The sequence below is a fragment of the Viridibacterium curvum genome (assembly GCF_039544165.1).
In the GTDB taxonomy this organism is placed as follows: domain Bacteria; phylum Pseudomonadota; class Gammaproteobacteria; order Burkholderiales; family Rhodocyclaceae; genus Viridibacterium; species Viridibacterium curvum.
In genome coordinates this window covers 113186-168761 of record NZ_BAABLD010000015.1, presented here as the reverse complement: position 1 = coordinate 168761, position 55576 = coordinate 113186, and the positions used below count along the sequence as shown (strand labels likewise).

57 protein-coding genes and 1 pseudogene (2 of these 58 cut by a window edge) are annotated in these 55576 nt (G+C 62.8%); 37 read left to right on the top strand and 21 right to left on the bottom strand.

Annotated elements, in window-relative coordinates; genetic code table 11:
* The 12 genes from ABEA02_RS16155 to ABEA02_RS16100 form a co-directional block, all read right to left on the bottom strand.
* Positions 1-270 carry the 5' portion of a hotdog family protein gene (locus ABEA02_RS16155; protein ID WP_345534129.1) on the bottom strand. Its footprint begins 183 nt before the window's first position, so the window shows 270 of its 453 coding nt (coding positions 1-270); the start codon lies at positions 268-270; its stop codon lies beyond the left edge, outside the window.
* Positions 267-1073: a beta-ketoacyl synthase chain length factor gene (locus ABEA02_RS16150; protein WP_345534128.1), complete on the bottom strand. Its 807-nt coding sequence runs from the start codon at positions 1071-1073 to the stop codon at positions 267-269. Before ABEA02_RS16150 ends, ABEA02_RS16155 begins: the two co-directional genes overlap by 4 nt.
* 1 nt (position 1074) lies before the next feature.
* Positions 1075-2289: a beta-ketoacyl-[acyl-carrier-protein] synthase family protein gene (locus ABEA02_RS16145; protein WP_345534127.1), complete on the bottom strand. Its 1215-nt coding sequence runs from the start codon at positions 2287-2289 to the stop codon at positions 1075-1077.
* A gap of 72 nt (positions 2290-2361) precedes the next feature.
* Positions 2362-3147: an alpha/beta fold hydrolase gene (locus tag ABEA02_RS16140; RefSeq protein WP_345534126.1), complete on the bottom strand. Its 786-nt coding sequence runs from the start codon at positions 3145-3147 to the stop codon at positions 2362-2364.
* Positions 3144-5507: an MMPL family transporter gene (locus ABEA02_RS16135; protein WP_345534125.1), complete on the bottom strand. Its 2364-nt coding sequence runs from the start codon at positions 5505-5507 to the stop codon at positions 3144-3146. The genes ABEA02_RS16140 and ABEA02_RS16135 overlap by 4 nt, the downstream gene beginning before the upstream one ends.
* Positions 5504-6088 carry a LolA-related protein gene (locus ABEA02_RS16130; RefSeq protein ID WP_345534124.1) on the bottom strand — a complete coding sequence of 195 codons (585 nt, stop codon included), beginning with the start codon at positions 6086-6088 and terminating at the stop codon, positions 5504-5506. Before ABEA02_RS16130 ends, ABEA02_RS16135 begins: the two co-directional genes overlap by 4 nt.
* A 7-nt stretch (positions 6089-6095) precedes the next feature.
* Positions 6096-7064, bottom strand: coding sequence for a lysophospholipid acyltransferase family protein (locus ABEA02_RS16125; protein ID WP_345534123.1), 969 nt, complete (start codon positions 7062-7064; stop codon positions 6096-6098).
* The gene (locus ABEA02_RS16120) at positions 7061-7354 is read right to left on the bottom strand and encodes an ApeI family dehydratase (protein WP_345534122.1); all 294 of its coding nucleotides are present in this window, start codon (positions 7352-7354) and stop codon (positions 7061-7063) included. The genes ABEA02_RS16125 and ABEA02_RS16120 overlap by 4 nt, the downstream gene beginning before the upstream one ends.
* Positions 7351-8718, bottom strand: a complete 1368-nt coding sequence (locus ABEA02_RS16115; RefSeq protein WP_345534121.1) for an AMP-binding protein — start codon at positions 8716-8718, stop codon at positions 7351-7353. Before ABEA02_RS16115 ends, ABEA02_RS16120 begins: the two co-directional genes overlap by 4 nt.
* The gene (locus tag ABEA02_RS16110) at positions 8715-9374 is read right to left on the bottom strand and encodes a COG4648 family protein (protein ID WP_345534120.1); all 660 of its coding nucleotides are present in this window, start codon (positions 9372-9374) and stop codon (positions 8715-8717) included. Before ABEA02_RS16110 ends, ABEA02_RS16115 begins: the two co-directional genes overlap by 4 nt.
* A 22-nt stretch (positions 9375-9396) precedes the next feature.
* Entirely contained in the window at positions 9397-9660 is a 264-nt protein-coding gene (locus tag ABEA02_RS16105; protein WP_345534119.1) for a phosphopantetheine-binding protein, read from the bottom strand.
* Between the two features lie 54 nt (positions 9661-9714).
* Positions 9715-10398, bottom strand: a complete 684-nt coding sequence (locus ABEA02_RS16100) for a phosphatase PAP2 family protein (RefSeq protein ID WP_345534118.1) — start codon at positions 10396-10398, stop codon at positions 9715-9717.
* Between the two features lie 156 nt (positions 10399-10554).
* Here ABEA02_RS16100 and ABEA02_RS16095 point away from each other — a divergent pair, with 156 nt between their 5' ends.
* Positions 10555-11124 (top strand): hypoxanthine-guanine phosphoribosyltransferase, encoded by a 570-nt coding sequence (locus ABEA02_RS16095; RefSeq protein ID WP_345534117.1) that lies wholly within the window; start codon positions 10555-10557, stop codon positions 11122-11124.
* A 15-nt stretch (positions 11125-11139) separates the two neighbouring features.
* Here ABEA02_RS16095 and ABEA02_RS16090 read toward each other — a convergent pair whose 3' ends face one another.
* The gene (locus ABEA02_RS16090; RefSeq protein WP_345534116.1) at positions 11140-11304 is read right to left on the bottom strand and encodes an oxidoreductase-like domain-containing protein; all 165 of its coding nucleotides are present in this window, start codon (positions 11302-11304) and stop codon (positions 11140-11142) included.
* Positions 11305-11341: 37 nt separating this feature from the next.
* Here ABEA02_RS16090 and ABEA02_RS16085 point away from each other — a divergent pair, with 37 nt between their 5' ends.
* The 7 genes from ABEA02_RS16085 (at position 11342) to ABEA02_RS16055 (ending at position 14922) form a co-directional block, all read left to right on the top strand.
* Positions 11342-11803 (top strand): hypothetical protein, encoded by a 462-nt coding sequence (locus ABEA02_RS16085; RefSeq protein WP_345534115.1) that lies wholly within the window; start codon positions 11342-11344, stop codon positions 11801-11803.
* Between the two features lie 180 nt (positions 11804-11983).
* The gene (thrH, locus tag ABEA02_RS16080; protein WP_345534114.1) at positions 11984-12592 is read left to right on the top strand and encodes a bifunctional phosphoserine phosphatase/homoserine phosphotransferase ThrH; all 609 of its coding nucleotides are present in this window, start codon (positions 11984-11986) and stop codon (positions 12590-12592) included.
* Between the two features lie 45 nt (positions 12593-12637).
* On the top strand, positions 12638-13033 hold the full coding sequence (locus ABEA02_RS16075) for a hypothetical protein (protein WP_345534113.1): 396 nt from the start codon (positions 12638-12640) through the stop codon (positions 13031-13033).
* An 11-nt stretch (positions 13034-13044) separates the two neighbouring features.
* Entirely contained in the window at positions 13045-13413 is a 369-nt protein-coding gene (locus tag ABEA02_RS16070) for a 5-carboxymethyl-2-hydroxymuconate Delta-isomerase (RefSeq protein ID WP_345534112.1), read from the top strand.
* Between the two features lie 25 nt (positions 13414-13438).
* Positions 13439-14299, top strand: coding sequence for a formyltetrahydrofolate deformylase (gene purU, locus ABEA02_RS16065; RefSeq protein ID WP_345534111.1), 861 nt, complete (start codon positions 13439-13441; stop codon positions 14297-14299).
* Between the two features lie 43 nt (positions 14300-14342).
* Positions 14343-14621, top strand: a complete 279-nt coding sequence (locus ABEA02_RS16060) for a BrnT family toxin (protein WP_345534110.1) — start codon at positions 14343-14345, stop codon at positions 14619-14621.
* On the top strand, positions 14581-14922 hold the full coding sequence (locus ABEA02_RS16055; protein ID WP_345534109.1) for a BrnA antitoxin family protein: 342 nt from the start codon (positions 14581-14583) through the stop codon (positions 14920-14922). Before ABEA02_RS16060 ends, ABEA02_RS16055 begins: the two co-directional genes overlap by 41 nt.
* A 14-nt stretch (positions 14923-14936) precedes the next feature.
* On the opposite strand, the gene lnt is transcribed toward ABEA02_RS16055, so the two are convergent.
* On the bottom strand, positions 14937-16433 hold the full coding sequence (gene lnt / locus ABEA02_RS16050; RefSeq protein ID WP_345534108.1) for an apolipoprotein N-acyltransferase: 1497 nt from the start codon (positions 16431-16433) through the stop codon (positions 14937-14939).
* A 258-nt stretch (positions 16434-16691) separates the two neighbouring features.
* On the opposite strand from lnt, the gene ABEA02_RS16045 reads away from it, so the two are divergent.
* Together ABEA02_RS16045 and ABEA02_RS16040 are read left to right on the top strand one after the other, a co-directional pair.
* Positions 16692-16943 carry a hypothetical protein gene (locus tag ABEA02_RS16045; protein ID WP_345534107.1) on the top strand — a complete coding sequence of 84 codons (252 nt, stop codon included), beginning with the start codon at positions 16692-16694 and terminating at the stop codon, positions 16941-16943.
* 1 nt (position 16944) lies between these two features.
* On the top strand, positions 16945-17193 hold the full coding sequence (locus ABEA02_RS16040; RefSeq protein ID WP_345534106.1) for a hypothetical protein: 249 nt from the start codon (positions 16945-16947) through the stop codon (positions 17191-17193).
* 477 nt (positions 17194-17670) lie between these two features.
* On the opposite strand, the pseudogene ABEA02_RS16035 reads toward ABEA02_RS16040, so the two are convergent.
* A pseudogene (locus ABEA02_RS16035) lies at positions 17671-19218 on the bottom strand (MDR family MFS transporter).
* Positions 19219-19320: 102 nt separating this feature from the next.
* Here ABEA02_RS16035 and ABEA02_RS16030 point away from each other — a divergent pair.
* Positions 19321-20247, top strand: a complete 927-nt coding sequence (locus tag ABEA02_RS16030; RefSeq protein ID WP_345534105.1) for an alpha/beta hydrolase family protein — start codon at positions 19321-19323, stop codon at positions 20245-20247.
* 29 nt (positions 20248-20276) lie between these two features.
* On the opposite strand, the gene ABEA02_RS16025 is transcribed toward ABEA02_RS16030, so the two are convergent.
* Positions 20277-20726 (bottom strand): MarR family winged helix-turn-helix transcriptional regulator, encoded by a 450-nt coding sequence (locus tag ABEA02_RS16025; protein WP_345534104.1) that lies wholly within the window; start codon positions 20724-20726, stop codon positions 20277-20279.
* Between the two features lie 174 nt (positions 20727-20900).
* The gene (locus ABEA02_RS16020) at positions 20901-22301 is read right to left on the bottom strand and encodes an undecaprenyl-phosphate glucose phosphotransferase (RefSeq protein WP_345534103.1); all 1401 of its coding nucleotides are present in this window, start codon (positions 22299-22301) and stop codon (positions 20901-20903) included.
* A 261-nt stretch (positions 22302-22562) separates the two neighbouring features.
* Here ABEA02_RS16020 and ABEA02_RS16015 point away from each other — a divergent pair, with 261 nt between their 5' ends.
* The 21 genes from ABEA02_RS16015 (at position 22563) to rfbA (ending at position 47087) form a co-directional block, all read left to right on the top strand.
* Positions 22563-23750 (top strand): hypothetical protein, encoded by a 1188-nt coding sequence (locus ABEA02_RS16015; protein ID WP_345534102.1) that lies wholly within the window; start codon positions 22563-22565, stop codon positions 23748-23750.
* A 157-nt stretch (positions 23751-23907) separates the two neighbouring features.
* Positions 23908-24606 (top strand): PEP-CTERM sorting domain-containing protein, encoded by a 699-nt coding sequence (locus ABEA02_RS16010; RefSeq protein WP_345534101.1) that lies wholly within the window; start codon positions 23908-23910, stop codon positions 24604-24606.
* 432 nt (positions 24607-25038) lie between these two features.
* Entirely contained in the window at positions 25039-25953 is a 915-nt protein-coding gene (locus tag ABEA02_RS16005) for an EpsD family peptidyl-prolyl cis-trans isomerase (protein ID WP_345534100.1), read from the top strand.
* Between the two features lie 29 nt (positions 25954-25982).
* Complete coding sequence (gene epsE / locus ABEA02_RS16000) at positions 25983-26786, top strand: polysaccharide export protein EpsE (protein ID WP_345534099.1); 804 nt, start codon at positions 25983-25985, stop codon at positions 26784-26786.
* 10 nt (positions 26787-26796) lie between these two features.
* Complete coding sequence (epsF, locus tag ABEA02_RS15995) at positions 26797-28194, top strand: chain length determinant protein EpsF (protein WP_345534098.1); 1398 nt, start codon at positions 26797-26799, stop codon at positions 28192-28194.
* A 26-nt stretch (positions 28195-28220) separates the two neighbouring features.
* Positions 28221-29084: a chain length determinant protein tyrosine kinase EpsG gene (gene epsG / locus ABEA02_RS15990; RefSeq protein WP_345534097.1), complete on the top strand. Its 864-nt coding sequence runs from the start codon at positions 28221-28223 to the stop codon at positions 29082-29084.
* A gap of 50 nt (positions 29085-29134) precedes the next feature.
* Positions 29135-30010, top strand: a complete 876-nt coding sequence (gene xrtB / locus ABEA02_RS15985) for an exosortase B (protein WP_345534096.1) — start codon at positions 29135-29137, stop codon at positions 30008-30010.
* Positions 30011-30020: 10 nt separating this feature from the next.
* Positions 30021-30710, top strand: a complete 690-nt coding sequence (epsI, locus tag ABEA02_RS15980; protein ID WP_345534095.1) for an exosortase-associated protein EpsI, B-type — start codon at positions 30021-30023, stop codon at positions 30708-30710.
* A 15-nt stretch (positions 30711-30725) separates the two neighbouring features.
* Positions 30726-32219: a hypothetical protein gene (locus ABEA02_RS15975; protein ID WP_345534094.1), complete on the top strand. Its 1494-nt coding sequence runs from the start codon at positions 30726-30728 to the stop codon at positions 32217-32219.
* A gap of 10 nt (positions 32220-32229) precedes the next feature.
* Complete coding sequence (locus ABEA02_RS15970; RefSeq protein WP_345534093.1) at positions 32230-33825, top strand: hypothetical protein; 1596 nt, start codon at positions 32230-32232, stop codon at positions 33823-33825.
* A gap of 8 nt (positions 33826-33833) precedes the next feature.
* A complete protein-coding gene (locus ABEA02_RS15965) occupies positions 33834-35042 on the top strand; it encodes a glycosyltransferase (RefSeq protein WP_345534092.1) in 1209 nt (402 codons plus the stop codon).
* Positions 35039-37765: a polysaccharide pyruvyl transferase family protein gene (locus tag ABEA02_RS15960; RefSeq protein ID WP_345534091.1), complete on the top strand. Its 2727-nt coding sequence runs from the start codon at positions 35039-35041 to the stop codon at positions 37763-37765. Before ABEA02_RS15965 ends, ABEA02_RS15960 begins: the two co-directional genes overlap by 4 nt.
* Positions 37756-38778: a nitroreductase family protein gene (locus ABEA02_RS15955; RefSeq protein WP_345534090.1), complete on the top strand. Its 1023-nt coding sequence runs from the start codon at positions 37756-37758 to the stop codon at positions 38776-38778. The genes ABEA02_RS15960 and ABEA02_RS15955 overlap by 10 nt, the downstream gene beginning before the upstream one ends.
* Before the next feature lie 19 nt (positions 38779-38797).
* On the top strand, positions 38798-39994 hold the full coding sequence (locus ABEA02_RS15950) for a glycosyltransferase family 4 protein (protein WP_345534089.1): 1197 nt from the start codon (positions 38798-38800) through the stop codon (positions 39992-39994).
* Between the two features lie 37 nt (positions 39995-40031).
* Positions 40032-41165, top strand: a complete 1134-nt coding sequence (locus ABEA02_RS15945; RefSeq protein WP_345534088.1) for a radical SAM protein — start codon at positions 40032-40034, stop codon at positions 41163-41165.
* Between the two features lie 190 nt (positions 41166-41355).
* Complete coding sequence (locus tag ABEA02_RS15940) at positions 41356-42474, top strand: glycosyltransferase family 4 protein (RefSeq protein WP_345534087.1); 1119 nt, start codon at positions 41356-41358, stop codon at positions 42472-42474.
* A complete protein-coding gene (locus ABEA02_RS15935; protein ID WP_345534086.1) occupies positions 42471-43601 on the top strand; it encodes an acyltransferase family protein in 1131 nt (376 codons plus the stop codon). The genes ABEA02_RS15940 and ABEA02_RS15935 overlap by 4 nt, the downstream gene beginning before the upstream one ends.
* Before the next feature lie 121 nt (positions 43602-43722).
* Positions 43723-44787, top strand: coding sequence for a dTDP-glucose 4,6-dehydratase (rfbB, locus tag ABEA02_RS15930; protein ID WP_345534085.1), 1065 nt, complete (start codon positions 43723-43725; stop codon positions 44785-44787).
* Between the two features lie 34 nt (positions 44788-44821).
* Positions 44822-45187, top strand: a complete 366-nt coding sequence (locus tag ABEA02_RS15925; protein WP_345534084.1) for a four helix bundle protein — start codon at positions 44822-44824, stop codon at positions 45185-45187.
* A 5-nt stretch (positions 45188-45192) separates the two neighbouring features.
* Positions 45193-46170, top strand: a complete 978-nt coding sequence (gene rfbD, locus ABEA02_RS15920) for a dTDP-4-dehydrorhamnose reductase (protein WP_345534083.1) — start codon at positions 45193-45195, stop codon at positions 46168-46170.
* Positions 46171-46199: 29 nt separating this feature from the next.
* Positions 46200-47087: a glucose-1-phosphate thymidylyltransferase RfbA gene (gene rfbA / locus ABEA02_RS15915; protein WP_345534082.1), complete on the top strand. Its 888-nt coding sequence runs from the start codon at positions 46200-46202 to the stop codon at positions 47085-47087.
* Positions 47088-47115: 28 nt separating this feature from the next.
* On the opposite strand, the gene ABEA02_RS15910 is transcribed toward rfbA, so the two are convergent.
* The 4 genes from ABEA02_RS15910 to ABEA02_RS15895 form a co-directional block, all read right to left on the bottom strand.
* Complete coding sequence (locus tag ABEA02_RS15910; protein WP_345534081.1) at positions 47116-47691, bottom strand: DUF6817 domain-containing protein; 576 nt, start codon at positions 47689-47691, stop codon at positions 47116-47118.
* Positions 47692-47831: 140 nt separating this feature from the next.
* Entirely contained in the window at positions 47832-48431 is a 600-nt protein-coding gene (locus ABEA02_RS15905) for a 2OG-Fe(II) oxygenase (protein ID WP_345534080.1), read from the bottom strand.
* Between the two features lie 87 nt (positions 48432-48518).
* Positions 48519-49619: a quinolinate synthase NadA gene (gene nadA, locus ABEA02_RS15900; RefSeq protein ID WP_345534079.1), complete on the bottom strand. Its 1101-nt coding sequence runs from the start codon at positions 49617-49619 to the stop codon at positions 48519-48521.
* A gap of 74 nt (positions 49620-49693) precedes the next feature.
* Positions 49694-50146 carry a rhodanese-like domain-containing protein gene (locus tag ABEA02_RS15895; protein ID WP_345534078.1) on the bottom strand — a complete coding sequence of 151 codons (453 nt, stop codon included), beginning with the start codon at positions 50144-50146 and terminating at the stop codon, positions 49694-49696.
* 414 nt (positions 50147-50560) lie between these two features.
* Between ABEA02_RS15895 and glnA the strand changes: the two genes are divergently transcribed.
* The 5 genes from glnA to ABEA02_RS15870 form a co-directional block, all read left to right on the top strand.
* Complete coding sequence (gene glnA, locus ABEA02_RS15890; protein ID WP_345534077.1) at positions 50561-51973, top strand: type I glutamate--ammonia ligase; 1413 nt, start codon at positions 50561-50563, stop codon at positions 51971-51973.
* 156 nt (positions 51974-52129) lie between these two features.
* Positions 52130-52603, top strand: a complete 474-nt coding sequence (locus tag ABEA02_RS15885; protein WP_345534076.1) for a DUF4124 domain-containing protein — start codon at positions 52130-52132, stop codon at positions 52601-52603.
* 51 nt (positions 52604-52654) lie between these two features.
* Positions 52655-53746: a nitrogen regulation protein NR(II) gene (gene glnL, locus ABEA02_RS15880; RefSeq protein WP_345534075.1), complete on the top strand. Its 1092-nt coding sequence runs from the start codon at positions 52655-52657 to the stop codon at positions 53744-53746.
* A gap of 70 nt (positions 53747-53816) precedes the next feature.
* Complete coding sequence (ntrC, locus tag ABEA02_RS15875; protein ID WP_345534074.1) at positions 53817-55238, top strand: nitrogen regulation protein NR(I); 1422 nt, start codon at positions 53817-53819, stop codon at positions 55236-55238.
* 92 nt (positions 55239-55330) lie between these two features.
* A protein-coding gene (locus tag ABEA02_RS15870; RefSeq protein ID WP_345534073.1) for a biotin--[acetyl-CoA-carboxylase] ligase crosses the window boundary here: on the top strand, positions 55331-55576 show its beginning. It continues 555 nt past the right edge of the window; the window shows 246 of its 801 coding nt (coding positions 1-246); the start codon lies at positions 55331-55333; the stop codon falls past the right edge of the window.

Sequence of the window (55576 nt, the reverse complement as noted above, 5' to 3'; positions counted from 1 at the left end):
GCGCAGGCTGGCCAGAAAACCCGCGCGTGGCCGCTCGGCTTCGCTTTGCCCGGCCAGCAGGGCGCCGTGCAGAGCCATGCCCTGTGCGGCGATCTCGACACCACAGGCCACGCCGAGGCGCGCATGACTGAACAATGGCATCTGCGGGTTGCGATGCTGACGGGTCTGCGCCGTCAGTCCCTGCGCATCCCAGTGCGTCACGGATTCCAGCAGACACATGTCGCCGGCGTGCGGCACATGCGCGGCGATGTCGATGGCGAGTGCTGTCATGAGACCTGCAGGGGCTTCACCTGCACGGACAGGGAGAGGGGGGGCAGGTAGTCGAGGTAGACCGCCCCGGCTTCGTTGCGCGCGAGGCGGCTCATGAGATTGAGCCCGCGTGCAGTGGGGATGCCCTTGTAGATTTTTTGCAGTGCCGGCAGCGGCGCCTGTTCGTCGGCGGGGTGGTCGGACAGGTCGATGCTCAGCTCAGCGAGCGAGTGTTCGTTGCGTGTGGCCGACAGCACCAGCGCAATCGCCATGCGGTCGGCGATCGGACGTGCCTTGCCCAGTGCGCCGCCGTAGTGATCGTCACAGGCGATCAGCATGCAGTCCTGCTGCGTGGCTTGCACTTGCGTGACAGCTTCAAGCAGGCCGGCGGCGAACCCCGCGTCGTGTGCGCACAGGCTGGTCGAGCTTGCCATGCTGCCAGTGGCGATGCTCCAGTAGCCCGAGGCGGCATTGTGCACCGAGTTGTGGAAGCGTGTCGGCGAGATGCTGCGGTCCGAGCTGGCAAGGGTTTCGCACAGGACGTGGCAGTTCTCGCCATCACCGCCGGACGCTGAAAACACGGTCGGCAGGCGTGCTGCATCGCTGCCTGCATGTGCGACGGCCTGCGCCCCACTGGTGAGTGCGAGTTTGACCAGCATGCCGACGCGGCGTCGTTCGGCGGGGGGCAGCAGTTGCAGGGTGGGCGGGCGCGTCTCTTCGCCGCTGAAGGGGGTGGCCTCACTTAGCATCCCGGCGAGCTGTGACCAGTCATCGAAGCCGGGCCCGATGGCACCGATGCCTTGCAGAAAAACATTGCAGCGCATGTCAGAGGGCCTCCCGGCGACACAGGGCAAGGCTGCAATTGGTGCCGCCGAAGCCGAACGAGTTGCTCAACACACGGCGCACGGGTGCTTCGCGGTTCGCGATCAGGTAGTTCACAGGAATCGTCGGGTCGAGCTCTTGCGTATTGACACCGCCGGGCATGAATTGGTGGCGCATGGCCAGCGCCGAAATCACGGCCTCGGCACCGCCAGCGGCGCCCAGCGTGTGGCCCGTGGCGCCCTTGGTCGAGCTGCATGGCGTCGCGTTACCGAAGAGGCCAGCGACCGCCTTGCCTTCGGCCGCGTCGTTGCTGGGGGTCGCCGTGCCATGCAGATTGATGTAGTCGACGTCGCTCGTTTGCCAGCCGGCCTGGGTCAGTGCGCCCTGCATGGCGAGGCGTGCGCCCAGCCCTTCGGGGTGTGGTGCCGACATGTGATGCGCATCAGCCGATTCACCGACGCCGGCGAGCATGATGTCGTCACCGGCGGCGGCGTTTGCATCGGCGCGTTCGAGCAGGGCAAAGGCGGCCGCTTCCCCGATCGACAGGCCCTGACGTTGCGCGTCGTAGGGACGGCACAGGTCGGTCGACAGCAATTGCAGCGAGTGGAAGCCGTAAAGCGTGGTGAGGCAGAGTGAGTCGACGCCGCCGACGATGGCCGCATCAATGAGGCCGGCCGCGATCAGACGCTGGGCGTTGCCAAACACCTTGGCGCTTGACGAGCATGCCGTCGAGACGGCAACGGCCGGGCCGTGCAGGTCGAAGACTTGACGCACGAAAGCAGCGATCGAATAGGTGTTGTGCGTGCGGGCGTAGTCGAAGTCTGCGGGTAGATGGCCTGAGGCATCAAGGTGGCGGTAGCCGATCTCGGTTTGCAGGATGCCTGAGGTGCTGGTGCCGAGAAAAACGCCGACGCGTTGTGCACCGTAGCGCGCACGGGCGGCGCGCACCTGTTCGACAAAGCCGTCCTGCTGCAGGGCCAGCCAGCCCAGGCGGTTGTTGCGGCAGTCAAAACCGCTCAGGTCGGCCGGCAGGACGACGTCATCGACACCGCTGACCTGACCGATGAACGCGGGCAGATCCACGGTTTCGAACGGTGCGCTGGAAAGTCCGGTGCGTGCGGCTTGCAGCGCGTCACGGGTGGCGGTAAGTCCGTGCCCCAGACATGAACTGAGCGTAAAGCCGGACAGATGCAAGGGTTGGGTTTGCGGTGCAGGCACAGGGAGTCTGGTCAGGTAGCGGGCGTTTTGGGGAGTGGCGCGTGCAGCTTGTCGCCCAGGAACGCAGAGATTTTAGCATCCTGCGCCGGGACTCCCCTTGGCATCGGCCGGGAGTGCGTCGAGCATCTGCAGCCAGATCTTGTGCCAGGTGCGCCAGTCATGGCCGCCTTTTGCATCGAAGCGGGATGTGACAGGCAACAACGAACCCAGGATCTGCTGGTCACTTCGGTAGCGGTCGCTATCGCCCGTGCCAAAGCTGATGAAGGGGGGCGATTGAGGGCCTTTGCTGCGTGATACCAGCCAGTGCCAGAAAGCATAGATGCGTGCATCGGGATCGTCGTTGTCGTAGCCCAGCTGGGCCCAGGGCCCCGGACCGCCGGCATCGCGGATCTTGCGCATGACCTTGTCGGTGCCCGGGTAAGGGCCGATGAGGAAGATCCGCTGCACGAGAGGACGATGCTGCTGGCTGAAGATCAGCGAGCCCAGCCCACCCATCGAGACGCCGACCAGCCAGATTTCGCGTGCCCCGCTGGCGCGGGCAGGGATGATGATGTCCTCGAGGATGCGCTGGTCCACGGTGCGTGATTCGTAGTAGCCGAAATGTGCATCAGGGATCAGGACCCGCGCCTTGATGCCGCGTTCGCGCAAGGCGCTGACGAAGCCGTTCTTGACGAAATCTTCGGGGGTGTCGAACAAGCCTGGCAGCATCACGATGAGTCGTTCGGGCATCTCTGCACCGCAGCTCACGCGCTCATCCAGTGTGCGCATGGGCACGATGCTGGGCCGATTGGGCGGCGCACAGCCTGTCAGCAAGGCCGTGATCACCCAGATGAACTTGCGCAGTTTCAGTTTCATCATGCCGACTCCTGCGTGGATTGGCTATTGTGATGCGTGGCGAAGGCGGCCGCCAGCAATAGGCTCAACAGCGCACCTGGGCCGACAGTACCACCAAGCGCCTGCAGCACCGAGACCGACGATGTGGCAAGCAGACCAAAGCCTACGACGGTGGCGATGTTTGCCATGGCGAGCGAGACCAGGGTGCGCTGGCGCTCGGCAACCGTGTCCTGGCCCGCATCATTTCCCTGGTGGAAGAACAGCGCGTAGTTGGAGCCGATCGCGACCGACAGCAGCAGGCCAATGAGATGCAGGATGGATAGCGCCTGTCCCAGCAGTATCATGCCGGCCATGACCAGCACCACGGTGCCGGCCAGCGGCAACATCAGCTGCAGAACGCGCTTGATGCTGCGCAGGCTGATGACAAACAGCAGCAGGATGCCGGCAAAGCCCCACGCAGAGAGCTTGATGGCTTCGTCGAGGTAAGTGCCGTAGAGCGACTCGGCCTGCCCGCGCAGGTCGACCAGCAGCAGTTCGGGCTGACCGGCCTTGTCGAGCGCTTCGCGCACGGCCTTGGCGTCGATGTCACGGCCGACGCTTGCGCGCAGCGGAATCAGCAGGCTGTAGCCCTCGCTGCGACGGACCAGCATGGCATCCAGTGCCAGCGCACTGGCCGTGCCATTCAGGTCGGCGCGTGTCAGCAAGGGGCGCGTGCGGGCAGCCGCCACGTCGTCAATGAAGGCTTCCAGCTTGTCGGCATTCAATGGGGCGCCCTTCAGCGCGGCGGCCAGTCTTTGCTTCAGCACGTCAGGTGTCGGCAATGCGGCCTGTCGTTGCTGTTGTGTGACATCACTGGGCAGCAGGCGCGCCGGTGAGTCGAATCCACCGAGTGCCTTCCTGTCCGTCAGAGCCTGGAGGGCGGGTGTGATGGCTTCGGCTGCCTGCAGAGCGGTTTGCGCATCCGGTACATTGCGCACCAGCAGGTACCGCGTGTCAGGGGCCCCCAGTTCGCGGCGCAACTCACCGTCCAGCTGCTGGGCTTCTTCCGGCACAGGATTGAGGGCAGAGATGCTGTGGTTCCAGATGCGGTCGTGACGCACGATCAGCAGCACGGCGCAGGCTGCGATCAGAATCAGCAGCACCGGGCGCATGCGTACCAGCCAGTCGACGAAGCGTTGCAGACGCGCACCAAGGGGTTCCACCTTGCGCATGTTGAGGCGTGCCGGCATCAGTTGCGGCATGACGAAGCGTGCAGTGAGCGCAGCGGCGATCAGGCCGGCGATGGAGTAGAGACCCAGCTGGGCCAGCCCTGGAAAGCCCGACACCAGCAGCGCACCGAAGCCGCAGATCGAGGTCAGTACGCCCAGCGTCACGGTGCGCCAGAAGCGCTGCTGCCAGGCCCCGCGCGCATCATTGCTGCCGGTCTGTACGAAGAAGTAGATGCCGTAGTCGACCGCCTCGCCGATGAGGGTGGTGCCGAAGCCCAGCGTGAGTCCGTGCACGTGACCGAAGCCCAGGCTGACTGCCGCCACGCCGATCAGTGCGCCGGTGACGACCGGCAGCATGCCCAGTGCCAGCAGGCGGGGCGAGCGGTAGATCGATAGCAGGAGCACGACAATGAACAGCGTGGACAGGCTGGCCAGTTGCGAGGTCTCCTGCTTGATGCGGTCACGCGACTGCACCGAGAACACGCCAGCGCCGCTCATCACGACACGCTGGTCCGCCTGCTTCACGCTGGCGAAGTGCTGTTCGATGGTGCTGATGGCATGGGCCAGCGCATCGGTGTCGGAGCCCGCCGCACGCGTCTGCAACAGCAACAGCGCGCGCTGGCCGTCGCGTGAGACCCAGACACCCCCAGCCTGACGCGGCCCGCCTTGTTGTTGCAGATCGTCGACCAGGGTAAGGGCTTCGCCCGTCGGGTCGCGTGTCAGCAGGCCCTTGAGCATGAGACCGGCGGAGCCGCTGAGGTTGAGCAGGGTTTCGTCGATGGCGGCACGCAAACCCTCGGTGCTGAAGCGTTCCGGGCTGACCGTGGCGCTCAGCAGGTAGCGGTTGTTGAACCAGAATTCCTGGTCGCGTCGCAGGGTTTCTGCCTCGCCGTTCTGTACGGTGAGGAATTCTTCTTCTTTGCGCAGCGCCGCCGCCAGTTTCTTCGATGCCGTGTGGCGCGCTTCGGGCGTGCCGCCTTCGATGCCGACGATCATCAGGCGGGCGAGGGTGCCGTCACGCAATTGCTCGATCAGCATGCGCTGACCGGCATCGGGCGCGGCGGGCAGGAACGCCGACATGTCGGCCACGAAGCTGGTGCGGGCGATGACGATGAGGCTGCCGATCAGGACAGCCAGCCAGACCAGCAGCGGGGCACGCCGGCGCAGGGAGCTCATGGTTGCGGCAGCCGCGTGATGGTCATGACCGAGCGGTCGCCGTCCTTCTGCTCGATTTCGATCTGCTTGACGTCATTGCGTGTGCCTTGCATGCGGATGCGCGATACATAGGCGTTGGCGTTGATCGGAGTGAGGCGCAGCGTCCAGCGCGCCAGGGTGCCGTCGGCTTCGACACGCCAGACGCTTTCCAGCGCTTTCTGGTCGCCGGCCAGCGTGGCGCGGATGCTCTCGACGAACACTGCAGCATCGGGATAGTCCTGCAATGACACGATCATGCTGCGCTTGCCGCGCTCCAGGGTGATCTCGTTGCCGCGCAGTGTGATGGCCTCCTGCTTGGGCTGCAGGGTGCGCTTTTCCAGTACATCGGGTGCCGTGAAGGCCAGCTCTCCGCTGGACTCGACCGGCTTGTCGAGCACCGCGATGAATTTCTGTTCGACGAAAGTGGCGCGTGCGCTGCGTGTCTGGGCCAGCAGACCCATCAGCTCGGCGAGCTTCAGGTCAGAGGCTTGCGCGCTGGTGGCGAGCAGCAGAAGGGGAAACAGCAGGGGAAGCAGCAGGGATTTCAGGCGGCGGCGTGACATGCGCAACTCATCGGGAAGTATCAGGGGCTGGCGTAGTGGACGGCGGAGCGTCCGGCGGGTTCCAGAAGTCGTAGAAATTGAACCAGTTGTAAGGGGCCTTGCGACAGTAGTTCGACATGCAGTCGGCAAAGGCCTGGCGTGCTTCGGCCATGCGGGCTTCGCGTTCGGCGCGCGGGCAGTCGCTGAAATCGGCAATGCGCTCGATGTGTACGGCATAGCGCCTGCCGCCAAGGAACAGCCCTGTCATGAAGAATACCGGCACCTGCAGGGCTGCTGCGAGCCGGAACGGGCCATCGGGCAGCCACGCCTTGTCGCCGAGCACGTTCACGGGCAGCAGGGTGTCAGTGCCGAAGTTGCGGTCGGCCAGTACGCCAACGACATGCCCATCGGCGATGCGGTCGCGGATGGCGAGCATGGAGTTGAGCTGACCAAGTGGCAGGATTTCGTTGGTGGCGCCTGGGTTGAGGGTCGCCATGACGCTCATCACGCGACGCGCATTTTCGGCGTACATGGCAATCGTGACAGGCCGCACTGTGGTGCGGGCTATCGCGCGGATGGCTTCGAAGCTGCCGACGTGTGCACCGAACAGCATGACGCCACCGCGGGTGTCGTTGAATTCGTGCAGGACTTCGTTGCCTTCAACGTGGAAGTCGAACATCGCGTGCTTGTTGCGCAACAGGAACACGCGGTCATGCACGACGATGGAGAACCAGTGGAAATGCCGCAACACATGCCACCAGCGCACCGGGCCCGGCAGCACGCGCGCCAGATAGCTGCGTGAATGAAGGCGCACGTCGGGCGAGCTGAGAAAGAAGTACAGCGTGATGCCCCACAGGACCGGGCGAGTGAGACGGCGGCCCAGCGCGAGAGATAGCCACAGCATGATGCGCATGGCCAGCACGGAGCCGCGCTCGGGGCGCTCGGTCCAGTGCGGACCGTCCTGCTCCGGCTGCGTCGAGGCGGCGGTATCGCTCATGCTGCTTGCAGGCCGAGGCGCGCGGTGGCGAGGCTGCGTTCGCCGCTGAGGAGGGTCAAGCGCAGGCTGTCGGCCTGTGCTTCGAAGCTCAGCATCACGGGCTCGCCGGGCAGGGCAGGGCTGAGGAACTTGGCCTGCGCTACGCCACTGACCTTGCGCCCGAGTTGCGCTTCGATGGCGACGATGGCCAGATCGAGCAGCAGCGCACCTGGCACTATGGGCTGTCCGGGGAAGTGCCCGGCGAACACCGGGTGGTCGGCCGGGATGTGCAGGGCGAGACGCTCGCTCATGTCGGTTTGTCGCTTTCGCCGAGCAGGTTTTCGAGTACGGCGCGGGGCAGCTTGCCGGTGGTGTTGCGCGGCAGGCTGGTGACGAGGATCAGGGGGCGTGGCAGGAACACGGCGTCGATGCGCTCGCGCAGGGCGGTGAGAATCTGCGATGCGTCGAGCGAGGGCGCCACGGCAAATGCCGCCAGACGCGCAACGCCATCAGCCGGGGCTTCTTCGGGCAGGTGGAAGATGCCGTCTTCAACGCCGGGAATGTTGCACAACACGCTGTTGAGGAAGGCGATCGACGTGCGTTTGCCGGCGATGTTGATCATGTCGCTGAGGCGACCGTGCAGCGTGAAGCGCACGTTGCCGGCCGCACTGGCGGGTTGCAGTTCGATGATGTCGCCGAGCGGCATTGCCGCTTCGAGGTGGCCACCGTCGGCCCAGGTGCGGCCGCCCTGATCGGGGGTGTCTTGTTGCAGTGTCACGTCGTCAAAGCATTCCCACACCGGGCTCCTGGCCGGACGTCGGGTGGCGATCTGACCCGTTTCGGTCGAGCCGTAGATTTCGCCCAGCACGCCACCGGTGGCGAGCTCGACGCGCTCAGCAAGTTCGGTCGACAGCGGCGCCGTGGCGCAGATGACGAGCTGCGTGGCGGGCAGGGCGAGGCCCGACTCGATCAGCGTCCGCAGATGAAAAGGGGTGCTGACCAGGGCGCGTGGTTCAGGGGTGGCAGCAAGCGTTTCCACCACGTCGGCCGGGAAGAAGGGGTGGCGCGGCATGAGGATGCCGCCACCCAGCAGGGGCAGCAGCACCGCAGACTCGAAGCCGTACATGTGCTGCGACGGTACGGTGGACACGATGGCGCAAGGCTGGCCGGCGCGTGCCCATTGCGCACGGGCGGCGAGGCGTACATTGGCCCACAGCTTGCCCCAGCTCTTGTCGTGGGCTTGCGGTTCGCCAGTCGAGCCAGAGGTGTAGAGGCGCGCCACAATCTGATCGGCTGGCACGAGCGGCATGCTGTCGGGCGCCGGCCCGGCCAGGTCGCGTTGCAGCGTCAGTGCCGGCAAGCCACGGGTCTGGCCATCAGGCTCGACCAGGGCTTGCAGCCCGGGGTGGGCGGCCTGCAGGCGCGCCAGGGTCTCGGGCGTCACGCTGTTGGGCAGCAGGCATAGTGCCCGGCGCAGCATGGCGGCGAAGAGGCCGACGGCGAAGAAATAGCGGTCACCGCACAGGTTGAGCACGGGCTGGTCTGGCGTGATGCGCTGTGCGTTGGCCAGCACGTCACGCACGAAAGCGGCTTGTGAGACGGGCTGCCCGGCGTGGAAGGCGATGGGCTGATCGGCTGGCGCAGCGGGCAGCAGAGGCAGGGCATGGGCGCTCATTCGCGGCTCGTCTTCGCGGATCGTTCTGCCGCATGCGCCGCCATCACGCCCTTGATGCTGTTGATCAGGCTCGCACGGTCGCGCGCCGGCACGATCAGCATGCGGATCGGCAGTTCGACGATCAGCAAGGTGACCGTCAGCGGCCAGTTGAGCACATTGGCGAACCAGGACCATTCACGGACGTGGCCCGACAGGAAGAGGACGCTGCCTACGGCTGCGCAGGCGGCGAAGTAGATGGCCCACAGCCAGGTCAGGCGATCGCAGTAGCGTTTGACGGTGTCCGGCATGCCGCCGTTGTGGGCATATCGCGCCATGCGCGTGCACAGGGCTTCTTCACCTTTTCGCAGCGTGCGCGCAAAGAAAGCGCAGCCCAGCAGGTTGCTGCCGGTGTCCTGCAAGTAGTAGAGCCACAACGAGTGCGCAACAAGATCTCGCGCATTGATGACCAGCAGCCAGGCCGCAATGACGATGACGCACAACAGGGGCCAGCGCCAGCGTGTGCCCCACAGGAAGATCAGCGACGCGACCGACAGGGGCATGCAGCCGGTCAGGACGACCAGCCAGGCGGGCTCACCAACCGTGGCGCCGATATGCGCGATGCTCAGGTAGGCAATGCCCAGGAGGGTCAGCAGGACGCCACGTACAACCGGGTTCATGCAGCACTTTGCGGCAAGGTGTTCAGTTGGCGCGGTTTGCGGCGATGTAGGCCGCCAGCGCGGAGAGCGAGCTGAAGGTCTTGGTGTTGTCCTTGTCGTCGGCCTTGAGCTGCACGCCGTACTTCTTGCCGACGACCAGCGAGATTTCCAGCACGTCGATCGAGTCCAGGCCCAGACCGTCGCCGAACAGGGGGGCTGACGGGTCGATTTCTTCGGGCTTGACGTCGAGATTGAGTGCCTCGACGACGAGGGCGGCGACTTCCTGTTCGAATGCTGTGGCGTCCATGTTGGGTCCGGAATATTTCGGGATAGTGGCTGGTTCGGGCAGCCGGCAATTATATCAGCGCGGCTCTTCGGCCAGCAGCCAGGGACCCAGCGGGCGGGAAGCCATCGCGAAGATTCCGCCCAGTGCTGCGCCAGCCAGAGCGTCCAGCGCCACATGCTGGCGGGTTGCCAGCGTGGAATAGACGATGGCCGCACACCACAGCGCATTGCCGATGCGCAGATTGCGGTGGGTGCGCAGGTGGCAAAGCAGCCGGTCTATCCAGACGCCCGAGAAGACTGCCGTGGCGACATGCAGTGAGGGGCAGGCGTTTCCGCCGGCATCCACCCGCTGCAGGAAGGCAAACGCCGGGTAGCTGGCCCAGTCAGCATCTGCGGGCGGGACTGCGGTGGGCCAGAAGTAGAAACATAGCAAGCCGGTCAGGCAGAGCAGGAAGCACAGCGCGCCAAAGGCGACCAGCTGGCGCAAAGTGCAGGTCAGGTGGGCCGGGACGGAGACGTAGAACCAAAGAGAGAGGTAGAACAGCAGTGACCAGGGCTGAAAGGGGATCAGCTCGTCCAGCCAGGTTGTAGGCATCACCGTCACGGGAAAGGCCGGGTGCCGCAGCAGGTGGAAATAGGCCATGAAGAAGACCGTGATGAACAGGGTCAGGCCAATGAACTTGAGAACGCAGTGACGCTTGAATCGACCCCACACGATGGCGGGCAGGCTCCTGGCGGTGCGTGTCGGGGCGGCTGTCATGAAGCGGCGGGGCCTGGGCGTCGGATCGGTCAGGGAGCCGGAATTGTAAAGCAAAGACGCGACGGGGCTTTTCCCTCCGTCGGGCTACAATCGTCGGCACTTGTCGTACCGGCGATGGGCGCCGGGCTTGTTCAACGCGGTAGTAAAGGAATGATCGTGAGCGCCAACCCCAAGGCATTGCTGGAAGAGGTCTGCAAGGTAAGGGACGAGGCCGAATGCCTGGTCACCCCCATCCAGGTCGAGCGTGCGCTCGATAACATGGCCGAAGCGATCACGCAGCGCCTGCAGGACAGCAATCCGCTGGTCTTCACCATCATGACGGGGGGGCTCATCCTGGCGGGCCGCATCCTGCCGCGCCTGCTGTTCCCGCTGGAGCTGGACTACCTGCACGCCACGCGTTACGGCCATGAGCTCAACGGCAACCTGCTGGACTGGCGTGTGCGTCCGGCACGCGATATCAAGGGGCGCAGTGTATTGATCCTCGACGACATCCTTGACGAGGGCTACACGATTGCCGCGGTGATGGACTATCTGCGTGCCGAAGGTGCCAGCGAGGTGCTCGCTGCGGCGCTGGTCAACAAGGTGCATGACCGCAAGGCTTTGCCGGGCATGCGCCCTGACTTCTGTGGGCTGGACCTGCCGGATCGCTTCCTGTTCGGTTGCGGCATGGACTACAAGGGTTACTGGCGCAACGCGCCGGGGATTTATGCCCTCAAGGATCACTGATGGCGTAAATGGGGCTCAGGGCTCGGCAGACAGCTGGGCGATCTGCCAGGCCTCGAGATCCGCCTCGTATTGCTTGCGCGCCGCGTAGTAAAGCGTCCAGACGCAGGCGTCACCACACTCGTTGCCGCAGCAGTCGAGCGGGTCGGGTTCGCGGGGTGGGGTAGGGGCGGAATCAGACATGGTTTGCATTGTACTGACAGCATCAAGAGGAGCAGAGATGAAGCAGTTCCTGGGAGTTCTCCTGGTCGCAGCAGGCCTGTTGGCCGGTTCGGCACAAGCCGGTACGGCGCTTGTTCCCCTGCTGGAAACGGATATCCAGCCTGGTTGCGGCTGCAGCTTCACGCGCTTCAATACGCGCGAAGCGCCCATCGTCCGCTGGTCCAGCGAGGGCAAGAAGAAAGCCCAGCTTCGTGCCGAAGGCAAGGTGCAGACATTGGACCTGCGACAGGAAAAATACATTCCCGAGCGTGATGGCGGACCGCGCCCGAGCGACCGTTTCGTCCTGCACGTGTCAAATGGTGACTGGAACGTACAGGCTGTCATGAATGCCGTCGGCGCCGCCTGCAAGGGCAAGGGCAAGACCTGCAGTCTCACCCGTTACGAGGGCCGCCTGGTTGTGCTGGAAGGCGGACGCCAGCGCAGCGAGATTCCCGCCGTCGGCATCTGCGGTTGCGAGTAAGCACCGCGTGCAGCGTGCTGCGTTGCGCGACGGAGCATCATGCGTCGCATGTAGAATCCCTCTGCTTTACATAGCCGCCATGGCGGCTCACTGAGCTCCCCTCGCCCTGAGGGAGAGGGGCTGGGGGTGAGGGGAAAATCTCCGCCCATTCATGAATTCCAAGAACCAAGGCTTGTAAAAGTGCAGATCGTTTGTCTCGACATGGAAGGCGTACTCGTCCCGGAAATCTGGATCGAGTTCTCGCAACGTACCGGCATCCCCGAACTGCGTCGCACGACGCGTGACGAGCCGGACTACGACAAGCTCATGAAGTACCGCCTGGGCATCCTCGCGCAGCACAAGCTGGGTCTGCCCGACATCCAGAACGTCATCGCCGGCATGGGCCTCATGGAAGGCTGTCGCGAGTTTCTCGACAGCCTTCGCCTCTCGTACCAGGTCGTGATCCTGTCCGACACCTTCTACGAATTCGCCAAGCCGCTGCTCGTGCAGATGGGCCAGCCGACAATCTTCTGCCATCGCCTCGAAGCCGACGCCAACGGCATGCTCGTGAACTATCACCTGCGCATGCCCGACCAGAAGCGCGCGGCGGTCAAAGCCTTCAAGGGCCTCAACTTCAAGGTCATCGCGGCGGGTGACTCGTACAACGACACCACCATGCTCGGCGAAGCCCACGCCGGCATCCTCATGCACCCGCCCGAGAACGTCGTGCGCGAGTTCCCGCAGTATCCGGTTGCGCGCTCCTACGCTGAACTGCGCGCCGAGATCGACAAGGCTTCGGCCCGCATCTGAGGACGTCCGGCGGGGGCACTCGTCTCTTAAAACAAAGAGGGCAGCATGAGTCAGGGTCACAATCCGTACGCGCCGCCGCAGTCTCCCGTCTATGAAGTCGGGCAAGAAGGCGAAAACACTTCGGGCATGGGCAAGGGACATCCGATCCCGGAGGACGTAAAGGGCTGGGGCTGGGGGCCTTTCGTGCTTTCCTGGATCTGGGCCTTGGGAAACAAGACCTACATCGGTCTGCTGGCGCTCGTGCCCTACGTGGGCCTTATCGTCTCGATTTATCTCGGCATCAAGGGCCGTGAATTGGCCTGGCAGAACAAGCGCTGGGATAGCGTGGAGCACTTCAACCGCATACAGCGCCGCTGGTCCTTCTGGGCGCTGGTCCTGTTCATCCTGATACCGGCAATCGGCATCGCTGCCGCGATCCTCATTCCGCTGCTCGCACGCTAAGGGTCACTGAGATGCCGCACCTAAGCCTCGAATACACCGCCAATCTTGCCGAGTTCTTCGATGTTCCTGCGGCGTTGCGCGAAGCCAATGCGGCCCTGCTCGGCACCGGCCTCTTCGATGCGCCCGAACAGATGAAGAGCCGCGCGACGCAGCTTGAACACTATCGCGTCGGCAATTTCGATTCAGGCGAGGCTTTCATTCACGCGCGCTTGCACCTCATGGCCGGTCGCAGCATCGCGCAACGCCAGCAGCTCGGCACAGCGCTGGTGACGGCGCTGCAATCCGTACTGGCGCCTGCTGCGGGCTTGCGCGTGCAGATAACGGTCGAGTTCAACGAAATGCTGCTCGACACCTACCAGAAGCTCCTCATTGAACCCTGAGCGAGCCCTGAAAAAGACTGACACCATGCACACCCAGCGCTTCTACACGCTCACAGCCTCCTGCCCCGACCGCGTCGGCATCGTCGCCCGCGTCTCCAGCTTCATCGCCGAACACGGCGGCTGGATTCTCGAAACCAACCTGCACGCCGACCCCGATGCCAACCAGTACTTCATGCGCATCGAGATCAAGGCCGACTCCCTGCCTTTCCACCTTGCCGAATTCCGCAGCCGCTTCGCGCCGCTGGCCAGCGAATTCCAGATGGACTGGAAGATCAGCGACAGCGCGGTTAAGAAGCGCGTCGTGCTGCTGGTAAGCAAGCAGGAGCACTGCCTCTACGACCTGCTCGCACGCTGGCAGAGCAAGGAGCTCGATATCGAGATTCCCTGCGTCATCTCCAACCACGACACCTTCCGCGGCTTCGTCGAGTGGCACGGCATTCCTTTTCATCACGTGCCTGTCACCGCCGACAACAAGCAGCAGGCCTATGCCGAAGTTGCGCGTCTCTACGACGAAGTGCGTGGCGATTGCATGGTGCTCGCGCGCTACATGCAGATCCTCTCGCCCGAGCTTTGCGCCGCGTATCCGGGGCAGATTCTCAACATTCACCACAGCTTCCTGCCCAGCTTCGTCGGCGCCAAGCCTTATCACCAGGCCTACCAGCGCGGCGTCAAGCTGATCGGTGCGACCTGTCACTACGTCACTGCCGAGCTGGATCAAGGCCCCATCATCGACCAGGACGTGATCCGTGTGGATCACTCCGACTCGGTCGAAGACATGGTGCGTTATGGCAAGGACATCGAGAAGGCAGTACTGGCGCGCGGCCTGCGCTACCACCTCGAAGATCGCGTGTTGCTCAATGGCAACCGGACGGTGGTGTTCCGCTGATTTCATGGCTTGCGAATACATACTTTCGTATGTATAACAAAGCATGAACTTCACGTGGGATGAAGCCAAGCGGCGCAGCAATCTCGACAAGCACGGCTTGGATTTTGCAGATGCGGTGCGTGTCTTCGCAGGGCCGATGGTCCTGTTCGAGGATGACAGACAGGATTACGGCGAATCGAGGCTGATCGGCATCGGCTTGTTGGATTGTCTTGTCGTGCTCATCGTCCATGTGGAGCGTGACGAATCCATTCGCATCATCTCGATGCGCAAGGCGGACAGCGATGAAACAGACCTCTACTACCGCAATGTCGGCTACTTCTGACGACGCGCCAAAGCTCACACAGGCAGATTTCGACAAGGCCCGGTTCAGGCAGGGCCAGCAGGAAATCAGTCGCGAGCAATGGCAGTCAGAGGTGCGGGCGAAAGTTGCCAAACAGCGCATCAGCATCATGCTGGATGCGCCCATCATCGAGCACTTCAAGGCGCTCGCCGGCGAGCGCGGCTACCAGACGCTGATCAACGAAGCATTGCGCCGTGCGGTGACGGGCGATCAGTTCGTGGCGACCATGCGGCAAGCCATTCGTGACGAATTGCGTGCCGCACGTAGCGCGGACTCTGCGTAGCGCGGGCGTCGTCGTCAGGTGTTTTGTCGTTTGCGCCACAACGCCATGCCGAGCAGCGCCACGAGCACTGTCAGCACCGGCCAATTCCCCCACCGCGCGTAGGGCGTCAGCCCGCCATACCCGCGCACTTCTGCATCAATCGCGCCAGTCGTAAACGCTTTCAGTACATGTGGCACCGATCCGTCCGGCATGACGATCGCCGTCATGCCGGTGTTGGTACTGCGCAGCATGGGGCGGCCGGCTTCCATGGCGCGGTATTGCGCGATCTGCAGGTGTTGCGGCTGGGCGTGCGAGTTGCCGTACCAGGCGAGGTTGCTCATGTTGAGCATCAGCGTGGCTTCGGGCAGGGCGTGGATGAGCTCTTCGCCGAAGACGTCTTCGTAGCAGATGTTCACGGCCACTTTCTGCCCTGCAATGTTGAAGTTGGCCTGTGTCGCTCCGCCGCGTGTCTGGTCGGCCATGGGGATGTTCACGAGGTCGAGCAGCCAGCGCATGAAGCCCGGCACGAATTCGCCGAAGGGCAGCAGGTGGTTCTTGCTGTAGACCTGTCGCGGCTGGGTCCCGTGCGAGATGGCGCTGTTGTAGATGCCGCCTTGTGCGTCTTGCGTGAAGCTGCCGGTGATGACGTCGCCGCCCAGTGACTTCGCGCCGGCGGCGAGAGCGTCGAGGTAACCCTCGGGCAACTGGCGGTCGAACAGCGGCAGGGTTGTTTCGGGCAGGGCGACGAGCTGGGCGGGGTGCTGCTGGGTGAGTTCGAGGTTGCGCAGCAGCCAGTCCTGCAGGCGCGCGCTGTCCCACTTCAGGTCTTGCGGGATATTGGGCTGGATCAGGGCGACCTTGATCGGCTCGCCGACAGGTGCAGTCCACGGCATCAACCGCAGCACGCCGCCAATCGCGAGGATGGCGAAAGCCAGCACGCCGGCACGGATGCGCTGGGTCTTGTCAGCGCAGGCGGTGACGATCAACGCCGTGACGAAGACCAGCAGGAAACCCGCACCATAGCTTCCGAACAGCGGCGCATAGCCGGCGATGGGGCTGGGGGGTGTCTGCGTGTAGCCCAGTGCCAGCCAGGGTACGCCCGTGAAGAACCAGCCACGCACCCATTCACCCAGCGACCAGCAAGCCGCACCGATTGCTGCATTGAGCAGGGGTTGTGGCGAGCGCAGCTTGACGAACAGCCAGCCGGCGAGCGTGCCCCACAGGGCGAGGTAGGCGAAGAAGATCGACAGGAAGAATATGGTCAGCGGTGGATTCATGCCGCCATAGACGTGGAAGGCGACGAACAGCCAGCCGCCGCCGGCCCAGAACTGGCCGAAGCCCCACAGGAAGCCCAGGCCCAGCGCACGGCGCGGGCTGGCGTTCTGCCACATGAGCCACAGCACGGCAAAGCAAAGGCCGGCGAGCGGGAAGAGATTGAACGGCGCGTAAGCGAAGACGGTCAGCGTGCCACTGACAAGGGCGATCAGACTCTGGCGGCGCAGACTGAAGTCGGAGAGGCGGGGCAGGTTCATGCGGCGTGGCGAGGTGACAGGGAATTGGGCGAAGACCCTCACCCCGGGCTCTCCCGCGCAGGCGGGGGACGAGAGCGGAATGCGGCTGCGCCGTAGGTCAGGCAGGGGCGCATTAAACCTGCAAATTGTTGCAATGACCATCGCCGGCGGTTGTCGGGCATCCGGAGCCAAAAATTGCAATTGCGAATCATTCGCATCTGTGTAGAATGCATCCAGCTAGTCCAGCAGCTATTGCGAACACGCCCAAGGAGCTTCCGCATGAACGATTCGAGCCCAGCACCGCAAACCACCACCGCACTGGCGGGCGCCACGCTATTCGCCATGACCCGTTTCGTCGAGCAACCCTGCATGGAGAACGCCCAGCAGGTAGCGCGCCATCTGGAGTGCGCAGCCGAGCAGGCGGGGGGCGACCCGCGCCTCGCCGATCTGTGTTTTGCCCTCGCGCTGCGCTGGCGCGGTTACGTCATGCGGCAACTGAGCAGCCAGAGCATGCTGGCGGAGGGGCACTGACATGGGCGCTCCCGATTCGCTGGGCACACTCGCCGACATAGCGGCCGCCTGCGACGCGCGGGCGCTCGCCGCAACCTTGCTGGCCATCACGCGCTATGCCGAATTTCCGTCACGAGCGGCGCAAGAGGTGGTGGCCTGTCACCTCGACTGTGTCGCTGACGAAGACGCCTGTGACAACGCGACGCGCGCCATCGCTTCGCTGTTGTCGCGCTGCTGGCTTTACGGCGAGATCGCGCGCACAGGCCAGTGACGTTCCTCTTGCCCCGGCGCGGCCTGTAGAGCGGGCTTCAGCCCGTTGCCACGCCGCCAAAAGACGACTGCGGCGTTGGTGACCGGATGTGTGCGACTGAAGTCGCACCTACGCAGGCCATGGCAGGGCACGGCGAATCTGTGCGCCTGAAGTTGCACCTGCGAAGGCTGTGGCGGGGCGAAGGAGTCCTGAGGTTCTCATATGTCCCGCCAATACGTGCGGCGCAGGAGGTGGTGACCTGTCACCTCGATTGTGTCGCTGACGAAGACGCCTGCGAGGTTCCTCTTGCTCCGGCGCGGCCTGTAGGGCGGGCTTCAGCCCGTCGCCACGCTGCCAAAAGTCGACTGCGGCGTTGGTGACCGGATGTGTGCGACTGAAGTCGCACCTACGCAGGCCATGGCAGGGCACGGCGAATCTGTGCGCCTGAAGTTGCACCTGCGAAGGCTGTGGCGGGGGCGCGACGGAGTCCTGACGTTCTCATGCATCTCGCCGATGCGCGTCGAAATGCGGCAGGCGCCAGGCCATCCAGATCGCGAAGCAGAGCAGAACGATGCAGGCCGCAAAGCCCAGGTGCACGCCCTCGATGAGCCCACGGCGCGCGGTTTCCAGCAAGGCGCCTGGGTCGAACTGTCCGGCGCTGGCCAGCGTTTGCAGCTGCGTCTGATCGGCAACGCGCACCAGCACCTGCGGCGTGTCCAGCAGATGCTGCACCTCGGCCCCCAGCGTGGCGGTTGCGGGCTCGACCTGGCTCGCGTAGCGGCTGTTGATGATCACCGCTGCGCCGCTGGTGCCCAGCATGCTGCCGAGCATGCGCATGGTCTGGATCAACGCCGAGGCCACACCCACGTCGCGCCGCTCGACCACTGCCTGGATCTGCAGCGTCAGATTGGGCAACTGAAAGCCCAGTGCGAAGCCGCACACGGCGAATGCCATCAGCATCCAGACCTGGCGGCTGTGGGCGTCGACGAAAATCAGCATCAAACAGCCCGTGAGCAGCCCCATCTGTCCCCAGGCGACCAGTCGCTCCGGTCGCGCAAGGCGTGACAGCAGGCGCCCGTTGACGATGCTGCCCACGGTGATCATCACCAGCAACGGCGTCATCACCAGCCCGGCCTGTTTGGGCGAGAGGTTGAATCCCCCTTGCAGCAGCAGCGGGGATTAATACACCAGCACAAACATCACAAAGCCCGTCAGCACACCCAGCCCGGCGAGCTGGCGTACGGCGCGGATGGCGAACAGGCGCGGCGGAATCACGGGCGCTTTCGAGCGCCGCTGATGTACCACGAAAGCCGTGCCGCCCAGTACGGACAGCGCCATCAGTGTCAGGAAGCCAGTCTGCATGAGGCCGTGCATCTGCGCCTGTTCGGTCGCGAGCAGCAGCGCACCGATGCTCACCGCCAGCAGCACGGCGCCGAGCCAGTCGATACTGCGCGACTCGTCGTTGGGATGCACGATGTGCGGCAGGAAGCGCGCCACCACGGGCAGGGCCAGCAAGGCGACGGGCACGTTCACGTAGAACACGCTGCGCCAGCCCGCATGCTCGGTGAGCCAGCCACCCAGCGAAGGGCCCACCGCCGAGGCGATGCCGAAAGTGGCCGACAGCATGGCATGCCAGCGCACGCGCTGCTGGCGGTCGGGGAACAGGTCGTTGATCGACGCAAACGCCACGCCCGTGAGCATGCCGCCGCCAATGCCCTGCAGGCCGCGCGCCAGCACCAGCTGCAGCATGCTCTGCGCCAGGCCGCACAGTGCCGAGGCCAGCGTGAATAGCGCAATGGCACCGAGCACGAAGGGCTTGCGGCCATAAAGGTCGCCAAGGCGACCCATGATCGGAATCATCACCGCGTTGGAGAGCAAATAGGCCGACGCCGTCCAGGTGTACAGCTCATAGCCCTTCAACTCGGCCACGATGCGCGGCATGGCCGTGCCGACGACGGTGGCGTCAAGCGCGATCAGCATGATCACCAGACAGATGCCGATCATTGCGGCCAGCGAGGCCTTGAAACTGCGTTGCGGGGTATTCATGGCAAAGTAAAGTCCTGGCGGGAGGCGCGCGTCTTGACGCGCCCATGAGTGGTGAAAAGAGGGCGCGCCGCCAGCGCACCGACAGAAATCCCGGGAGGTCTCATGCAAGCAGGCTCAAACATTCTTCATCCTTCGCGACTCCTGCGCGCCTGCCGACGCTGGCTCGCCATGGTGTTGCTGGGCTGCCCGCTGCTGGCGATCGCACAAACCGGCGCCAACGACCCCGCGCGTTACCGGCCCGAGCCACAGCGCGTGGCGTTCAAGGGTCCTGATGGCAGCACGCTGCAGCTCACCGGCATGTTCTGGCGGCCGCCGCAGGGCGAGGGCCCTTTCCCGCTGGTGGTGTTGTCGCATGGCTCGGATGCCGAAGCGGCAGGCCGGCGGCGCATGACCGTGCTGGGCTACTGGAACGCCGCGCGCTACTTCCTCAATCGCGGCTTTGCCGTGCTGTACGTGTTGCGCCCCAGCTATGGCGACAGCGAAGGCCCCTATCTCGAAGCCAACGTCGGCAACTGCAACAGCCTCGACTACGGGCCGGGCTTCGAGGCCATGGCCGACGTCATTGCGGCCAGCCTTGCGCACGCCCGCAGCCTGCCGCAGCTCGATCTCACGCGCCTCGTGCTCGTCGGCCACTCCGCAGGCGGCGCTGCCAGCATCGCCATGGCCGCGCGCAGGCCGGCGGGGCTGGTCACCTACATCAACTTCGGTGGGGGCAAAGGCGGGAGCGAGCAAACGCCCTATTCGCCCTGCAGTGCCGGCAACGTCGAAAAGCATTTTTCTGCCTATGCGCGCAGCACCGACGTGCCGGCCTTGTGGCTCTACGCACAGAACGACCTCTACTTTGGTCGCGATGTCGCACCGCGCTGGCACGCGGCCTACCAGGCAGCCGGCGGGCGCGCCCAGCTGGTCATGACCGAGCCTGCACCGGATGACAAGGCCGGTCACCATATCGTGCAGCAGCACCTGCCGCTGTGGATTCCCGCTGCCGACAGCTTCCTGCGCCAGCAGGGCTTCCAGTGGGGACGCTGACAGCGCGAAGCGAAGCGCACCGGGCTGACTCATGTCTGGTCGGCGCCGCGTTCGCCGCCTTCGTGCAAGGCATCGCAGAGCGCCTGCAGGGCTGGCATCACCTGGCTGCGTGTCTCGCGTGGCAGCCGGCTCAGCACGCTCTCGGCATGCGCGTTCATCTGCTCGTCGACTTCACGTGCGGCGCGCAAGCCTGCGGGGCTCAGGGTCAGCTGCACGGCGCGTCGATCTTCGGGTAGCGCATTGCGCGTCACCCAGCCCAGTGCCACCAGCTTGTCGACCGCCCGGCTCACCCAGCTTTTCTCCAGCGCCAGCAACCGCCCGAGCTCGCTTTGCAGCAAGGGGGCGCGGCGCAGCAGCACGATCAGCATGCGCGCTTGCGGCACATCCAGATCCGCGAGCAGACGGCGTTGTTCGTACATGAAGAGGCGCATCGCTTCGCGCAGTATCTCGGCATCGCGACGTGAGGGTTTGGCAGCCATGGGCAATCCCGTTCAGCAGAGCTGTGGATGCTATGCGCAACGGTTGTGTTACGCAACCATTCGGCCGAAAGGGTCTGCCGTGCGAAAAGAGGACGGGCTCAGCGTGTCTGGGGCAAGTTGTTTGGCGCGCAACTTCACGCCATTGCGGTCGCCGCAGGCTGCAGGCGACGGGTTTCAGTAAGCCTTGCGGTCGGTGAGAACGACGAGAACCGTCTTGATGATGATCCACAGGTCCAGCGTGATCGACCAGGTGCGCAGGTACTCCAGGTCGTACTCGATGCGCTTCTCCATCTTGTCGATGGTTTCCGTTTCGCCACGGCAGCCGCATACCTGCGCCCAGCCGGTGATGCCCGGCTTGACCTTGTGGCGCACCATGTAGCCCTTGATCAGCTTGCGATACGACTCGTTGTGCGCAACCGCGTGCGGGCGCGGCCCGACGATGCTCATCGTGCCTTGCAGCACGTTGAAGAACTGCGGCAATTCATCCAGCGAGGTCCGGCGCAGGAAGGCGCCGAATCGCGTCACGCGCTGATCGTTCTTCGTGGCTTGCGTCACCACGGCACCGTCCTCGCACACCGTCATCGAGCGGAACTTGAAGACCACGATCTCTTTCCCGTCCAACCCGTAGCGACGCTGGCGGAAGATGATGCTGCCCGGCGAAGACAGTTTGACTCCGATCGCGCAAAACAACAGCACGGGCGAAATCAGCACGATGATGATCAGACTCAGCAACACGTCCATCAAACGCTTGAACATGCCATTCACACCCGTGAACGGCGTCTCGCAGACCGCCACCACCGGCATGCCGTTGATGCTGTCCATGCGCCCCTGGATCAGGTCAGTGACGAAGATGTCCGGCACGAAGAAAATCGACGCTGTCGTGTCCTTCAGTTCTTCGAGCAGGGTCAGGATGCGCGGCTGGCTGGCCATCGGCAGTGCCAGGTAGATGTGCTCGACGTGATGGGTCTTCACGTATTCAGCCAGCTCGGCAAGGCGGCCCAGGATCTGGCGGTTCTCCAGCACACCCAGACGCTCACGCGAGCGATCATCGAAAAACCCCAGCAGACGGATGCCGAGATACTGGTTGCCCTCGAACTGGCGCGCCAGCGTCACTCCGATCTCGTTACCGCCCACGATGATGGCCGTGCTCTGGTTGCCGTTCTCCAGCACCTTGGGCAAGGCCCACACGGCCAGCTGTTGCGCGACCAGCAGCGCCACGAAGCATGTGCCGATCCAGCCGTACAGCACGCGGTCCGGGAAAAAACGCTCGTAACCCGTTGCGTAGCCAAAGGCCAGCAGGATCAGCGCAATCGTGCCCCAGTTCATTACCGTCTTGCGCATCATGCGCCGGCGGTTGTCGGCCAGATTGAGCGTGCCGGGGAACGAGAGCGAGAAAACGATCAGTGCCAGCAGGATATACGGCGCCTCGACGGCTTCTCCTTGGTAGAAGGCCGTCGCGAACAGGCTGCCCACAATGATGACCGGATCGAGAAAAGTCTCGATGGCATGGGCAATGCTGAAACTGGCGCGTGCCAGGCTCTGCTGGCGATTTCGGTCAAGTGCTGCAAGCATCATGGGCAGGGGAGGTGGTCTGTCGGCTGGAACGAATGTGCCACACCGGGCCATTCCTGACCCCCCGGATTCAGAATCGGCAAGCCGCAGCATATACCGTCCAGTAGCGCGCCCGTGTGACGGCTGTCCTGAAACTGTGCAGTCCGGTCAGCGCATCATGGCACCGGGATCATGCCTCCAATGCCATGCAGCACGAAGTGCAACGATCTCGGGCTACACTCCGGCGACTTTCGGCCAGCGTGCCGCCACCGGATCTCCCTAACCATGCATGAACCCAGGCTGACGGCTGTTGCGCGGGTCACGATGGCCCTGATTGCGATGCTCCTGCCGCCCGCCCTTGCTGCACGCGACGGCAATGTGTTCGAGCTTACCCTCAGCGAGACCATCTCTTACGACGACAACCTTTATCGTCTCGCGCCTGACGCCAACGCCACACAGCTCATCGGCACCGAGCGACGGGATGACCTGGCTTCCTCCACAACGCTGGGCCTGAGCGCCGACAAGCCTTTCGGGCGGCAGAACCTTTATGGCTCCTACCGTCACATCTTCACGCGCTACCAGATCCACAAAAACGCCAATTACGAGCTCGACGACGGGCAGCTGGGCTGGAAAGGCGGCTTTGGCCGTGCCAATCAGTGGGATCTCTACGCCAAGCGCACCGCCGCCCAGAGCGACTACGCCGACAATCCCGGCCGGGTGGCGAATACCGCCACGACGGACATAGGCCACGCAGAAATGGACCTGCGCTATGCCTCCGACTGGCGTAGTCGATTTGTCTACGAGGCTTCGCGCTTGCGCAACAGCACTGCAGTCAGCAACGGTGGCGACTACGACGGTTACCTGGCGAGCATGTCGCTGGGGGTGTGGCCCGCAAGTGGAAACGGACTGGAGGCGCGCTATGCAAATTCCGGCCAGGACTACGCGAAGGGCCAGACATACAAGCAGCACGATTTCGGGCTCAATGCCGCCTACGGCGACAATCCGGCCTCCAGGTTCGAGGGTAGCGCCGGCGTGCAGATACAAAAGGCCGGCAGCAACCGGGAAACGCGACGCGGCCGCCTGAGCTTGCGACACACCTGGCGTCCTCGAGGGTCTTCGACGCTTAGCTTGCGGGTACTGCGCGAAAAGACCAGCCCCAGTACTTCCAGCCCGGTGCAGGCCGAAAGTTATGGTGGCGAAGCCCAGTGGACCTGGCTGGCGACCGCCAAGCTACGCTTCGACAGCAGCATCGACTACCGCAAACGCCACTATGACCCCTACCAGGAGTTCAGTGGCGCGGCGCCGATTGATCGGCGGGAGTACCTGCGGACAGCCAGCATCGCGCTCAACTATTTCCTCCAGGAGAACCTGGTTCTGGCGCTTTCCACCCGCAACGACAAGCGCGACGCCAACCACATCCGCTACAACTACGACTCGCAGAGCTATTCCCTCACGCTGCAGTATGTCTATTAAGGCCGCCTCGCACGGCCTCTTGATCAAGCGAACATGACAGATATGTGCTGGGGGGCTATAGTCCACCGGGCACGAACATCAGGGAAGTGGCACGCCGATTGCTAATGCTTTGCCCGTACGCCCTGCCGTTCCTCATCTGAACCCTGGAAGCCGCAACATGAAAAAAATGATGTTCCGCGTCATGGCCCCCGTCGCTGCGGCCTTCGCGCTCGGCGCAACCCCCTCGCTGCACGCTGCCGAAGTCCATATCGACGCTGTCGGTTTCGACGTTTACTACGACGACGCCCTGTTGCCCTTCTTCGGGACCCCCATTGTATTCAGCGGATCGTCGCTGGTTTTTACGGCGGCCAGCAACACCTTCGAGGCGCAGTCTTCCAGCACCTCCTGGGCTTTCTCGGGTGACTCCTTCGGTCTGCGCATCGTTGCCGATGCCGGCTACAACCTCAGCTCCGCCAGCATCATCCAGGCTGGCCAGCTCTCGCTGACGGGGGCCGCCTCCGAGGTGTACGCCGGTGGCGTGACACGAGCCGTCGATAGCCGCTCGCCCGTCATCAGCTACTCCCCCATGGTCGGCAGCGGTGTGGCCGCCATTGGTACCGCTGGCGGCACTTACTCCCGCAGCTGGGAGACCACATCCACCCAGCTGTTCAGCGCCGGCGCCAGCGACGTCCAGATCACCATCGACAGCCTGCTTGGCGCGCGCGCCGGCACTGGCGGCACCGCGTTCGTAAACAAGGGCTTTGTCACGCTCTCCGTCGTGTCTCTGGTAAGCCCGGTACCGGAAGCGGGTGGCTGGGCCATGTTGCTGGCGGGGCTCGGCCTGGTTGGCGGCATTGCCCGCCGGCGGTTGAGCTGAGTCCAACCCGCGAAAAAACAGGCGCCATGAGTGGCGCCTTTTTTTACACTCTTTCGTGATCTCGGTCACATCAACAAATATGACAGTTCCGGACGTAAAGCACCGGCGCACGCGTCCTTTCGGACGATCCGGCTGTCACGAAGCCCACACGAAAGCCTCTTTCGTGTGTCGACAGATTTGACGTTTTGGCAGAGAGATCGCCCAAAACGCCTCGCCGTGACGTCCTTTTGGCCGTGGCAAAGTGCCGGGAAGCCAATGGTCAGCGTGTTACATTGCGCCGGATCTGGAAGCGGCGCACGCGCCAGATCCACCCGGTCGAAGCCATGGGCAAGGGCCTGCCGGGCGCCCGGTTCGTGGCGACTTGTAATAATTCGCTGTCAGCATTCCGGCTCCCTGCGGCAGCCCCGCAAGCCGAATAACAATGAGGTCTTGATGAAAACCGTTCTGCGCGCTGCCTTCGTGGCTCCCGTAACCGCACTCCTGCTCATGAGTCTTGGTGCCTGTTCCAAGGGCGAGAAGGCTGCCGCCACACAGGTTGCCGCACGCGTCAATGGCAGCGAGATCTCCGTTCACCAGATCAATTTCATTCTCCAGCGCAGCAACGTCAAGCCCGAGCAAGCCAAGTCTGCCTCCGAGCAAATCCTTACCCGCCTCGTTGACCAGGATCTCACTGTCCAGAAGGCTGTTGATCGCAAACTGGACCGCAACCCCGAGGTCGTACAACAGATCGAAGCCGCCAAGCGCGAGATCCTCTCCCGCGCCTATCTCGAAAGCGTTGCCTCCGCAGCAGTGAAGCCGACCGACAAGGAAATCGCCGACTACTTCGCCGCCCACCCCGAACTGTTCTCTGCACGCCGTATCTACACCTACCGCGTGCTCGGCATCCAGGCCCCGGCCGACAAGGTTGCAGTCATTCAGGACATGCACGCCAAGGGCCGCAGCCTCGAAGACATCGCCCAATGGGCCAAAGGTGAAAACCTGCGCATGGTCGGCGATGGCGGCACCAAGACTGCCGAGCAGATGCCGATGCAAAGCCTGCCGCGACTCTCACAGATGAAAGACGGGCAGGTCATCATTGCCACCGGCCCCGCTGGCGCCGAACTCGTGCACCTCATACAGAGCCGCACCGAGCCCGTCACGCTCGAACAGTCCAAGCCCATCATCGAACGCTTCCTGACAACCTCGCGTCGCAGCGAACTCGTGCAGAAAGAAATGAAGCTGCTGCGCTCGGCCGCCAAGATCGAATTCAAGGGCGACTTCGCCCACATGGCCGACAGCCTGCAAAGCGCTCCAGTTGCCCTGCCTGATGCCTCGGCTCCTGCCGACGCCAGTGTGGGCACCAAGTAACGCGCCCTGTTTCATCACGAAAGCGAACCATGCAATCCCTCAAGAAGCTCCTGGCATTGCTCGCACTGTGCTGCCTGTCCCTCGCTGCCCAAGCCCAACAAGCCCCGCGTGAATACCTGTTGGGCGCGGGTGATGTTATCCGCATCAACGTCTTCCAGAATCAGGACCTCACTACCGAGGCGCGCGTCTCCGAAGGCGGCAACATCACCTTGCCGCTGGTAGGCACTTTCAAGGTTGGCGGCCTCACCTCGCAGGGCGCCGAGCAGAAAATCGCCCAGCTTCTCAAGGACGGCGGCTTCATCCTCAAGCCCCAGGTCACCGTGCTGCTCCTCCAGGCGCGTGGCAGCCAGGTCGCGGTGCTGGGGCAGGTCAACCGCCCCGGGCGCTATCCGCTGGAGACAGCCAACATGCGCTTCTCCGACATGCTCGCCACAGCAGGCGGTGTTGCCCAGACCGGCTCCGACACCGTCGTACTCACGGGTACGCGCGAAGGCCGTTATTTCCGCCAGGAAATCGACATCACCAGTCTATTCACCACGGGCGACGGCAGCAGCGACATCGTGCTGCAGAGTGGAGACGCGATCTTCGTTCCGCGTGCCCCCATGTTCTACATCTATGGCGAAGTGCAGCGCCCCGGCTCGTTCCGTGTCGAGCGCAACATGACCGTCATGCAAGCCCTCGCCACCGGCGGTGGCATGACCCAGCGCGGCACACTGCGCGGCCTGCAGGTCCATCGCCGCGACGCCAGCGGCAAGCAGCAGATCATCCAGCCGAAGATGGACGACATCCTGCAGCCGGACGACGTGATCTACGTTCGCGAAGCCATCTTCTGAGGTTGCAGTCATGAATCTTGCCCAGTTCCTGCTGATCCTGCGCGCGCGCAAATGGGTCGTCATCGCAGTGACCGTCACCCTGTTCGCTGTCGCGATGGTCATCACGGCGCTCATGCCGCGCCAGTACTCCGCGTCGGCCTCCATCGTCATCGATGCCAAGGGCGTAGACCCCATCAGCGGCCAGCCCATGCAAGTCATGCTGTTGCCCTCGTTCATGGCGACGCAGGTCGACATCATCAGCAGTGATCGCGTCGCAACGCGCGTCATCAAGCTGCTCAAACTCGACGAAGTGCCCCAGTTCCGCGAAAAGTGGGAACGTCAGACCGAAGGCCGCGGCAGCTACCAGAAGTGGCTGATCGACGAAGTGCTCGCCAAGCTCGACGTCAAGCCCGCACGCGAAAGCAACGTCCTCGACATCAACTACAAATGGCCTGATCCCAAATACGCGGCCTTGTTTGCCAACGCCTTCGCCCAGGCCTATCTCGACACCAGTGTCGAACTCCGCGTCGAGCCCGCTCGCCAATACGCCAGCTTCTTCACCGAGCGCAGCAAGGCCGTGCGTGCCGAGCTTGAAGAGGCGCAGAAGAAACTCTCCGACTACCAGCGTGAACACGGAATCACCGCTATCGACGAACGCATGGACGTCGAGAACTCACGCCTGAACGAACTCTCCTCCCAACTCGTCGCCGTGCAGGCCCAGCGTGTAGAAAGTCAGTCGCGCCAGCGGCAGGCCGTCAACAAGGACGCTCTGCCTGAAGTACTGCAGAACCCCCTCATCAGCAGCCTCAAGGCAGAACTCGCCCGCGCCGAATCGCAGCGCGAAGACATCGTCCGCCGCCTTGGCCGCAATCACCCCGACTACCAGCGCAACGAAGGCGACATCAGCCAGATGCGCGAGCGCATTGCGCAGGAAACCGCCCGCATCGTGAACTCCGTCGGCACCGGCAACCAGGTCAACATCCAGCGCGAAAGCGAAATCACCGCGTCGATGGAAGCCCAGAAGAAAAAGCTGCTCGAACTCAAGAACCAGCGTGACACGCTCACCGTGCTGCAAAACGACGTACAGACCGCCCAGCGCAGCCTCGAAGCCATCAACCAGCGCCTGACCCAGACCAGCCTCGAAAGTCAGGTGCAGCAGAACAACGTTGCCGTGCTCAACTCGGCGTTCGAGCCCATCGACCCCTCCAGTCCGCGCGTGTTCCTGAACGTGGTCCTGTCGCTCGTCATTGGCGCCACGCTCGGCGTCGGCGCAGCGTTGCTGCTCGAATTCAGCGACAAGCGTGTGCGTAGCGCGCAAGACCTCAAGGACCTGCTGGGCGTGCCCATGCTCGGAGCGCTCGGCAAGCAGGTACCTCAGGCGGCTGCCGGCTGGTGGTCACAACTGTTTTCCCGCAAGGCACGAGCATGAACCCGCTTGCGACAGAGGCCCAAAACATGAATGCACCCGGCAAGCCCGTGCCTGATCGCGACCGCTCCATCGGCACCATCCTCATCGACGCCGGTCGTCTCAGCCCCGAACATGCCGAGCGCGTCCTCAAGGTCGCACGCGAAAGTGGCCTGCGTTTTGGTGATGCGGCCCTGCAACTGGGCGTCATCAAGCAGGACGACATCGATTTCGCGCTCGCGCGCCAGTTCGACTACACCTACCTGCCGCTGGGCGACAAATCCGTTTCCGCCGAAGTCGTCGCCGCCTACTCACCGGGCGCTCCGGTCGTCGAAGCCCTGCGCGCCTTGCGCACCCAGCTCATGCTGCGCTGGTTCGACGCCGACACCAAACACAAGACGCTCGCCATCGTCAGTCCCGCACGTGGCGAAGGGCGCAGCTGGCTGGCTGCCAACCTCGCGGTCGTCTTCTCTCAACTTGGCGAGCGCACGCTCCTCATCGACGCCGACATGCGCAACCCCCGCCAGCACGAACTCTTCAAGCTGGATAACCGGGTCGGCCTGTCCGCCATGCTGTCGGGCCGTGCGGGCACCGAAGTCGTCAGGCGCATCACCCCGCTGCTCGGCCTCTCCGTGTTGCCTGCCGGGGCGCTGCCCCCCAACCCGTCCGAGCTGCTGGCCCGCCCGGCCTTCGGACAAGCGCTGGACGCCTTCTCCGCCAGCTACGACGTCATCATCATCGATACGCCGGACGCCCGCCATTCCGCCGATGCGCAGACATTGGCCAGTCGCGCCGGTGGTGCCCTGTTGCTCGCACGCCAGAACGTCAGCGTCCTGGAGCACCTGCGCAGTACGGCTGAGTCCCTCGCCAGCGCAGGCGTCACCATCGTCGGCAGCACACTCAACGAGAACTGATCCACGCCGACGCAGACGACGCATCGTCGCTGCAGCCGATCCTGCCCGTCATGAACCTCAACATCCTGCCCGCCCCCGAACTCCGCCAGCGCTATCTGCCCTGGCTGGTGGTCCTGGCTGGTCTGTGTGCGCTCTATGTACCCAGTGTGGTCGGCCTGCTGCAAACCATCTGGGGCACCGAAGCCCAGGCTCACGGCCCCATCGTGCTGCTCGTATCCATCGGGCTGCTGTGGCTCAAATGGTCTGACATCTTCACGCCCGAGAAAGCCCGTCCGATGCCGGCCATCGCCTGGCCCATCATCTGCCTCGCGGCCGCCTTTTACGTCCTCGGTCGTTCGCAAGGCATCCTGCTGTTCGAAGTTGGCTCCCTCATCTGGATGATTGCCGGCCTGCTGCTGCTACTGCGCGGCATTCACTCCCTCAAGGCCGCCTGGTTCGCGCTCTTCTTCATGCTCTTCATGATCCCGCTGCCCGGCACCATCGTTGATGCCCTCACGCAGCCCATGAAGCTCGCCGTCTCCATCGTGGTCGAGCAAATCCTTTTCCTTGCCGACTACCCCGTGGCCCGTACCGGCGTCATCCTGCAAGTCGGCCAGTACCAGCTGCTGGTTGCCGACGCCTGCGCCGGTCTGCAAACCCTCTTCACTCTCGAAGCCATGGGGCTGCTCTATCTCAACCTCGTGCGCCACAGCTCGGCCATACGCAACATTGCACTGGCCATCCTTATCATCCCCATCTCATTCGCCGCCAACGTCATCCGCGTCATCGCCCTCACCCTCATTACCTACTACTTCGGAGACGAAGCAGGGCAGGGCTTCGTGCATGGCTTTGCGGGCATGGTCCTGTTCATCAGCGCCCTGTTGCTCATCATCGGCGCCGACTCATTGCTCAGGCTGAGCGCACCCAGGGAGGCTGCCGGTGTCTGAAGCCCAGCTGATGCAACCCCTCCGTAACGAATTGCGTCGCGCCGCCATTGCGCTACTCATCATGCTCGTCGCCGCAGCAGGGGCATGGGCCATGACACCCCGTCACAAGCTCGTCGACCTGCGCGGCAAGGTCGATGTCGAGAAAGCCATTCCCAAGCAGTTCGCCGGCTGGCAACTGGATACCCGCAGCTTCGGCGGCATCGTGAACCCGCAGCAGCAGGAAACCCTCGACCGCCTCTACAGCCAACTGCTCGCACGCGCCTACATCAACAGCCGTGGCGAGCGCGTCATGCTCACCATCGCCTATGGCGAAGACCAACGCGACGGCATGCTGCTGCACTACCCCGAGGTGTGCTACCCCGCACAAGGCTTCCAGGTCGACAGCAACACTAAAAGCGAACTGCTCCTCCCTGCAGGCCGCATTCCCGTGCGCAAGCTCGAAACAAATTTGCAGAGCCAGCGTTTCGAGCCCGTCACCTACTGGACCATCATCGGCGAGCGCGCCAGCGTCGGCGGCATCGACAAAAAGCTCGTCGAAATGCACTACAGCCTGCAAGGCCAGATTCCCGATGGCCTGTTGTTTCGCGTATCCAGCATCGACAGAGACAGCCAGGCCGCCTTTGCCTTGCAGGCCGCCTTCATCAAGGACCTCGTCGCCGCGCTCAGCCCGCGCGACCGCCAGCTTCTCACCGGCCTTTGATCGCGGGGTGGCAGCGTGATCCGCATCAACCCCGGTCTGCGAATCTTTGCTCTTGTCGCGCCGTTGTGCCTCATCCTCGGTTGGCTCATTGGTGTCGGTTGGTACCCGCCCGTCATCATCGTGCTGGCGCCTTTCGCGGGCCTTGCCATCCTGGCCCGGCCACGCGCTGCGGTCTGGCTGGCCCTGCTTGGTGCTCTGGTAGTGGCCGGCCTCCTGCAGTTGTATGTGCCCAAGTGGCAGGCCGTACGCTGGCTGGTTTCCCTGCTGGGTGTCGCCATCGGCGCTGTCGTGCTGATCAGTTCGCTGTGGGCGGGTCGCGTCAAACTGTCTGAAGATTCGCGCCGTTTCTTCTTCTGGGCCGCAGCCCTGTTCGTCATCGCCTTCCTCGCCAACATGCTGCAGAGCGGCAGCATTGCTGTCGCGGCTGTGGGGCTGAAGAGCTATTTCCAGCTATGGGGTTTGCTGCTTGCCATTGTCTTCATGGGCTACACCGCCGCCGAAGCAGGGCGCTTCCTTTATTTCCTGCTCGGGCTCGCGCTCATCCAGTGGCCCTTTGCCCTGCACCAGTATTTCGTGCTCGTGCCCAAACGCACCAATGATCTGGACGCTGCGCAGGGCGTGGTGCCAGTCGATATCGTGTCTGGCACGTTCGGTGGCAACCTGCACGGTGGTGGTCTCAGCATGGATAGTGCGGTTCTGGCCAGCATTACCCTGGCGCTCGCGTTTGCGTTGAAGCGTAGCGAGAGGTTGAGTCGGAATCAGGTGCTGTTGTTCTCAGCATTCATTCTTTTGCCCATGCTGTTCAATGAAGCGAAGGCCATTGTTGTTTTGCTGCCCATGGCGCTCTTCACTGTGTATCGGGACAAACTGTTGAAGAACCCGTTGCAGTTCATTGGCGGCAGCATCGTCGCTATCGCTCTTGTTGGCGGTCTGCTCGCTGGGTACTCAATGTTGCCAGGTGCCGGCGGGGGGAAGCAGGCTGGCCGGTTAGATAGCTTTCTCAAGGATAGTGTTCTGACCAATTTCGGGGAGCGGGGCTACGGGCGCTCCTTGCTTAATCGCACAACCGTCTACAGACATTGGTTTGAAGAAAATGTGATTAAAGGCAGTTTCGACAAAGTACTGATTGGGCATGGCCCAGGAGCTACGAATAGCGGATCTGCCGTCAGTGGCGATGTTTCAATCGCGGCCAAGCGTTATCGCGGATACAACATTGGTTTGACGAGCTTGTCGGCCCTGCTGTGGGAGGTAGGTGTTCTTGGTGTGCTGGCAGTCGCAGGGATGATGTGGACTCTATATCGATCCGCATCTGCGCTTGTGGATTCGCAGCTTGGGACAGCACACTGGCCGCTTGTGTTAACGGCTAAAGCCGCGATTCCAGTCTTTGTTTTCTCGCTATTCCTGATCAACTACTTCGTTATTGACTTGGGAATGCAGGCGATGTTCGTCACAGTGGCATCCTACATTCTGTGCATGAGCAATCTTGAGGATTCGCGTCGTGGCAGGTAAGGGAAGCGCGATGCACAAATCACTTCGCGCATTGACGTGCTTTGCGATTGGCACCTTTACAGCGATGGCGCACGCCGGTTTGTTTGATAAGGGTTTTTCGCACCCTGCGTGCCCGGAAAACGTCTTTGTCCGTAAGTCAGACGGCTATTTGATAGACGTCGATAGCAGCAAGGCCGCACGCAATCTGCAGCCGAGTTTTTTTGGTTTCAACGTCGAGTGGATCGAGTTCCAGCTTAGTCTGTGGGATTCAGCACGTGCGCGCGCCAGAGCAGAACTGGTGGACGCGCTCAAAGCTTTTCCGGGTGCCGTATATCGATACCCCGGGGGAGGCGATGGTGCAGCAAATCACGTGAATTGGCGAGAAGCAGAACAGCCGAGAGGTGACCGGAAAAAGAGTGCGCGCGCAGGGTGGACGCCGCCCATCGCGTTTGATTTTGGTCCGGACGAATATTTGGACTTCGTTGCAGAGGTAGGTGGTACTGCCTGGTACATAGCCAATCTGTATGGGCGTGAGCAGGGCGAGCAGCCGAGCTCGGTTATGGCTTCGGAGGCCAGTGCATTGGCAGCTAAGCTGGCTGCGCGCCGGACCGCAGGCAAGCCGTCTGTGTTCCGGTGGGAGCTTGGGAACGAATTAGACCGGCATACCGTGCGCTGGAGGCCCGAGAAGCTGACGCAGGTCGCGCGTGATGTGGCGTTAGCGATTCGGGCCGTGGATGCGAAATCCACATTTGTGATCTCGCAGCAAGAGTATCCCGCGATGAGCAAAGAAGGGTTTACAAGTGCCCAATACAATCGGGACACTGCAGCGCGCTTGAAGGGGCTTGTTGATGAGTATGCGATCCATATTTACTACGACGGCAATGGTGCACAGCCGCCGCTCCCTCAAAAACTACTTGGATTGTGTGCTGCGATCGCCGATGCGAAAAGTGTCCGCACTCAAGATGAGTCGGTGAGGTTCTGGATCACTGAGCACGCTCAAGTGCCGCAAGGAATGTGGAGCGGCGGGGGAATTAACAAAGCCGCCTGGAAAGGCACTGCTAGTTTGCAAGCTGCAGTGAGTACGGCCGATATGCTGATATCTGCCTCGCAGATTCCCGAGGTTCAGGGGGCGTACATACATACGCTGCACGCCACAGATGGTCCCTGGCCTATGTTCCATCAATCGGCGGACAAGGCGAGGTTGTGGCCTGGCGCTGTGTTTCTTGCGACGCGGATACTGCGTGAAAGCATGCTTCCTGTTGTGCTGCCAACGCAAACTCATTCGCGCAGCCAGAGCGGGTATGACGGGGGTTATGACACACATGCAGTTGCAATGACCGACGAAGCGCGACAGCGCTACGCGCTCTGGGCGGTCAATCGGAGCAAGTCCAGCGCCACAACATCGGTGCGTATTCCCGCGTTGCGTGGCCAATCGATCAAGGCTTCAGTCGTAGCGCTTAGCGATACCCAACTGGAGGCCAACAACTACGCGAGTCCTGATCGACTGCGACCGCTCGCTAGCAGCGTGCAGCTGTCGTTCGACAAAGAGGGCGTGGCGGCAATCACCCTGCCGCCGCAGGCGGTCTACACCCTGCGGCTCGATCTGCGGGCGGCGGTTGAAAAGTGACGGGCGACATGCGCATCTTCTATTCGACGACCGATGTCTATCCCGCCTATCGCGTCGATCTGCGCGAGCTGTTCGGCGAAGCGCTGGCTGCGCGTGGCGTGGCAACAAAATGGTTGATGGCCGGCAGTGACGCCAGCGAAGGTACGCGCCACGAATACTGCGGTCAGCCCGTGCGCTTGCCGCCGCGCTTAGGGGCCGGGTGGCCTGCGCGTACCCTGCTGAACCGATTGCTGTTCATTGCATTCGACATGCTGCTGGTGTGGCGCAACTTCCGCTGCAGCCAGATCCAGATCGTGCAGTGTCGCGACAAGTTCTTTGCGTCCAGTCTGGCGGCGGTGCTGACCCGGTTGATGGGCAAGCCGTTCGTGTATTGGTGTTCCTATCCGTTCCCCGAGCACCACATCGAAGTCGGGCTGTCGCGGGGAGGCATCAAAGGCCGCTTGCAGTACCTGAAAGGGCGACTGGAGCAGGCCTTGTTGTACCGCTTCATCATCCCGCGTGCGACGCATTCGTTTGTGCAGACCGAGCAGATGGCCCGCGACATTGCGGCTTATGGTGTCCCGATGGCGCGCATGACTGCGGTTCCCATGGGCGTACCTGAGCGCTTGCTTGGATGGGCCAGCAAGGCCTCTGTGAAAATCGTTGCAGGGCGCATCGTCTACGTGGGCACGCTGGGTGCAGTCCGGCGACTCGAAATGCTGATCGAAGCCTTTGCCCGTCTGCGCGCTGACATGCCTGCTGCGCGCCTGGTGGTGGTGGGCGAAGGGGACTATCCGCACGAACGGGTCGCACTGGAGGCGTTGGCGGACCGGTTGGGGGTGGCTGACGCCGTGACCTTTACGGGCTTCCTGCCGATCGAAGAGGCATGGGCTTACGCGGCCTCGGCAGCTGTTTGCGTGTCGCCGATCCATCCGTCCCGCGTGTTGCTGGCGGGGTCCCCGACCAAGCTCTTTGAGTACATGGCGCTGGGGCGTCCCGTCGTTTGCAACTCGCACCCCGATCAGAGCTCCGTCATCGCAGAGAGCGGCGCTGGCCTGTGCGTGGAGTGGGATGCCGGGGCCTTTGCAGAGGCCATGCGCTGGATGCTGGCCAACCCCGCCGAGGCCGAGGCCATGGGGGCACGCGGGCCGGCCTGGGTGGCGGCGAATCGCACTTATCCGATCCTGGCGGAGATCGTGCTGCGCAAGTATCAGGAGATTCTGGGAGTGAGCAGGTGAGCAGTCGCTACGGCAGTGCGCGCTTGCGGCGTGGGTTGCTGCATTTCGGTCTGGGCAAACTGGTGTCGGCAGGGGCCGGCTTCTTTGCCATGGTGCTGGTCGTGCGCGCCCTGTCGGTGGCCGACTTCGCCGACTACTCGGTGCTGGTGGCCTTGGTCGAAGTGTTCACCGCACTGGCAGGGCTGGGTATCAGCCACGGTCTGTTGCGCTATGTGCCCGAGCTGTACGTCAAGAACTACCGCATCGCGCTGCGCGAGGTAGTGCTCGGTGGCCTGTTCCTGCGTACGGTGATTCTGGCCGCTGCCGTGCTGCTGGCCTGGTGGTTGTCGGGGTGGTCGGCACCCCTGATCGGGCTGGACAACGCCGTGCTGGCGTTCGAGGTGTACCTGCTGGTGGTCTTGTTCCGGGTGACGGCGCATGCCTTGTCGCAGGTGCTGGAGTCGACGCTGCATCAGAGCATCGTACAACTGGCATTCTCGCTGTCGGCGCTCGTGCGACTGGTGGGCATGGTCTGGCTGTTGCAGGGTGAGCAGGTGGGACTGCTGGATGTCATCCGGCTTGAGGCGCTCAGTGACTTCCTGGCCATGATGGTGTTGCTGGTGGGCACGCTCAAGGTGGTGTTCGAACACACCGAGGAGCAGCCCGCAGTGCTGGCTGATGATGCGGGTTGGGTGCGCAGGCATCTGCGCAGCGTGCTGCGTTTCTGTGCTTCGGGTTACGCCCAGCATCTGGCTGGCCTGCCTTTTGGTGGCAATACCAACCGTTTGGTGGGCTCGCACCTGCTCGACGTGAAGCCGATGGCGAGCTTCGGCTTTGCGCAATCGCTCTACGAATACATCAAGCGCTATCTGCCGGCGCAGCTGCTGGTGGGCCTGATCCGGCCGGTGGTGGTGGCGCGCTATGCAGCAAGCGGTGATTTCGCACAGGTGGCGCGCCTGTGCGATCGCATCGTGCAGGCCAACCTGTTGTTGCAGGGCTTCATCTTCGTGGCGCTGGGTACGGCGGGGCGGGAGTTGCTGGAGGCTGTGTCGGCTGGCAAGTACGGGGTCGAGGCGCGCTGGACCTTGCTGGCACTGATGATCGTGCTGACGCTGGAGACGAACCGACTGATTCTCGAGGTGCTGGCACAGACCGTGGAACGCTATGCGCTGCTGATTCCTTCAAACCTGTTTCTGTCGGCGTCGATCTTGCCGGGCATGGCGCTGGTGCCCCTGATGGGGGCCAAGGCCATGCCGCTGTGCAATGCGCTGGCCTTGTTCGCTGCCAATGCCTGGGTGCGGCGTCGCCTGGCGGCCGAAGGCTATCGCTACGAGACGGATTGGCGCGGGCTGACTTCGGGGGGAATGCTGATTGCCGTGTGTGCCGGGGCAGGGTTCCTGGTGCACCAGCTTGGCCTGCACTGGCTGGCGAGTATTGCCTTGTCCACGAGTGCCTACATGGGATTGGGGTGGGTGCTGAAGGGGCGCGCTTTGCGTGAGCTGGTGCAGGACTTCATGCACGGCAGCGAGCAGCAGGAGCGGGTGAAAAGGGGGGTCGTGCCGGCAGGGGGCATGGAGGTGAAGATCATGTCCATGCAACGGGTGCTGAACTACGGCTCCTTCATGCAGGCTCATGCGCTGCGGCGTGTCATCGAAATGCAGGGGCATCGTGTCAGCTTCGTGGATTTCCGCTGGGGTACGCCTCGTCACCTCGGGCAGAAAGTCAGGCTCGATAACCGCTGGCAACGTCTTGGCAAGCTGCCCGCGATCCTGCTCAACCCCGCGGGCCATCTGGCCAAGCTGCGTTTCCGGCGCAATCTGCGCAGGTGTTTTGCGGAGCGCGTGTGGCCGGTCCTGGGCGTGTCGGCGCAGCCGGTTCATGACACGCGCTGCGATCTGCTGGTGATCGGCAGCGACGAGGTCTTCAACTACACACAGAACCAGTCCTTCGGTTACGTGCCTGAGCTGTTCGGCCATAACGTGGCGGCCCGCAAGGTCATGTCTTATGCCGCTTCGGCCGGCTATGCCTCGGTGGAGGACGTGACTGACGATGGCATGCAGGACGAGATCGGCAGCGGGCTGGCAAAGTTCTTCCGCATCGCCGTGCGCGACGAGAACACCTTCAAACTGGTCGAGCGCTATGCGCAGCGAACTCCGGCGCTGGTGCTGGACCCGACGCTGATCTACGACTTCGAGGGCGAGGTGCCGCCGCCGGTGCTGCGGCCCGGCTACCTGCTTGTGTATGCCTATGAGGGGCGCTTCAGTGATCCGGCCCAGGTGGCAACGGTCAAGGCCATGGCGCGCCGCGAAGGGCTGCGCCTGGTTTCCATCGGGGCCTTCCAGCCCTGGTGTGACGAGAACCTGGCCCTGTCGCCCTTTGAAGTGCTGGCCGCGTTCCGCGATGCGCGCTATGTCGTGACTGACACTTTTCACGGCAGCATCTTTGCGATCAAGTTCCGCAAGCAGTTCGTGTCAATGTTGCGTCGGCAAAGCAATCTGGGCAGCAACTCGAACAAACTGGAATTCCTGCTGCGTCAGCTCGGGCTGGCTGCGCGCATTGGCGAGAACGCAGAAGACATCGAGCGCCTGCTTGCCGTGTCGGTGGACTACGAGGCTGTGGCACGCGCCATGGCGCCGTTGCGTGCGGCGTCCGAGGCTTATCTGCGCGAGGCCCTGCAGGCTTGCGAAGCGGCATTGGCGGCAGAGGGTGCTGCACAGAGAGAAGGGGCGTTGGCATGTCCCTGAAGAAACTGGTCTGGCGCCTGACGCCACCGCTGACACATCGACTCATCCGCGACGTGCATTTCGTGCTCAAGCTGCTGCCGAACTACGCGTATGACTTCCGGCGCTTCCTCCTGTATTCGGGGATCAACAAGAGCCGCGGGCTGGCGGGAGAACACGCCGCGCAGGTGGTGCTGGCCTATCACCAGATCGAAAAGGGGCTCAGCTATGCCGAGCCGCGCCCCGGCTTCGGCAAGGAGGTCGTCGAACGTCTGCTGCGGGCGATGGGGCGGTTCGTGGCCCTGCATGGCTGGGTGGCGCCGGCCACGGTCGCGCTGCGCGTGCTGTACGAGTACGTGGCGTTCAACGAAGCCGCCGGGCTGGACATGACAGCATTGCGTGCGCGTCTGGCCGAGCTGGCGGGTAGTGCCGAGCAGGCACAGGCCATGGCGGAATGCGCGAGCGGTGGCGCCTTGCCGGTGCGCCGCAGCGAGCTGGAGGCCAGGCGCGTAGAGGGGTTTGCAGACTTCTTTGCGTCACGCCACAGCGTGCGTCAGTTTGCGGGTGGCGCGGTGACGCCAGCCGATGTCGCGGCTGCGGTCGCCATTGCGCAGAAGACTCCGTCGGTCTGCAATCGGCAGGCCTGGCGCGTGCATGCCTTCCAGCCCTCGGACCAGATGCAGCAGCTCATGGCCATACAGGGTGGCAGTCGCGGTTTTGGTGAACGTGCCGGGGCGCTGCTGGTAGTGACTTGCGATCTCGCCTGTTTCGTTGAGGCGGGGGAGCGTTATCAAGCCTGGATCGATGGCGGCATGTTCTCCATGTCGCTGTGCCTGGCTTTTCACTCAATGGGCTTTGGCACCTGCTGCCTGGCCTGGTCAAAGGAACGCCAGGCCGACAAGGCCTTGCGCACTGCGATGCCTTTGCCGGTTGGCGAACAGGTCATCATGTTCATGGCCGTGGGTACCTTGCCCGAGTCGTTCAACGTGGCGGTGTCGACGCGTCGTGCGCTGGGCGACATGCTGACCTTCCACTGATGCGGCCTCAGGAACTCTCATGAAGATTCTTTTTGCCAACAAGTTCTTCTTCCTGAACGGCGGTTCGGAGACGGTGTTTTTCCAGGAGCGCGAATTCCTGCAGTCGCAGGGTGTCGAGGTGTTCGATTTTTCGATGCACGACGCGCGCAACCAGGCGTCTGAACAGGCTGCGTACTTTGTCGGTGCGGCGAACTACAAGGGCGGTGGGGGCAAGCTGCAGAAGCTGAAGTCGGCGGTCTCCCTGCTGCATTCGCCCGAAGCGGTGCGCAAGATCACGACCCTGATCGAGACCGTGCGCCCGGACATCCTGCATTGCCACAACATCTATCACCAGCTCACGCCGTCCATCATCAAGGCCGCGCATCGTCTGGGCGTGAAGACCGTGCTGACACTGCACGACTACAAGGTGGTTTGCCCGACCTATGTGCGCGTGCGGGATGGCAAGGCCTGCTCGGATTGCATCGGGGGAGACTTCTTCAATGTCGTTCGCCATCGTTGCTCGGATGGCTCGCTGGGCCGCAGCGCGCTGCTATTCGCCGAAGCGAAGTTGCAGCAGTGGATGGGTAGCTATGACGTTCTGGATCGCGTCATCGCGCCGAGCGCCTTCATGCAGCGGTCCGTGACGCAATGGCGTTTTCCGGCAGAAAAAGTGGTGTTGAATTACAACGGCATCGATCCGCTGCGCTTTTCTGCGGGGGGCGCCGACGAAGGCTACGTGCTGTATCTTGGCCGCCTGTCCGCCGAGAAAGGCTTGCTGACGCTTGGGCAGGCGCAGGCCGCCAGCGGGGTGCCGGTCAAGGTGGCAGGCACGGGCCCGCTGGATGAAACGCTACGCAGCAGATTCCCCGGGCTGCAGCTGCTGGGCTACCAGAGCGGCGAACCGCTGCGGCAGCTGATTGCGGGTGCGTCGGCAATCGTCGTGCCGTCCGAGTGGCACGAGAACTGTCCGATGTCGGTGCTGGAGGCCATGGCTTGCGGCAAGCCCGTGATCGGTAGCCGCATGGGCGGGATACCGGAGCTGGTACAGGAAGGTGTGACCGGGCGTCTGTTCGAGTGCGGCAATGTTGCCGAGTTGCAGGCTTGCCTGAGCGCCCTGATGGCGGATGCGGACCTGCGCGCCGCGATGGGCCGAGCCGGGCGGGAACGTCTTGAGCAGAACTACTCATTGGCACGTCACAACAGTGCCTTGCTGGACACGTATAAATCGCTGCTCTGAACGAAGCGGCGACGATGCAAAACAGGAGAGATGCAAAATGGATCTGACCGTAATTTCGACCTTCCGCTGCAATTCGCGTTGCCAGATGTGCTACATCTGGAAAAACCCGACCGATCCGCGCCAGGAGGTGTCGATTGAAACCCTGGCCAAGCTGCCGGGGGGCTTTGACAACCTGAACGTCTCGGGTGGAGAGCCGACTTTGCGACGGGATCTGGCCGAGATCATCGACGTGGTCTACCCGAAGGCACGAATCACCGAGATCAGCTCCAACGGTCTGCATCCCGAAAAGATCCTGCCCATCATCAAGAAGTACCCGAACGTGAAGGTGCGCTTCAGCCTTGAAGGTGACGAGATCACGAGTGACCGCATCCGCGGTGAAGAGGGTGGCTTCCAGACCAAGGTGGCGGGCCTGCGCATGCTGCAGGAGGCAGGCGGCACCGACCTCGGCTTTGCATTCGTCATCCAGGACGAGAACGTTGACCAGCTGACGCGCACCTACGAGTTTGCAAAGCGACAGGGATTCGAGCTCGCGACATCGACCCTGCACAATGCCTGGCAGTTCTACAAGAACGACAACTACTTCTACGACCGCTTGAAAGTGGCGCGTGATGTAGAAGGCATCGTCACCGAGATGCTTAAAAGCGGCAAGGTGAAGAACTGGTTCCGGGCCTATCTGAACCTCGGCCTGATCGAGAAGATCCTCGGTCATGACCGTCTGATTCCCTGCACGGCAGGTCGTGACTTTGCGTTCATTGACCCGTGGTCTGACGTGTGGGCCTGCAATGTGCGGTCCGATCTGCCGATGGGCAATCTCGCAAAGCAGTCGTGGGAAGAGATCATCGGCAGCAAGAGCACGTGCGACACGTTGGGCAAGGTCGATGCCTGCAAGCAGAACTGCTGGATGGTGACCACGGCGCGTACGGCCATGCGCTCGACGATCATTCCCCAGGCGCCGAAGATTGGCCCGATGATGTGGGTGCTCAAGAACAAGCTCAAGGTGAGCATGGGCGGCAAGATCAATTTCGATGACTACATCGACTACAGCAGCGTCAAGCCGACTCCGCGTGTGGAGCGCATTTCCTTCCTCGACAACCGCCCCAAGGTGAAGCTCGACAAGGAACGCCACACCCCGGACGAGCGTTACCCGCTCAAGGAATTCGAGAACACCTGAGCGGGGCAGTGGCTGGCCACGCTGTGCGCTGGGGTAGGTAGCGACGCGCAGGTTCGTCGAATCGAGAGACGGCGTCATTCCCGCGCAGGCGGGAATCCAGCGACTTTGCAACCTGGGGTAACGACACTGGATTCCCGCTTGCGCGGGAACGACGGTATGGGGAGGTGGTGTGACAACCGCTGGAAAGCCAATGAAGATTGCCATGCTCGGCCTGCGCGGTTTTCCCGAAGTGCAGGGCGGGGTGGAGACACATTGTGCGCACCTGTGCCCCCTGCTGGTCGAGCTGGGCTGCGACGTCACGGTGATTGCGCGCGCCGGCTACCAGAAGCCCGGGTATCTCGGCGGCTGGAAGGGTGTGAAATTCCGCGCCTTGTGGACGCCGCGCAGCAAGGGCGCCGAAGCCATCGTGCATACGTTTCTGGGTGTGCTCTACGCCGGGCTGGTTCTGCGCCCGGATGTGCTGCACATCCAGGCCATCGGCCCGGCCCTGATGACGCCGCTGGCGCGTTTGCTGGGCCTGCGCGTGGTCGTGACGCATCACGGCCCGGACTACGACCGGCAGAAGTGGGGCAGGCTGGCGCGCAGCATCCTGCGTATGGGCGAGGCTTGCGGCATGCGCTGGGCGAATGCGCGCATCGTCATCTCGCGCACCATCCGCGACCTCGTGAAGAACAAGTACGGGCTGGATAGCGCGCTGATTCCCAACGGCGTGACCTTGCCGGAACTGCCCGACAGCACTGGCGCGCTGACGCATTTCGGGCTGGAGCCCGGCAAGTACGTGCTGCTGGTGAGCCGACTGGTGCCCGAGAAGCGTCATCTCGACCTTATCAATGCCTTTGCGCAAGCGGCGCTGCCGGGCTGGAAGCTGGCGCTGGTGGGCGGCTCGGATCACCCCGACGACTATTCGCGCGCGGTGGAGCAGGCCGTACAGCGCTCGCCCGCTGTCGTTGCGACGGGCTTCCAGTCGGGGCTGGCTTTGCGCGAGTTGTATGCCCACGCCGGCGGATTCGTGCTGCCTTCGTCGCACGAGGGCTTGCCGATCGCGCTGCTGGAGGCGTTGTCGTTCGGCTTGCCGGTGATTGCCAGTGATATTCCGGCCAATTTGGAGGTGGGGCTGCCAGAGGAGAGCTATTTCCCGTTGGGAGACGTGGCCACGCTGGCCGCCCGCCTATCGTTGCTTGCAACGGGCATGCCGGAACCGGAAAGTGCAACAAGACAGGCGAGGCGTGAGTGGGTGGTGGGGCGCTATGACTGGCACCAGATTGCGACAGCGACGCGACAGGTCTATCTGGAGGCAACAGCTTCGTGAGTGTCGAGGTCGATAGTGAGATCGGGGTAAGAGCACAAAGTCATGCGCGTTTCAGGCATCTCGATGCTCTGCGAGCTGTAGCGGCATTGTCCGTGCTGTTGGTTCATTTCGGCGGACACTTGGGGCGCCAGTCAGATGCTCCGTGGCTTGCAGTGCAGTTCCGCCAAGTTTTTCTGAATTATTTCGACCTCGGGTTGTTTGGCGTTGCGTTGTTCTTCTTCATTAGCGGCTTTGTTATCCCGTTTTCTCTGTTTGGTCGTAAGTCCTCTTTGTTCGCTTTCGGGATTGGTCGAGTCTTTCGCTTGTATCCCCCGTACTGGGTTAGCTTGGTTGCGGTCCTGATAGTTGGTAGCTGTTTTGAGGGCGAGAGGTTTTCTTTAGCCCAGATGGTTGCGGGCGTGAGCATGGTGCCTCAACTTTTTTCAGAGGCCCCTGTTTCGGGGGTTTACTGGACTCTTTTTGTTGAGATGATTTTTTATCTCATGTGCGCTGGTTTGCATGCCCTGGGTTGGTTGGGGAGAGTGCGAGTGACCGCCGCAATTATTTTGACTCTGCAAGCTTCCGTGCTTGTCCCCGTCGTGATCAATGGGCTGTTCGGCACGCATTGGCCAGTAAAGTTTTTGCCATTTCATTTGTCATTTTTATTTTCTGGAACGCTGGTTCGTCTGTGCCTAGTAGATAAGACCGATGCTGACCGAATCTGGTTTGCTACCACTTTCGGACTGCAGTTACTTGCCGTTCCTGTTGTTGCGGGAGTTGTTTTTTCTGTTCCAGCGGGCCTGGGGCTTTTTTCCAGCGTTTCTGTGGTGTCGGCGTTTTGGCTTGCTGCATTGGTGTTCGTCTTGGCGGTAGCGAGAGAGCGGCCGACGAATGAATGGTTGGTAAGGATTGGGGCTGCCAGTTATTCCCAGTACTTGCTGCATTGGCCTGTGTACGTTTTGTTGGTCGCGATAATTACCCCATCGGGACCTTGGTCTTCGTTAGTGCTGTTGATTCTTGCCGTAGCCGCCTCGCTTGTGGTTGCAGAGGTTGCGTATCGATGGATTGAATTGCCATCCATTCGCTTGGGGAAAAGCGTTGTTGCGCGAGTAATAGCTTTGCGCCCCAAGGAGGTTGTGGGTCGCTGACGGGTCTGACGCTGCTCGAGGCTGTTGGTGCAAGGATCGGGGCCGCTTTAAGGCCCTATTGTTTGACTGCCCTAGCACCCCCGATTGTTACAATCCGCTGAAAATCCATGGCGGAACCCTCATGACGATTCTGGTAACCGGCGGCGCCGGCTTCATTGGCAGCAACTTCGTTCTCGACTGGTTGCGTGGCTGCGATGAGCCTGTCGTCAATCTCGACAAGCTGACCTACGCGGGCAATCTGGCCAATCTGCAGAGCCTGCAGGGGGATGCGCGGCATGTGTTCGTGCAGGGCGATATCTGTGACCGGGGGCTGGTCGAGACTTTGCTGACGACACACCGGCCGCGCGCGATCGTGCATTTTGCGGCGGAGAGTCACGTGGATCGCAGCATTCACGGGCCGGGCGAGTTCATGCGGACGAATGTGGAGGGCACCTTTACGCTGCTTGAGGCGGCGCGTGCGTACTGGAGCGGGCTTGAGGGGGGGGCGAAGGGGGGCTTCCGCTTTCATCACGTGAGTACGGACGAGGTGTATGGCTCGCTGGGGCCGGCGGATGCGCCGTTCAGCGAGACGAATGCGTATGCGCCGAACAGTCCGTATTCGGCGAGCAAGGCGGCGAGCGATCATCTGGTGCGGGCCTGGCATCACACTTATGGCCTGCCGGTGACGACGAGCAATTGTTCGAACAATTACGGTCCTTTCCATTTCCCCGAGAAGCTGATTCCGCTGATGATCGCGAATGCGCTGGCGGGCAAGGCGCTGCCGATTTATGGCGATGGCTTGCAGGTGCGTGACTGGCTGTACGTGACGGACCATTGCAGTGCGATCCGTGCGGTGCTGGAGCGGGGCCGGGTGGGCGAGGTGTACAACGTGGGCGGCTGGAACGAGATGCCGAACATCGAGATCGTGCGCGCCTTGATCCGCTTGCTGGATGAGCTGGCGCCGAGTGCGGAGGGGAGTTATGCGCGTCTGATTACCTACGTGACGGATCGACCGGGGCATGATCGTCGCTACGCGATTGATGCACGCAAGATCGAGCGCGAGTTGGGCTGGCGCCCGGCGGAGACCTTCGAGACGGGCATCCGCAAGACGGTGGCGTGGTATCTGGCGAATCAGGAGTGGGTGCGCAATGTGCAGAGCGGGGCGTACCGGGAGTGGCTGGACAAGAACTACGCGCAGCGCGCGTAGCTCAGGACTGGGCAATGAGTGCTGAGGACCGAGTGTGAAGGTGCAGCGGTTTGAGGATCTGATTGCCTGGCAGAAGGCGCGTGAGTGGCTGAAGGCGATATATGCGCTGACGCGTGACGGCGGGTTTGCGAAGGATTCTGGTTTGCGCGATCAGTTTCAGCGAGCGGTTGTTTCCATCATGTCGAATCTGGCGGAAGGTTTCGAGCGCGGAAGCAGGCCGGTCTTTCACCGATTCGTCGTCATCGCCAAGGCCCCATGCGCCGAAGTCCGTAGTCAGCGCTACATGGCATTCGATACTGGTTACATCACCGAAGCGCAATTGCAACAACTACATGCCCAGGCCAACGAACTCGCCAGAATCCTCGGTGGCCTGCGGATTTCACTCGAAACGCAAAACTGACAGCCATGCAGAATGCTCAGTCCTCGGCCCTCGGCACGCAGTCCTGCACCGGAGGTGCTCTCAGTCCTCAGCCCTCAGTACTGAGTCCTCGCCGTATTCTTCTGCTGGGCAGGAATGGCCAAGTGGGCTGGGAGTTGCAGCGTGCGCTGGCGCCGCTTGGCGAGGTGGTGGCGTTGTCTGCCGCCAGTGTGGATTTTTGTGGGGACCTGAGTCGGCCTGATGCGCTTGCGCAGACGGTGCGCACGGTGCAGCCGGATGTGATCGTGAATGCAGCGGCCCATACGGCGGTGGATAGGGCGGAGAGCGAGCCGGAGCGCGCCCGCCTTGTGAATGCGACGGCGCCTGGCATGTTGGCGGAGGAGGCTGCGCGACTCGGTGCGCTGCTGGTGCATTACTCGACGGACTATGTGTTCGATGGCAGCGGGGAGCGCGCCTGGTGTGAGGATGATGCAACGGGGCCGCTGAACGTTTATGGGCAGACCAAGCTGGAGGGTGAGCAGCGGATTGTGGCGAGTGGCTGCCGGCATCTGCTGTTCCGCACAAGCTGGGTCTATGCGGCGCGTGGCGGCAACTTCGCGAAGACGATGCTGCGTCTGGCGAGTGAGCGTGAGGCCCTGAGTGTGATCAACGACCAGTTCGGCGCGCCGACGGGGGCTGATTTGCTGGCGGATGTGACGGCGCATGCGATCCGTGCGGTGCAGGGGCATGATGATTTGCTGGGCACGTACCACCTGGTGGCGGGGGGCGTGACGACGTGGTTTGATTACGCGCGCCATGTGATCGGGTTTGCGCAGGGGCAGGGCAAGGCGTTGAGGGCGGGCGTGGAGGCTGTGCAGCCGGTGGCGACTTCGGCCTTTCCGACCGCAGCGCGGCGGCCAGCCAATTCGCGCATGGATACACGCAAGTTGCAGGGTGCATTCGGTCTGAGCCTGCCTGACTGGCGGCTCGGGGTTGAGCGAATGCTGACTGAAGTGCTGGGCTGAAGCGGTATTGATACGGACGGGACAGTCACATGACCAATCGCAAGGGCATCATTCTCGCCGGGGGCTCCGGCACGCGGCTGCATCCGATTACGCTGGCTGTGTCGAAGCAGTTGGTGCCGGTGTATGACAAGCCGATGATCTATTACCCCTTGTGTGCACTGCTTCTGGCAGGCATCCGGGACATCCTGATCATCTCGACGCCGCAGGATACGCCGCGCTTCCAGCAATTGCTGGGGGATGGGCAGGCGTGGGGTGTGAGCTTCTCGTATGCAGTGCAGCCGAGTCCGGACGGGCTGGCACAAGCCTTCATCATCGGCGCCGATTTCGTGGCGGACAATCCGTCAGCGCTGGTGCTGGGGGACAACATTTTCTATGGGCAGGGCTTGGGCAGGCGGTTGCGTGCTGCAGATGCTCGGGAGAAGGGGGCGTCGGTATTTGCCTATCCGGTGAATGACCCCGAGCGTTATGGTGTCGTCGAGTTTGATCGCGACGGCCACGCCATCAGCATTGAAGAGAAGCCGGCTGCGCCGCGCAGCCGCTACGCGGTGACGGGGTTGTATTTCTATGACAATCAGGTGGTGGATTTTGCGCGCCGGTTGAAACCGTCTGCGCGTGGCGAGCTGGAAATTACCGATCTGAATCGCGTTTATCTCGAGAATGGCGAGCTGGAAGTGAACGTGATGGGGCGTGGCGATGCCTGGCTGGATACGGGTACGCATGACAGCCTGATCGAGGCGGGGCAGTTCATCCAGACGCTGGAGAAGCGACAAGCCCTGAAGATTTGCTGCCCGGAGGAAATCTGCTGGCGCAACGGCTGGATCGACAATGCGCAGCTGGCTGCGTTGGCCGTGCCGCTTGGCAAGAGTGGGTACGGCCAGTACCTGCTGCGCTTGATGAGCGAGAACGCCTGGTTTTGATGAGCGGTCGGCTGCCAGCGCTTTGCGTCTAGCGCGCTGCCTGGCGGACGAAGCGGTCCAGCCCGGCGTGCATGTTGCGCAACTGCGGCGCTGCGCGTTTTGCGAGCGCGCGCAGCTCGCTTAGCTGTTGGCGGCGCGGAGCTTGATCTGCGAGGTTGGCACACTCGAGTACGAAGAGCTGTTGCAGGTCATCGAGCCGGCAGTGGCGCGTGCGACCGCTGCGCTGGCGCACGAGTGTGCGATGGCTGCGCATGGCGCGTTCCAGGGTAGCGGGGCGTCGAAGATTGGCGAAGAGCCAGACGATGTGTTCAGCGCGCGGGCCGATGGCGTTGCGCAGGCGTTGGCGCTGGTGGCGCGGCAGGCTGACCGGCCGGAAGGCGTTGGTGCCGTAGATGCTGTGGCAGAGGCCGGCGAGCACGGTGGCGATGGGGGCGTTCCAGGCGATGAGCAGTTGTGCGGTGCCGACGAGGTGGCCGAGCAGGCTGCGGCCATGTGTGTGGGGGTGATTGTCGGCGCCGACGGCCTGGAGCAGGGCGATGGCGCGTGCCAGGCGCGGATGGCGCGGCATCTGCTGCGCGGGTGGGCCGTAGCGTTTGTGCATCATTCGCCCCGCCTGCGGGGTTGGCGATGCGCCGGTAGGTGCGGTTTCAACCGCACAACATCACGTTGCAATTTGCCGGAGCCTTCGCGACCGTGATGGTGGGTTGAGGTTCGCCGTCCGGTGGTGGCTGTGCACGCCATGGCTCAGGCTGGCAGGCGGGTCTTGAAGACGAGGCAGATGCGCAACGCGGGGCAGTCGCGCGACGGTGCGCGCGCAGCATGTGGCACGGCGCCGTGGAAGCTGACGATGCGGCCGGGGCGTGGGAAGACGGCTTGCATCACGTCGCTGCGCTCGGCATTGAAGAAGACGGTTTCGCCGGCCCAGTCGGCTTTCCACTCGGGGTGCAGGTAGCAGACGGTGGAGTAGTAGTTGCGCTGCTCGGAGTCGGTGTGGACGTAGCCGTCGGTGCCGTAGGTGTGGGCGTTGGCGTAGACGCGCACGGGTTCGTGGCCGGCGAGAGGGCCAGCCTTGAGTTGTTGCCAGAGGGCGTTGATGGGGGCGAAGAACTCTTGCTCCAGCAGTTCGGCTTCACAGTTGTCTTCGCCTTCGCCCTGCATGTGGCCAGCGAAGAAAACGTTCCAGTGGCCGTTGGGAATGTGCTCTTTCTTGCTGTTGGACTTCCAGCCGTAGAACCAGATGGGTTCGCTGAAGAATTGGGTGAGCTGTTTGTGCAGGGTCGCCGGGATGAAGCTGTCGATGACGCGGGCGTGGCCGAACTGGATGGCGGGGTAGCTGTTTGTCATGTCTGGCGCGTCATGTGGTGCGTTGAAACGCAGGGGTTGTAGGTGCGGCTTCAGCCGCACACAAAACGGGCGAGGCGGTACTGGAAATCAGGAGACGGCCAGCATGCGTTCGAGCGAGAGGCGGGCCATGGGGACTTCGTGTGCGGGCACTGTGATCTGGTTGACGACCTTGCCTTCGACGAGGTTTTCAAGCGTCCAGGCGAGGTGCTGCGGGTCGATGCGTTGCATGGTGGAGCACATGCAGACCATGGGGGACATGAACTCGACGATCTTGCCTTCGTGCTTGACCTCATCGGCGAGGCGGCTGACGAGGTTGAGCTCGGTGCCGACCAGCCATTTCGTGTTCGGCGCGGCTTCCTTGACAGTCTTGAGGATGTATTCGGTGGAGCCGACGTAGTCGGATTGCTTGCAGACTTCGAACGCGGATTCGGGGTGCGAGATGACGAAGCCATCGGGGTGCTGGTTGCGCCACTTGATGATGTGGGCGGGCTGGAACATCTGGTGCACGGAGCAATGTCCCTTCCACAGCAGCATTTTGGCGCGGCGGATGGCTTCGGGCGTGTGGCCGCCGCAGGGTTGATCCGGGTCCCAGACGATCATGTCCTCCAGCGGGATGCCCATCTTGTGGCCACTCCAGCGGCCGAGGTGCTGGTCGGGGAAGAAGAGGATCTTTTCGCGCTGCGCGAAGCTCCATTCGAGAATCTTCGGTGCGTTGCTCGAGGTGCAGACGATGCCGCCGTGTTCGCCGCAGAAGGCCTTGAGGTCGGCGGCGGAGTTGATGTAGGTGACTGGCGTGATGAGTTCGTCGGGGTTGCCGAGGACTTCAGTCAGTTCGCGCCAGCTGCGCTCGACCTTGGCGAGGTTGGCCATGTCGGCCATTGAACAGCCGGCAGCGAGGTCGGGAAGGATGGCGATCTGCTCGGGCTTGCTGAGGATGTCTGCCACTTCGGCCATGAAGTGCACGCCGCAGAAGACGATGAACTCGGCGTCCGTTTCACCCGCCAGGCGCGAGAGCTTGAGCGAGTCGCCGGTCAGGTCGCGATGCTGGTAGACGTCGGCGCGCTGGTAGTGATGCACGAGCAGTACGACGCGTTTGCCGAGTTTGGCTTTGGCTGCGCGGATGCGCTCGTGAGCCTCCTCGTCCTTGAGGGCGTTGAAGTGGTCGAAGTTGATGACGGCGGTTTGCATGGTCGAAGCGGTGATGAGTGATGCGTGGGGAGAATTGTAGGGTGCGCACTGCGCACCGGCCAGCTGTGCGCCGCCTACGATTGCGCCCAGGGGAGACCTGCATGACGCCAGCCGCCGATCTTGCCGCGATGGCCGTTGACGTCCTTGTCGCCTTCGAAGCCTTCGAGCACGTTGTAGCTGGCGGTGTGGCCTGCGGCGGCAGCGGCGCTGGCGGCGGCGTGGGAGCGCGCGCCACTGCGGCAGATGAACATGAGCAGGGCTTCCGGGTCGGCCTGTTGCTTGAGCTGGGCGAGGAAGTGCTGGTTGGGTTGGCTGCCGGGCCAGCTGTTCCATTCGATTTCAATGGCGCCGGGAATGCGGCCTACCCAGTCCAGTTCGGCGCGGGTGCGGACGTCAACGATGCGCGAGCCCGGGGCGAGCTGCAGCACGGCGTGCGCCTCGGCCGGGGTGAGGGCGCCTTCATAGGGAAGCTTGAGCTGGGCCGCACGGTCGTGGGCCAGATTCAGGAGGTCGGTCAGTTGTCCCATTTGCAGATTCGTGAGTGAGAGGCTGAGGCGGCGCTGCGCAGCAGAACGAGGTCCGGAGCGCTGCACCGGGGGGTTGAAGTATGCGCCGCAGGCGCGCTGGCCGCCACTTTCAGGCATGCACCAATTTAATGCACAAAATCGGCGCACTGCACGAAATTGATGCACCAGAATGGATCGCGAGGCTCCGGCGCGTGCCTCCGGAAGGGGCTGGCCTTGTGGCACAATGCGCGGCGATCTGCGGGACGGTGCAAGCCGGTTCTGTCCGGCTTGTTGGCATGTTAACTGCTTCCAGCCTTCGGACAACCCGCCGCCAGAGGGCTTCCGGTCAGCTGGCGCGTTCTTCTGCTGATGCGGCAAGGGCGATCAAACAGGTTTTCGTTCATCCGGCTCAACTACTCATTCTGGAGTGCTTACATGGCAACCCCTCAAGACGTAATCAAGATGGTCAAGGAAAACGACGTCAAGTTCGTCGATTTCCGTTTCACCGATACCCGCGGCAAGGAACAGCACGTCGGCGTCCCCATCAGTGCGTTCTCTGAAGACAAGTTCACCGAAGGTCACGCTTTCGACGGTTCGTCGATCGCCGGCTGGAAGGGCATCCAGGCTTCCGACATGCAGCTGATGCCGGACCCGAACACGGCCTTCATCGACCCGTTCTTCGACGAAACGACCCTGGTTCTGACCTGTGACGTCGTCGAACCGTCGGATGGCAAGGGTTACGACCGCGATCCGCGCTCCATCGCCAACCGCGCTGAAGCCTATCTGAAGTCCTCCGGCTTGGGCGACACCGCCTACTTCGGCCCGGAACCCGAATTCTTCATCTTCGACTCCGTCGAGTGGAAGGTGGATATGTCGGGCGCATACCACAAGATTTTCGCCGAAGAGGCAGCCTGGTCGTCGGGCGAGAAGTTTGAAGGTGGCAACACGGGCCACCGTCCGGGCGTCAAGGGCGGATACTTCCCCGTTCCTCCGGTCGATTCGTCGAACGACATCCGTGCCGCCATGGTGCTGGCTCTGGAAGCCATCGGTATCCCCGTCGAAGTGCACCACCACGAAGTGGCAACCGCCGGCCAGAACGAAATCGGCACCAAGTTCAACACGCTGGTTCGCCGCGCTGATTGGACCCAGGTCCTGAAGTACGTTGTGCACAACGTGGCTCACCAGTACGGCAAGACGGCTACGTTCATGCCCAAGCCCATCGTTGGCGACAACGGTTCCGGTATGCACGTTCACCAGTCGATCTGGAAGGATGGCAAGAACCTGTTCGCAGGTAACGGCTACGCCGGCATGTCCGATTTCGCCCTGTACTACATCGGCGGCATCATCAAGCACGCTCGTGCGCTGAACGCCATCACCAACCCGCTGACCAACTCGTACAAGCGTCTGGTCCCGGGCTACGAAGCTCCGGTGAAGCTGGCTTACTCGGCCAAGAACCGTTCGGCTTCGATCCGCATTCCGTTCGTGCACGGTGAAAAGGCTCGTCGTATCGAGACCCGTTTCCCGGATCCGGGTGCAAACCCCTACCTGTGCTTCTCGGCACTGATGATGGCCGGTCTGGATGGCGTGCAGAACAAGATCCACCCCGGCGATCCTGCAGACAAGAACCTGTACGACCTGCCGCCGGAAGAGGATGCAAAGATCCCGACCGTCTGTCACAGCCTGGAAATGGCGCTCGAGTACCTCGAAAAGGATCACGAGTTCCTGACCCGCGGCGGTGTGTTCTCGGAAGAGATGATCGCTGCTTACATCGAACTGAAGATGGAAGAAGTGCAACGCTTCCGCATGACGACCCACCCGGTCGAGTTCGACATGTACTACTCGATCTGATCTGCGGTTTTCCGCAGTCGGTTCAGAAAAGGACGGGATTCTTCCCGTCCTTTTTTTGTCTACCCTCACTGGTCGGGCGGGTTTGGTGAAACGGCGTGGTAACGCCTACACTGCCCCGGCGCAATCCCTGTTGCTTCAATCCTTTGCGGGTGGTGAATGAAATCGAGCAAGCTCCTCGTCCTGTTGGCATCCCTCTCCGTTGCGCCGATGGCGCTGGCGGACATCTACAAGTGTGTCGACGATCACCAACGGGTGACTTACAAGAACGAGAAACCGGCACCGGGCGAGAAGGGTTGTTCGATCATGACGCGGGATGTGCCTGTGAATACCGTGCCGGCGCAGAAGCGCGCCGGAGCTGCGTCTTCGCCGCCGGGCAACTTTCCGAAGGTGGATGGCAACACGCAACGCGAGCGCGACAACGACCGCCGCAAGATTCTGGAGCAGGAGCTGGCTTCCGAGCAGAAACTACTGGCTGAAGCGGAAAAAGCCTTGGCCGAAGGGGAGGCCGAGCGTCGCGGTGACGAGCGCAACTATGCAAAGTACCTTGAGCGCGTCTCCGCGCTGCGCGATACGGTCAAGCAACATCAGTCGAACATCGACAAGCTGAAGGCCGAGCTTGCCAAACGCTAAGTGCGAGCGGGCGAACTTGCCCGGCGCGCTTCTTGCTCATGGAGTCTTCATATGAGCACAACGCCCGAAAAACCTTCATCCCAGCCTTCGCCGTTCGCGGAGAAGACCCGGGGCCTGGAGCTGTTGTCTTCGGCCATCGTCATGGTCGATAACTCGTTGACGGTCTGCTATTTCAATTCAGCGGCAGAGAACCTGTTCGCTGTGGGCAGCCGCCAGGCCATGGGGCGCGCACTCTTGCCTCTGCTGGGCGAGACGACCGGCCTGAAGGCTGCGCTCGACAGCGCGCTGGCGCACAACTGGAGCTATACCGGCCAGAACGTGATGATCCGGCGCCCGACCCAGGCGGCCATTCATCTCGATTGCACGGTGACTCCCGTTGAGCTGTCGCCAGCGCGTTTGCTCCTGGAGTTCAGACCCATCGATGCGCAATTGCGTGTGGCGCGCGAAGAGCGCCTCATCGAACAGCAGCAGGCCAACCGCGAGCTGGTGCGCAATCTCGCACACGAAATCAAGAATCCTCTGGGCGGCATTCGTGGCTCGGCGCAGCTGCTGGAGCGCGAGCTCGACGATCCGCACTGGCGCGAGTACACCCAGGTAATCATCGCCGAAGCGGACCGTCTGCAGGATCTGATGAATCGCCTGCTGAACTCGCACCGGATGATGCATCCCATCGTGCTGAACATTCACGATGTGCTGGAGCGCGTGTTGCGCCTCGTGCAAGCCGAATTCCCCGAGGTGCAGGTGCGCCGCGATTATGACGTCAGCCTGCCGCAGCTGACCGCCGATCGAGAACAACTCATTCAATCCGTACTCAACATCGCTCGCAATGCGGCGCAGGCCATGAACGGCAAGGGCGAGGTGGTGTTGCGCACGCGCGCGGCGCGTCAGGTGACCTTGGCCAAGCGTCGTCACAAGCTGGCACTGGAATTGCGAGTGGTGGACAACGGCCCCGGCATTCCGGACGAAATCCGCGACAAGATTTTTTATCCACTGGTCTCAGGTCGCGAAGGAGGGTCCGGGCTGGGCTTGTCGATTGCGCAAAGTTTTGTCGAGCAGCACCAGGGCACGATTGACTTGGAGAGTGTGCCGGGAAGAACCTGCTTCACCATCATGCTGCCGCTGTCGCAACCGGCGGGGCATTGAAGTACTGCAATGCAATTCGCGTAACATGCGCGGCCAACCGAATAATTGCTGAAACATTTACGGAAACCTGATGAATCCTGTCTGGATCGTTGACGATGACCGCTCCATCCGCTGGGTGCTCGAAAAGGCGCTCGCACGCGAGGAGATCCCGTTCCGCAGCTTCTCTGCGGCAACCGAGGCGCTTGCGCAACTGGAGTCGAATGCCACGCCGCCGCAGGTGTTGATGTCCGATATCCACATGCCCGGCGAATCGGGGCTGGTGCTGCTGCAGAAGATCAAGGAGCGCTTTCCGCAGCTGCCGGTCATCATCATGACTGCCTACACCGACCTCGATAGCGCAGTGGCGGCTTTCCAGGGCGGTGCATTCGAATATCTGCCCAAGCCTTTTGACGTCGACCAGGCCATCGACCTGCTGCGCCGTGCGCTGGAAGAGAGTCAGCATCACCCGGAAGCCGTCGAGGCTGTGACGGCTGTGCCGGAGATCCTTGGTCAGGCACCGTCGATGCAGGAGGTGTTCCGCGCCATCGGCCGCCTGTCGCAATCGCACGCGACAGTGCTTATCAACGGTGAGTCCGGTACCGGTAAGGAACTCGTTGCCCGCGCGTTGCATCGCCACAGTCCGCGCAAGGAAGGCCCCTTCGTTGCGATCAACACGGCCGCCATTCCGCGCGACCTCCTGGAGTCCGAACTGTTCGGTCACGAGCGCGGGTCGTTTACCGGCGCCACGGGCCAGCGTCGCGGCCGCTTCGAGCAGGCGGAGGGCGGTACGCTGTTCCTCGACGAAATTGGCGATATGCCGGCGGAATTGCAGACGCGTCTGCTGCGCGTGCTGTCTGATGGTCACTTCTATCGCGTGGGCGGCCACACGCCGGTCAAGGCCAATGTGCGCGTGATTGCTGCGACCCACCAGAACCTTGACCAGCGCGTGCGCGAAGGCCAGTTCCGGGAGGATCTGTTCCACCGCCTCAACGTCATTCGCCTGCGCTTGCCACCGCTGCGGGAGCGTCGCGAAGACATCCCCATCCTGACGCGTCACTTCCTGGTGCAGAGTTCGCAGCAACTGGGGGTGGAGGCCAAGCGTCTCACCGAAGCGGCCGTGCGCCATATCCAGACGCTGGACTTTCCGGGCAACGTGCGCCAGCTTGAAAACCTTTGCCACTGGCTGACCGTGATGGCGCCGGGGCAGATGGTGGATGTGGCCGACCTGCCGTCCGAAGTGCGCGACTCGACGCCGGCCAGCACGCCGGTGGCCTTGTCGGGTGACTGGCTGGCGGCGCTCAACGCCGAAGCGGATCGCTTGCTCGCGCAGTCGCCGGGCGATGTGTATGACTTGCTCAACCGCGATTTCGAGCGTGCGCTGATCCTGCGTGCGCTGGCTTCCACTGGCGGGCGACGCGTTGAGGCTGCACAGCTGCTGGGTATCGGGCGCAACACCATTACCCGCAAGATCCAGGAACTGGGCATCGACGGCGGCAAGGACGAGGCTGAATAACGCGCCCCCCGCCGTGCCCGCACAAAGGTGATTTTCTGCAAGCTCCGCCCAGCGGGGCTTTGCAGGCGGTGCGCAGCGGCTATAGTCACGCCATGACCACCGTGGCTGATTCCTCTCTCGACTTTGTTCGCTTGCGCGATCTCCTCGGCGCCAGTGCGGGGCGCTTCGACGTCGATCATGTTGCTGTTTGCGACTCCACCAATACCCGTCTGCTCGAACGTGCCCAGCGTGGCTCGGGCAGCGGCACCGTGCTTGTTGCCGATGCGCAGACGGCGGGTCGTGGTCGACGTGGGCGCACCTGGGTGTCGGCGCCGGGCAGCAGCCTGAGTTTCTCGCTG

Bases quoted from the DNA above. Each gene is read 5' to 3' on its own strand.
- ABEA02_RS16150 (WP_345534128.1), bottom strand. From the start codon at position 1,073: ATGCGCTGCAATGTTTTTCTGCAAGGCATCGGTGCCATCGGGCCCGGC.
- ABEA02_RS16140 (WP_345534126.1), bottom strand. From the start codon at position 3,147: ATGATGAAACTGAAACTGCGCAAGTTCATCTGGGTGATCACGGCCTTG.
- ABEA02_RS16135 (WP_345534125.1), bottom strand. From the start codon at position 5,507: ATGAGCTCCCTGCGCCGGCGTGCCCCGCTGCTGGTCTGGCTGGCTGTC.
- ABEA02_RS16130 (WP_345534124.1), bottom strand. From the start codon at position 6,088: ATGTCACGCCGCCGCCTGAAATCCCTGCTGCTTCCCCTGCTGTTTCCC.
- ABEA02_RS16125 (WP_345534123.1), bottom strand. From the start codon at position 7,064: ATGAGCGATACCGCCGCCTCGACGCAGCCGGAGCAGGACGGTCCGCAC.
- ABEA02_RS16120 (WP_345534122.1), bottom strand. From the start codon at position 7,354: ATGAGCGAGCGTCTCGCCCTGCACATCCCGGCCGACCACCCGGTGTTC.
- ABEA02_RS16115 (WP_345534121.1), bottom strand. From the start codon at position 8,718: ATGAGCGCCCATGCCCTGCCTCTGCTGCCCGCTGCGCCAGCCGATCAG.
- ABEA02_RS16110 (WP_345534120.1), bottom strand. From the start codon at position 9,374: ATGAACCCGGTTGTACGTGGCGTCCTGCTGACCCTCCTGGGCATTGCC.
- ABEA02_RS16105 (WP_345534119.1), bottom strand. From the start codon at position 9,660: ATGGACGCCACAGCATTCGAACAGGAAGTCGCCGCCCTCGTCGTCGAG.
- ABEA02_RS16100 (WP_345534118.1), bottom strand. From the start codon at position 10,398: ATGACAGCCGCCCCGACACGCACCGCCAGGAGCCTGCCCGCCATCGTG.
- ABEA02_RS16090 (WP_345534116.1), bottom strand. From the start codon at position 11,304: ATGTCTGATTCCGCCCCTACCCCACCCCGCGAACCCGACCCGCTCGAC.
- ABEA02_RS16085 (WP_345534115.1), top strand. From the start codon at position 11,342: ATGAAGCAGTTCCTGGGAGTTCTCCTGGTCGCAGCAGGCCTGTTGGCC.
- ABEA02_RS16075 (WP_345534113.1), top strand. From the start codon at position 12,638: ATGAGTCAGGGTCACAATCCGTACGCGCCGCCGCAGTCTCCCGTCTAT.
- ABEA02_RS16070 (WP_345534112.1), top strand. From the start codon at position 13,045: ATGCCGCACCTAAGCCTCGAATACACCGCCAATCTTGCCGAGTTCTTC.
- purU (WP_345534111.1), top strand. From the start codon at position 13,439: ATGCACACCCAGCGCTTCTACACGCTCACAGCCTCCTGCCCCGACCGC.
- ABEA02_RS16060 (WP_345534110.1), top strand. From the start codon at position 14,343: ATGAACTTCACGTGGGATGAAGCCAAGCGGCGCAGCAATCTCGACAAG.
- ABEA02_RS16055 (WP_345534109.1), top strand. From the start codon at position 14,581: ATGAAACAGACCTCTACTACCGCAATGTCGGCTACTTCTGACGACGCG.
- lnt (WP_345534108.1), bottom strand. From the start codon at position 16,433: ATGAACCTGCCCCGCCTCTCCGACTTCAGTCTGCGCCGCCAGAGTCTG.
- ABEA02_RS16045 (WP_345534107.1), top strand. From the start codon at position 16,692: ATGAACGATTCGAGCCCAGCACCGCAAACCACCACCGCACTGGCGGGC.
- ABEA02_RS16040 (WP_345534106.1), top strand. From the start codon at position 16,945: ATGGGCGCTCCCGATTCGCTGGGCACACTCGCCGACATAGCGGCCGCC.
- ABEA02_RS16030 (WP_345534105.1), top strand. From the start codon at position 19,321: ATGCAAGCAGGCTCAAACATTCTTCATCCTTCGCGACTCCTGCGCGCC.
- ABEA02_RS16025 (WP_345534104.1), bottom strand. From the start codon at position 20,726: ATGGCTGCCAAACCCTCACGTCGCGATGCCGAGATACTGCGCGAAGCG.
- ABEA02_RS16020 (WP_345534103.1), bottom strand. From the start codon at position 22,301: ATGATGCTTGCAGCACTTGACCGAAATCGCCAGCAGAGCCTGGCACGC.
- ABEA02_RS16015 (WP_345534102.1), top strand. From the start codon at position 22,563: ATGCATGAACCCAGGCTGACGGCTGTTGCGCGGGTCACGATGGCCCTG.
- ABEA02_RS16010 (WP_345534101.1), top strand. From the start codon at position 23,908: ATGAAAAAAATGATGTTCCGCGTCATGGCCCCCGTCGCTGCGGCCTTC.
- ABEA02_RS16005 (WP_345534100.1), top strand. From the start codon at position 25,039: ATGAAAACCGTTCTGCGCGCTGCCTTCGTGGCTCCCGTAACCGCACTC.
- epsE (WP_345534099.1), top strand. From the start codon at position 25,983: ATGCAATCCCTCAAGAAGCTCCTGGCATTGCTCGCACTGTGCTGCCTG.
- epsF (WP_345534098.1), top strand. From the start codon at position 26,797: ATGAATCTTGCCCAGTTCCTGCTGATCCTGCGCGCGCGCAAATGGGTC.
- epsG (WP_345534097.1), top strand. From the start codon at position 28,221: ATGAATGCACCCGGCAAGCCCGTGCCTGATCGCGACCGCTCCATCGGC.
- xrtB (WP_345534096.1), top strand. From the start codon at position 29,135: ATGAACCTCAACATCCTGCCCGCCCCCGAACTCCGCCAGCGCTATCTG.
- epsI (WP_345534095.1), top strand. From the start codon at position 30,021: ATGCAACCCCTCCGTAACGAATTGCGTCGCGCCGCCATTGCGCTACTC.
- ABEA02_RS15970 (WP_345534093.1), top strand. From the start codon at position 32,230: ATGCACAAATCACTTCGCGCATTGACGTGCTTTGCGATTGGCACCTTT.
- ABEA02_RS15965 (WP_345534092.1), top strand. From the start codon at position 33,834: ATGCGCATCTTCTATTCGACGACCGATGTCTATCCCGCCTATCGCGTC.
- ABEA02_RS15955 (WP_345534090.1), top strand. From the start codon at position 37,756: ATGTCCCTGAAGAAACTGGTCTGGCGCCTGACGCCACCGCTGACACAT.
- ABEA02_RS15950 (WP_345534089.1), top strand. From the start codon at position 38,798: ATGAAGATTCTTTTTGCCAACAAGTTCTTCTTCCTGAACGGCGGTTCG.
- ABEA02_RS15945 (WP_345534088.1), top strand. From the start codon at position 40,032: ATGGATCTGACCGTAATTTCGACCTTCCGCTGCAATTCGCGTTGCCAG.
- ABEA02_RS15940 (WP_345534087.1), top strand. From the start codon at position 41,356: ATGAAGATTGCCATGCTCGGCCTGCGCGGTTTTCCCGAAGTGCAGGGC.
- rfbB (WP_345534085.1), top strand. From the start codon at position 43,723: ATGACGATTCTGGTAACCGGCGGCGCCGGCTTCATTGGCAGCAACTTC.
- rfbD (WP_345534083.1), top strand. From the start codon at position 45,193: ATGCAGAATGCTCAGTCCTCGGCCCTCGGCACGCAGTCCTGCACCGGA.
- rfbA (WP_345534082.1), top strand. From the start codon at position 46,200: ATGACCAATCGCAAGGGCATCATTCTCGCCGGGGGCTCCGGCACGCGG.
- ABEA02_RS15910 (WP_345534081.1), bottom strand. From the start codon at position 47,691: ATGATGCACAAACGCTACGGCCCACCCGCGCAGCAGATGCCGCGCCAT.
- ABEA02_RS15905 (WP_345534080.1), bottom strand. From the start codon at position 48,431: ATGACAAACAGCTACCCCGCCATCCAGTTCGGCCACGCCCGCGTCATC.
- nadA (WP_345534079.1), bottom strand. From the start codon at position 49,619: ATGCAAACCGCCGTCATCAACTTCGACCACTTCAACGCCCTCAAGGAC.
- ABEA02_RS15895 (WP_345534078.1), bottom strand. From the start codon at position 50,146: ATGGGACAACTGACCGACCTCCTGAATCTGGCCCACGACCGTGCGGCC.
- glnA (WP_345534077.1), top strand. From the start codon at position 50,561: ATGGCAACCCCTCAAGACGTAATCAAGATGGTCAAGGAAAACGACGTC.
- ABEA02_RS15885 (WP_345534076.1), top strand. From the start codon at position 52,130: ATGAAATCGAGCAAGCTCCTCGTCCTGTTGGCATCCCTCTCCGTTGCG.
- glnL (WP_345534075.1), top strand. From the start codon at position 52,655: ATGAGCACAACGCCCGAAAAACCTTCATCCCAGCCTTCGCCGTTCGCG.
- ntrC (WP_345534074.1), top strand. From the start codon at position 53,817: ATGAATCCTGTCTGGATCGTTGACGATGACCGCTCCATCCGCTGGGTG.